The organism is Roseburia sp. CLA-AA-H209 (assembly GCF_020687575.1).
Taxonomy (GTDB): Bacteria; Bacillota; Clostridia; order Lachnospirales; family Lachnospiraceae; genus Roseburia_C; species Roseburia_C amylophila.
The window spans coordinates 1-43,816 of sequence record NZ_JAJEQU010000019.1 but is presented as its reverse complement, the minus strand read 5'-3'; the positions used below and the strand labels follow the sequence as shown (position 1 = coordinate 43,816).

General features: G+C 43.4%; 40 protein-coding genes. 6 read left to right on the top strand and 34 right to left on the bottom strand.

Annotation, left to right across the window (positions count from 1 at the left end):
- Positions 1-159 precede the first annotated feature (159 nt).
- Positions 160-1,503: an MATE family efflux transporter gene (locus LKD41_RS13710; RefSeq protein ID WP_022244013.1), complete on the top strand. Its 1,344-nt coding sequence runs from the start codon at positions 160-162 to the stop codon at positions 1,501-1,503.
- Between the two features lie 287 nt (positions 1,504-1,790).
- On the opposite strand, the gene LKD41_RS13705 is transcribed toward LKD41_RS13710, so the two are convergent.
- A complete protein-coding gene (locus LKD41_RS13705) occupies positions 1,791-3,347 on the bottom strand; it encodes a phosphate--AMP phosphotransferase (RefSeq protein ID WP_117842007.1) in 1,557 nt (518 codons plus the stop codon).
- Between the two features lie 284 nt (positions 3,348-3,631).
- Between LKD41_RS13705 and LKD41_RS13700 the strand changes: the two genes are divergently transcribed.
- Together LKD41_RS13700 and LKD41_RS13695 are read left to right on the top strand one after the other, a co-directional pair.
- Entirely contained in the window at positions 3,632-3,874 is a 243-nt protein-coding gene (locus LKD41_RS13700; protein ID WP_227701473.1) for a hypothetical protein, read from the top strand.
- Between the two features lie 116 nt (positions 3,875-3,990).
- Positions 3,991-4,746, top strand: a complete 756-nt coding sequence (locus LKD41_RS13695) for an exodeoxyribonuclease III (protein ID WP_022244011.1) — start codon at positions 3,991-3,993, stop codon at positions 4,744-4,746.
- A gap of 56 nt (positions 4,747-4,802) precedes the next feature.
- Here the strand turns inward: LKD41_RS13695 and LKD41_RS13690 are convergent, their stop codons facing one another.
- From LKD41_RS13690 to LKD41_RS13680, 3 genes are all read right to left on the bottom strand, one after another.
- Positions 4,803-7,463: a sensor domain-containing phosphodiesterase gene (locus tag LKD41_RS13690; RefSeq protein ID WP_227701472.1), complete on the bottom strand. Its 2,661-nt coding sequence runs from the start codon at positions 7,461-7,463 to the stop codon at positions 4,803-4,805.
- Between the two features lie 5 nt (positions 7,464-7,468).
- Positions 7,469-8,947 (bottom strand): methyltransferase, encoded by a 1,479-nt coding sequence (locus LKD41_RS13685; RefSeq protein ID WP_227701471.1) that lies wholly within the window; start codon positions 8,945-8,947, stop codon positions 7,469-7,471.
- 86 nt (positions 8,948-9,033) lie between these two features.
- Complete coding sequence (locus tag LKD41_RS13680; RefSeq protein WP_022244008.1) at positions 9,034-9,822, bottom strand: peptidoglycan recognition protein family protein; 789 nt, start codon at positions 9,820-9,822, stop codon at positions 9,034-9,036.
- 222 nt (positions 9,823-10,044) lie between these two features.
- Here LKD41_RS13680 and LKD41_RS15705 point away from each other — a divergent pair, with 222 nt between their 5' ends.
- Positions 10,045-10,179, top strand: coding sequence for a hypothetical protein (locus LKD41_RS15705; RefSeq protein ID WP_022244007.1), 135 nt, complete (start codon positions 10,045-10,047; stop codon positions 10,177-10,179).
- Positions 10,180-10,200: 21 nt separating this feature from the next.
- Here the strand turns inward: LKD41_RS15705 and LKD41_RS13675 are convergent, their stop codons facing one another.
- From LKD41_RS13675 to aroE, 17 genes are all read right to left on the bottom strand, one after another.
- On the bottom strand, positions 10,201-11,583 hold the full coding sequence (locus LKD41_RS13675) for an MATE family efflux transporter (protein WP_227701470.1): 1,383 nt from the start codon (positions 11,581-11,583) through the stop codon (positions 10,201-10,203).
- On the bottom strand, positions 11,573-12,022 hold the full coding sequence (locus LKD41_RS13670) for a winged helix-turn-helix domain-containing protein (protein WP_117842012.1): 450 nt from the start codon (positions 12,020-12,022) through the stop codon (positions 11,573-11,575). The genes LKD41_RS13675 and LKD41_RS13670 overlap by 11 nt, the downstream gene beginning before the upstream one ends.
- Before the next feature lie 94 nt (positions 12,023-12,116).
- Positions 12,117-13,409, bottom strand: a complete 1,293-nt coding sequence (locus tag LKD41_RS13665) for a C40 family peptidase (RefSeq protein WP_227701469.1) — start codon at positions 13,407-13,409, stop codon at positions 12,117-12,119.
- Positions 13,410-13,534: 125 nt separating this feature from the next.
- Positions 13,535-13,672, bottom strand: a complete 138-nt coding sequence (locus LKD41_RS13660; protein WP_227701468.1) for a hypothetical protein — start codon at positions 13,670-13,672, stop codon at positions 13,535-13,537.
- A 217-nt stretch (positions 13,673-13,889) separates the two neighbouring features.
- The gene (locus LKD41_RS13655; RefSeq protein WP_022244003.1) at positions 13,890-14,876 is read right to left on the bottom strand and encodes a Gfo/Idh/MocA family protein; all 987 of its coding nucleotides are present in this window, start codon (positions 14,874-14,876) and stop codon (positions 13,890-13,892) included.
- Positions 14,873-16,219: an MATE family efflux transporter gene (locus LKD41_RS13650; protein WP_227701467.1), complete on the bottom strand. Its 1,347-nt coding sequence runs from the start codon at positions 16,217-16,219 to the stop codon at positions 14,873-14,875. The genes LKD41_RS13655 and LKD41_RS13650 overlap by 4 nt, the downstream gene beginning before the upstream one ends.
- 27 nt (positions 16,220-16,246) lie before the next feature.
- A complete protein-coding gene (gene larC, locus LKD41_RS13645) occupies positions 16,247-17,563 on the bottom strand; it encodes a nickel pincer cofactor biosynthesis protein LarC (RefSeq protein WP_227701466.1) in 1,317 nt (438 codons plus the stop codon).
- Positions 17,550-18,305 (bottom strand): nickel pincer cofactor biosynthesis protein LarB, encoded by a 756-nt coding sequence (gene larB, locus LKD41_RS13640; RefSeq protein WP_227701465.1) that lies wholly within the window; start codon positions 18,303-18,305, stop codon positions 17,550-17,552. Before larB ends, larC begins: the two co-directional genes overlap by 14 nt.
- A complete protein-coding gene (locus LKD41_RS13635; protein ID WP_227701464.1) occupies positions 18,284-19,168 on the bottom strand; it encodes a phosphatidylserine decarboxylase in 885 nt (294 codons plus the stop codon). Before LKD41_RS13635 ends, larB begins: the two co-directional genes overlap by 22 nt.
- Before the next feature lie 49 nt (positions 19,169-19,217).
- Positions 19,218-19,901, bottom strand: a complete 684-nt coding sequence (locus tag LKD41_RS13630; protein WP_022243998.1) for a CDP-alcohol phosphatidyltransferase family protein — start codon at positions 19,899-19,901, stop codon at positions 19,218-19,220.
- 7 nt (positions 19,902-19,908) lie between these two features.
- The gene (locus tag LKD41_RS13625; RefSeq protein WP_331470929.1) at positions 19,909-20,946 is read right to left on the bottom strand and encodes a lysylphosphatidylglycerol synthase transmembrane domain-containing protein; all 1,038 of its coding nucleotides are present in this window, start codon (positions 20,944-20,946) and stop codon (positions 19,909-19,911) included.
- Entirely contained in the window at positions 20,939-21,640 is a 702-nt protein-coding gene (locus tag LKD41_RS13620; protein WP_227701463.1) for a phosphatase PAP2 family protein, read from the bottom strand. The genes LKD41_RS13625 and LKD41_RS13620 overlap by 8 nt, the downstream gene beginning before the upstream one ends.
- 157 nt (positions 21,641-21,797) lie before the next feature.
- Positions 21,798-23,156 (bottom strand): RsmF rRNA methyltransferase first C-terminal domain-containing protein, encoded by a 1,359-nt coding sequence (locus LKD41_RS13615; protein ID WP_227701462.1) that lies wholly within the window; start codon positions 23,154-23,156, stop codon positions 21,798-21,800.
- On the bottom strand, positions 23,134-24,306 hold the full coding sequence (locus tag LKD41_RS13610; protein ID WP_331470928.1) for a class I SAM-dependent methyltransferase: 1,173 nt from the start codon (positions 24,304-24,306) through the stop codon (positions 23,134-23,136). The genes LKD41_RS13615 and LKD41_RS13610 overlap by 23 nt, the downstream gene beginning before the upstream one ends.
- Positions 24,306-24,818: a shikimate kinase gene (locus LKD41_RS13605; protein ID WP_227701461.1), complete on the bottom strand. Its 513-nt coding sequence runs from the start codon at positions 24,816-24,818 to the stop codon at positions 24,306-24,308. The genes LKD41_RS13610 and LKD41_RS13605 overlap by 1 nt, the downstream gene beginning before the upstream one ends.
- Positions 24,819-24,879: 61 nt before the next feature.
- Complete coding sequence (gene aroD, locus LKD41_RS13600; protein ID WP_227701460.1) at positions 24,880-25,653, bottom strand: type I 3-dehydroquinate dehydratase; 774 nt, start codon at positions 25,651-25,653, stop codon at positions 24,880-24,882.
- A 15-nt stretch (positions 25,654-25,668) separates the two neighbouring features.
- Positions 25,669-26,544 (bottom strand): shikimate dehydrogenase, encoded by an 876-nt coding sequence (gene aroE, locus LKD41_RS13595; RefSeq protein ID WP_227701459.1) that lies wholly within the window; start codon positions 26,542-26,544, stop codon positions 25,669-25,671.
- A gap of 294 nt (positions 26,545-26,838) precedes the next feature.
- On the opposite strand from aroE, the gene LKD41_RS13590 reads away from it, so the two are divergent.
- Complete coding sequence (locus LKD41_RS13590; protein WP_227701458.1) at positions 26,839-27,000, top strand: hypothetical protein; 162 nt, start codon at positions 26,839-26,841, stop codon at positions 26,998-27,000.
- 145 nt (positions 27,001-27,145) lie between these two features.
- On the opposite strand, the gene LKD41_RS13585 is transcribed toward LKD41_RS13590, so the two are convergent.
- The 12 genes from LKD41_RS13585 to LKD41_RS13530 form a co-directional block, all read right to left on the bottom strand.
- Positions 27,146-29,734 carry a translation factor GTPase family protein gene (locus LKD41_RS13585; protein ID WP_227701457.1) on the bottom strand — a complete coding sequence of 863 codons (2,589 nt, stop codon included), beginning with the start codon at positions 29,732-29,734 and terminating at the stop codon, positions 27,146-27,148.
- 41 nt (positions 29,735-29,775) lie between these two features.
- Positions 29,776-31,104, bottom strand: coding sequence for an AAA family ATPase (locus LKD41_RS13580; protein ID WP_227701456.1), 1,329 nt, complete (start codon positions 31,102-31,104; stop codon positions 29,776-29,778).
- 29 nt (positions 31,105-31,133) lie between these two features.
- Entirely contained in the window at positions 31,134-32,429 is a 1,296-nt protein-coding gene (locus tag LKD41_RS13575; RefSeq protein WP_227701455.1) for a vWA domain-containing protein, read from the bottom strand.
- A gap of 48 nt (positions 32,430-32,477) precedes the next feature.
- A complete protein-coding gene (locus tag LKD41_RS13570) occupies positions 32,478-33,449 on the bottom strand; it encodes a leucine-rich repeat domain-containing protein (protein ID WP_227701454.1) in 972 nt (323 codons plus the stop codon).
- Positions 33,450-33,481: 32 nt separating this feature from the next.
- Positions 33,482-34,765: a M14 family metallopeptidase gene (locus tag LKD41_RS13565; RefSeq protein ID WP_227701453.1), complete on the bottom strand. Its 1,284-nt coding sequence runs from the start codon at positions 34,763-34,765 to the stop codon at positions 33,482-33,484.
- 276 nt (positions 34,766-35,041) lie between these two features.
- On the bottom strand, positions 35,042-35,473 hold the full coding sequence (locus LKD41_RS13560) for a flavodoxin (RefSeq protein WP_022243985.1): 432 nt from the start codon (positions 35,471-35,473) through the stop codon (positions 35,042-35,044).
- A 12-nt stretch (positions 35,474-35,485) separates the two neighbouring features.
- Positions 35,486-36,103: a DUF3793 family protein gene (locus LKD41_RS13555; RefSeq protein ID WP_117842031.1), complete on the bottom strand. Its 618-nt coding sequence runs from the start codon at positions 36,101-36,103 to the stop codon at positions 35,486-35,488.
- A gap of 512 nt (positions 36,104-36,615) precedes the next feature.
- Positions 36,616-38,877: an ABC transporter permease gene (locus LKD41_RS13550; RefSeq protein ID WP_255669513.1), complete on the bottom strand. Its 2,262-nt coding sequence runs from the start codon at positions 38,875-38,877 to the stop codon at positions 36,616-36,618.
- An 8-nt stretch (positions 38,878-38,885) separates the two neighbouring features.
- Positions 38,886-39,584: an ABC transporter ATP-binding protein gene (locus LKD41_RS13545; RefSeq protein ID WP_117698032.1), complete on the bottom strand. Its 699-nt coding sequence runs from the start codon at positions 39,582-39,584 to the stop codon at positions 38,886-38,888.
- A 189-nt stretch (positions 39,585-39,773) separates the two neighbouring features.
- Positions 39,774-41,648, bottom strand: a complete 1,875-nt coding sequence (locus tag LKD41_RS13540) for a heavy metal translocating P-type ATPase (RefSeq protein WP_227701451.1) — start codon at positions 41,646-41,648, stop codon at positions 39,774-39,776.
- A 10-nt stretch (positions 41,649-41,658) separates the two neighbouring features.
- On the bottom strand, positions 41,659-41,877 hold the full coding sequence (locus tag LKD41_RS13535) for a cation transporter (protein WP_227701450.1): 219 nt from the start codon (positions 41,875-41,877) through the stop codon (positions 41,659-41,661).
- Between the two features lie 13 nt (positions 41,878-41,890).
- The gene (locus LKD41_RS13530) at positions 41,891-42,250 is read right to left on the bottom strand and encodes an ArsR/SmtB family transcription factor (RefSeq protein WP_117698030.1); all 360 of its coding nucleotides are present in this window, start codon (positions 42,248-42,250) and stop codon (positions 41,891-41,893) included.
- 178 nt (positions 42,251-42,428) lie between these two features.
- Here LKD41_RS13530 and LKD41_RS13525 point away from each other — a divergent pair, with 178 nt between their 5' ends.
- Positions 42,429-43,367, top strand: coding sequence for a tyrosine-type recombinase/integrase (locus LKD41_RS13525; RefSeq protein ID WP_227701449.1), 939 nt, complete (start codon positions 42,429-42,431; stop codon positions 43,365-43,367).
- Positions 43,368-43,464: 97 nt separating this feature from the next.
- Here the strand turns inward: LKD41_RS13525 and LKD41_RS13520 are convergent, their stop codons facing one another.
- Complete coding sequence (locus tag LKD41_RS13520) at positions 43,465-43,614, bottom strand: hypothetical protein (RefSeq protein WP_022243978.1); 150 nt, start codon at positions 43,612-43,614, stop codon at positions 43,465-43,467.
- Positions 43,615-43,816 lie beyond the last annotated feature (202 nt).

The window sequence follows — 43,816 nt, the reverse complement described above, 5'->3', positions numbered from 1 at the left end:
TCCTGTAAAGTAAAAAACGCTCCGCGAGGATGCACACTGCGGCGTATAAGGTAGATGTCGCAAGCGACCGCCGCAGGTGCGAGAATGTGCCAAGGCACATTCTTTGTTCTTTCTCACACTTTGGATTAGTGAGAAAAAAGAAAAAAAGGAGCAATTATTATGAATGAAGATTTTATGAAAGAAAAACCGATTTTACCACTGCTGACTACCATGGCACTTCCTATGGTTATCTCCATGCTGGTAAATTCTCTTTATAATATTATAGACAGTCTGTTTGTGGCTAAAATCAGTGAAGATGCCATGACTGCCCTTTCCCTGGTCTATCCGGTGCAGAATTTTATCAATGCTGTGGCAATTGGATTTGGTGTCGGAATTAATGCTTTAATTTCTTTTCACCTTGGTGCAAAAGAAGGGGAAAAAGCCAATATTGCTGCCACCCATGGATTCTTCTTTTCTATTTTGCATGGTGTCATTTTAACGATTGGAAGCATTGCCCTGATTCCTACGTTTTTAAGCCGCTTTACCACCGACAGCAATGTTCTTAAGTCAGGTGTAGAATATGCAAATATTGTATTTGTATTCAGTATCATTATTATGATGAATTTAACCTTTGAAAAGGTCTTTCAGTCTGTCGGCAGAATGAATGTCTCCATGATTGGACTGATGCTAGGCTGTATTGCCAATATCATTTTAGACCCGCTTTTGATTTTCGGAATTGGCTTCTTCCCGAAAATGGGAATGCGCGGAGCTGCCCTTGCCACCGGTATCGGACAGCTGCTGACTCTTATTTTTTATCTCTTTGCCTATTTTCTGCGCCCAATCAGTGTACGGATTAGTCGAAAATATCTTATCCGGGACAAACATCTTGATTTGAAATTATATGGTATCGGCATTCCTGCCATCTTAAATCTGGCTCTGCCGTCCTTACTGATCTCATTTTTAAACGGACTCCTTGCCGCATATGACCAGTGTTATGTGGTAGTCGTCGGAATCTATTACAAACTGCAGACCTTCCTCTACCTTCCTGCCAATGGAATTATCCAGGGGATGCGTCCGCTGGTGGGCTTCAATTACGGTGCCGGTGAAATCAAGCGTGTGAAGAAAATCTATCATCTTACCCTCTGTATGAACGGTGTCATTATGCTTCTTGGTATGATTATCTGCTTTACTGCATCACCTTACCTTATCGGAATGTTTACAGACAATGCCACCACAATTTCCGTGGGAAGCAATGCCCTTCGGATTATCTGCTGTGGTTTCCTGATTTCCACCGTATCCATTACTGCCTCCGGTGCTTTGGAAGGGCTTTCAAAGGGCGGACAGTCCTTAATTATTTCACTGCTCCGTTATATCCTTTTTATCATTCCGCTTGCATTTGTTCTCTGTAAAGCCTTTGGTCCACAGTGCGTATTCCATGCTTTCTGGATTACGGAAATTCTCACTGCCGCAATTGCAGCCCTGCTGATGAAATCAAGCCTCCGGCTTCCGGGCACACAGGCATAAAATACATTAGAGAAAGCTGCCAGCAAAATTTTGCTGACAGCTTTCTCTATGCTATTTCTTATTCATATATAATTGTTACGCCGGAAAATGATGCATCCAGATAAATCGTTGCCTGTGGCTGCTGCATCATCGCATTATCAAAATACACTTTCATGCTATCAAAGCCTATGGACAAAAGCAGTGCTGCGCCAAGTATCGGCCATGGTGTATGTCACTCATTATACACAAACACATTTTTCTGTAAATGCCTTTGGAATAAGTGGTAAGAAATACGAACCAAGTGGTAATTATTTCCGTTCTTTTTCTTCTTTCAGACGCTTCTCAATTGCTTCTACCACCGTACGAAGCACTTTAATTCTGGCATAATACTTGCAGTCTGCCTCTACTAAAATCCATGGTGCATAAGTGGTAGAGGTACGAATCAGCATTTCATCCACTGCCTTTTCGTAAGCATCCCATTTCTCACGGTTGCGCCAGTCCTCATCGGTAATCTTCCACTGCTTTGCCGGGTTTTCCATACGCTCCTTAAAACGACGCTCCTGCTCATCCTTATCAATGTGCATCCAGAATTTTAAAACAATGGTTCCATGATGCGCCAGCTGCTCTTCCATTTCGTTCATCTCATGGTAAGCACGCTTCCATTCCTCTTCCTGACAGAAGCCTTCGATTCTCTCAACCATAACGCGGCCATACCAGGAACGGTCAAATATTGCCACATGACCATCCTTTGGAAACTGTTTCCAGAAACGCCACAGATAATGATGTGTTTTTTCTGCATCATTGGGTGCTGCCACCGGATTTACCTGATACCCCCTTGGATCCAATGCCTGGGTCAGCCGTTTGATGGCTCCGCCTTTTCCACCGGCATCCCAGCCTTCAAATGCCAGCACCACCGGAATCCGGTATTTATAAAGTTCATTATGAAGCTCGGAAAGTCTTGCCTGAAGACGTGCAAGTTCTTTTTTGTACTCCTCTTTTTCCATCTTCTTTGAAAGGTCAACTCCAGCCAGTACGGAGCTCTTAAGTACCTGCTCCTTTTGTGATGCGGCTCCTGCTTCCTGCAAAGTATCCTTTTCCTGTTTTATTTCCTGCGCCTTTGTTTTCTCCTGCTCCCTCTTCTCCTGTTCGGCTTTCTTATCTGCGATTGCCTGCTCCAACACAGAAACTACGATTTCCGTCATCTTTGCTGCTGCATATTCCCGGTCGGTACATTCTAAAATATGCCACGGTGCATATTCAGAATCCGTCTTTTCCAGCATTTCTTCATTCATGGCAAGATATTCTTCATAATGCTTATTTCTCGCCAAATCGTCCTTTGTTACCCGCCATGCAGTCTTCTTATCTTCCAGAAGCTTATCAAAACGCTTCTTCTGCTCCTTCTTTGACACATCTGCGAACAGCTTAATAATTACCATGCCATCATCCGTCAGCTGTTTTTCAAAGGAACAGATTTCTCCGAACGCATAATCAAGCTGCTCCTTTGTGGTCACACCGTCAAAGCGGTCCACCAACACTCTCCGGTACCAGCTTCTGTCAAAAATTGCAATTCTTCCCTGGGATGGAATCTTCGTCCAGAAACGCCACAGGAACGGATGCATTTTCTCTTCCTTGGTCTCCACTGCAGTAGCATAAACGGAAAATCCCCTCGGGTCTAAAGGCTCAATGATTTTATTAATCAATGTTCCTTTTCCTGCTGCACCAAATCCCTCAAATACAATCATGACCGGAATCTTCTGTTCCTTACAGGCTCTCTGCAGATAGGATAACTTTGGCTGCAAATCGTCCATCCACTCCTTATATTCCTTTTTCCCCATCTTCCGGTTTAAATCTACCTTCTCTAACATCGCATGTCCTCCTTTGCTTATAACTCCATAATACGTTGCATTTTTATATATAAAAATAGTATAATATTTTTCTTGAAGAATATCCAGTCTAATGGGTATAATGAAACAAATATGTGATTGCGAAAAGAAATTATTATTTCAAAAGGCTGTATTTGAAGTACCGGTGGCTTTGACATGAAATACCGCAGTTCTAAGCTGCATATTTTTCTTTTTGTGATAGAAAGCAGTCTTTCCAATGTTTGACAAGATGCCGGTACTGTCCGCCGGAGTACGGATGCCTTTTAATGGCTGTTAGGGGCACTTGGAATTTCGTCCGGCACCCGGCAACGCTGGCACAGGGACGTGCCAGCGAGGCACATATGAACATGGATGTGAATTTGTGCCGATTGCCGGACCTTACAAAATATGCCTCGAAATTCTTAGTGCCCCTTGCAGTTATTATGTGGCATCCGCACCCGGCGGACAGTGACGGCATCCGGTCAAAGCAACGGAAAGACAGTTTACCATCAAGAAAAATATGCAGCTAAGAATTGCTGGCATTTCACTTCACATAAGCCACCAATTCTTCGAATACAGATCTTTTTCAAATAAAACACCGCTTTTTCGCAATCACCGATATGTATCAATAAAAAGGAGACTCACTATGAAATTTATTTCCTGGAATGTAAATGGCTTACGTGCCTGTGTCAATAAAGGATTTTTAGATTTCTTCCATGAAATCAATGCAGATGCATTCTGTATTCAGGAGACTAAACTGCAGGAAGGACAGATTGACCTTTCCCTTCCGGGCTATTACCAGTACTGGAATTATGCGAAGAAAAAAGGCTATTCCGGCACTGCCATCTTTACCAAAAAGGAACCTCTTTCTGTAAGCTATGGCATTGGCATCCCGGAGCATGATGAAGAAGGACGTGTTATCACATTAGAATATGAAAACTACTATCTCATCACCTGCTACACACCAAACTCCCAGAGCGAACTGGCAAGGCTTTCCTACCGTATGGAATGGGAAGATGCTTTTTTACAGTATTTAAAGGGATTAGAAGAAAAGAAACCGGTTATTTTCTGCGGTGACCTGAATGTTGCCCACAAAGAAATTGATTTGAAGAATCCGAAAACCAACCGTAAAAATGCCGGATTTACAGATGAAGAACGGGAAAAATTCTCTGTTCTTTTAGAGAATGGTTTTATCGATACCTTCCGTTATTTCTACCCGGAACAGGAAGGCATCTACTCCTGGTGGTCCTACCGTTTCCACGCAAGAGAAAAGAATGCCGGATGGCGTATTGATTATTTTCTGGTTTCCCAGTCCTTAAAAGAGAAGTTAAAGGGAGCTGCCATTCATACGGAAGTTCCTGGTTCCGACCATTGTCCGGTAGAACTGGAGATAGACTGCTAAACTTAAAATGGGTAAAAAGCTTTCCTTCCATCAGCTTTTTACTCATTCTTTTATTTCTACAGATACTTCTTTTCAAAGTCCTCTGCACGCATTGGCTTACCATAATAATAACCCTGAATATACTGCACCTTCATGCTGCGGAGCTTCTCCACCTGTTCCGTTTCCTCTACCCCCTCTACACAAATCCGTACTCCGATGGTCTCTGCCAGTTCTGATACCATCTTTACAAAGGCCTCTGAATACTCATCTTTTCCAATGTCAATGATAAAGCAGCGGTCTATCTTGATAATGTCAATCGGCAGCTCACGGATATGGTTCAAGGAAGAATAGCCTGTTCCAAAATCGTCCAGTGCAACCTTTACGCCAAGGCTCTTGATATCCGAAAGAATCTTCTTCATACGCTTCATATCGTTAATTGCAAGGCTCTCTGTTACTTCAAGGGTAAGGTTTGCCGGATCCATCTTTGTCTCTTCCAACACTTCCCTGACTTTTTCTTTCATATCATTCTGCAATAGCTGTACCACCGAAAGATTTACATTGACATGATACTCCGGATGTCCCATGTCATTCCAGTATTTACAACGGCGGCAGGCTTCTTTCAATGCAAAGCTTCCGATTGGATTGATAAGGCCTAAATATTCTGCCAGTGGAATAAATTCAGACGGGGAAATCATCCCCATTGCCTCGGAATTCCAACGGATAAGTGCCTCGGCTCCACTACATGGGTCTCCCGGTTTGGAAATATCCACAATCGGTTGATAATACACCTCAAATTCCTGGCAGGAATTTGTAGTGGCATAACGCATATTCTTCTCTAAATCAAGCCGCTTAAAGGATGTCGCTTCTACATTTTCATCATAGAATTCTATACGGTTTTTTCCGCCCTTTTTAGCTTCGTATAAAGCAATATCTGCTTTTTTGATTAATTCCTGTACATTATCTCCGTCATCCGGGAAACATACCACCCCCATACTCATGGTACAGTAGTAATCTCCACCTTTTAAGAACCACGGCTTGGAGAAAATATTCCTAATCTCTGTTAAAATCTCATCCAGATGCTGATATTCTTCCTGATTAACAATGATGATAAACTCATCACCACCCATGCGGTAGCAGGTAGATTCCAGTCCGTTCACTCCCCGCAGGCTTCTTGAAATCGTCTGCAGCAGAATATCCCCATACTGATGTCCCAGACCATCATTAATATGCTTAAAGTCATCCAGGTCAATATAGCAGAGTGCTCCCTTGCCACCTTGTTCCCTGGCTCTCTGGATATAGATTTCCACATCATGCTCACAACGCATTCTGTTATAAAGTCCTGTCAGGAAATCATTATTCGCCTGACGTTCAATCTTCTGCTGATAAAGCTTTTTATCCGTCACATCATAAACCGTCAGCAGCATAACCATTCTGCCATCCACCCAGTTAATCTGGGTATGATAAATATCAAAATACCGGTTATCCTCTTTGGAATAATATTCTACAAAATTACCGTTTCCATAACGTTTATTACCGGAACGGAAAATCTCATCCTGCTGCTTTTCAAACCGGTCATCTGCAAATAACCTGTGAAACTGCTGGTTCGTATAAAGAATCTTCTCCGAAAGCATATCCCTTACACAGATTCCACAGCCTACATTTTCAAGGATTGCCTCTAAGGATGCATAAGAACTTGCCAGCGAATTCTTTGTAATCCGCTTAATCAAAATACTCTGCACAATCTGTTTTACTTCATTTAAAAATTTAATATCGGAAACATCCCAGATACGGCGTTTCCGCAGTTCAAAGAAGCATAAATACATGGCAGCTTCCCCGTTAATCTCTACGGGCAGGCTGATTGCCGCCTGAATATTCCATTTTTCAAAAAACTGTGCAAATGCGGGCGGCAGTATGGAATCTGCTGAAATCATATAAGGCTTGCCATTGGTAAAAGGAAATTCTGATGTGGAAATGCCCTGGCATTTTGCAATCAATGCATCCTCTTCCTCCAGACAGCATTCACTTATCATATCCGCAGTCTCGCCATCCCGGTTAATACGAATCAATGCTGCATTACTGATTTTCAGATAATTGCATACATCTGTCAGAATTTCGTCTGCAATTTTGGAAAAGCCATTTTCACTCTCCAGCATTTTCACGATAGAAGTCATGACCTCTGTACGCTGTAATTCTGTCTTAATCTGCTCCTGGCTTTCCCTGTTTTTGGCAAATGCTTCCTGTGCCAGAAGCTCATCCAACTTTGTAGCAAAATACTGTTTGGATATATAGGTTAAAAAATCAAGTGAATTGTAATACTGCTTTGTCGTAGTCTTCTGGATATTCTCCGGAATCTCCTGTTCTGGTGCGGCTATATCAGAAAGCACACCAATGACAATCCAGATTGCTGCAATCTTACCGCCTACACGGATTGCAACACCGTTCATTTTCAAATAATCCTCTTCCAATGGTTCTTCCACTACATCTTCCATCTCAGAGGTAATCAGTCTGTTCAGCAGCACAATATGGCGTGCCATACCGACTTTTTCATGAATATAATTCAGTTCTTCCTTGGAACCATATGCCTTGGTCACAACCCCCTGCATCTGGCTTAAGCATACACAATATAAATTATTACAGGCACAGAAACGGTCCTGTAATCCCTGAAGCACTCTTCCGTCGAGTAATTCCGCTCCAAACATTAACTCATTACTCCCCTGCATGTCCAACTTCTGCATCATTTTTGTTACCCCTTTTTACCGACTATAAATAAATAAAAACCTTCTTTTTCCCGTATACAGAACTCGTCTAATAGACGATATTCCATATGTCTCCGCAGCTGTTTCTTTACAAAGCCGCCCTCATTGGAATATAAAATCATATGACCACCATTTTTCAGGAATTTTCCTGCACAATCAAAGAACTGACTGTAAAAGGCATCCTGTTCTTCTCTTGTTTTCTTCCCTCTCAATGGCATATTGGAAATGATTTCATCAAAAAGGTATTTATGTGTAAAATCAAAAAAATCACGATTAATATAATTAATCTGCCTTCCTGCCGCTTTGGCATTCTCTCTTGCCTTTATCACAGCCTCCCCAAAAATATCCAGTCCGTACATATCTCCCGCCGGCACCAGAAGGTCACGTTCTATTAACATGGTACCAACTCCGCAGCACGGATCCAATACCTGTGCACCCTTTTTCAGATAAGGTTCTGCCAGCTTCATAAATAATGCTGCATTTGCCGGATGAATGGATGCTGCAACTGCTTCCTTCCGGTAAGAAAATCTCCGCATTGGAATCGTAAATAATTTACAGGATGGATATAATGTGCCATCCGTATTCTTCGTAAGCCGCAATTCTATTTCATAGCCATCTACCGTATTTAACAGCTGATGTCCGGTTAAATCTTCTAATGTTGCTGCCGCTTTCCGGATAAAGCTGCCTTTTTCTTCCGGTGCAATGCCCCTTACTTCCATGCGGAAGCGAAATGGTGGATTGCCCTCATGCAGCCTGTTTAATAACTCCATCAGATTTGATTTTGCATATGCCTCTGCTACCGCTTCCGGTTCTGCAGCAATCCGGTGTCCCCCGGACAATAGCAACAGCATCTCCCGGAAAGTACGAATCTTTATCACATCCCTGAGATGTGTTGTCTTTACTTTTACACCTGCCGGAACCAGCACCGGACGATCTTTTTTTATCTGTTCTGCCGTAATCTCACGATATGCAGGATTGGTTGTCAGAAGCACTTCTACCTCTTCTTCATATCCAGTAAAACGATGCTTCTTATTCTGGTTCAGCCCACCTAACAATTTATCCAGAGCATGCAGTTCTTCCGTTCTGTGCTTCTTTTCGCTTTCTGCCGGAACTTCTGCTAACAATTCCTTGTAACGCTTCCCGAATGCGTCCTGATAAATCTCTATATCAAGTCCATTCATTGCAGTAAGATAAGAACTTTTCACAAAGCGTGTATTCTCCCTCTGGTATGCCTCAAACAGTGCTTTTGCCGCCCCTGATTCATTTGTCTCACCCAGAATAAGTGCTGCATTTTTCCGGATTTTAGCATCTTCGGAACTCAAAAAAGCATACAAAACCGGATGCGTTGCATGGTATTCTTTCCATTCCTTCAATGCATCCTGATTTTTTATGCTTTTCTTTAATTCTATCAGATTTTCACGTATATTCGTCTCTTCGGTCAGTGCCTTACAAATCTCTTCTAACATGTTTTTCCTTCTTACAACCAGTGGACTTTTCGTCTCTCCACTATCAATGATTTAATATTACTTGAAATCAGAAGATTTGGCAAGACTTACTCCTTGTCATTTTTTAGATTTTCCGGGGCAACTCCATTCTTTTCTATATAATCTGCCACATCCACCTTAAACTGTTTCCAGGCATCCTCATGTTCCACATAATATTTCGGACAGTTTTTTCCGGTTACGTCATAATGACGGATGACATCATCCATGGTCAGATCATATCTGCCACAAAGCCATGCCACCAGATGCACTAATGTCTGGTAGGTGGCATCGTTGAATCTTCCGGTATCGTCCGGGATACAGCATTCGATGGAAATAGTATCATTGTTCCTGTCATTAGATGCATAGGAAATCTCTTTGCATGGGATGCATTGAATCAGTTCACCATCCAGTCCGATGACAAAATGACTGCTGGCATGTGTTTCATGGCTATCCTTTAAGCCTTCAAAATAATCACGGTTCTGCTGTGCTGTGGTTCCCGGATTTGCAGTATAATGCACCACAATGCCATTTACCTGATCAATTGCAAGTCCCGGTCTGGAATAATCATTTATCGTAAGAAGCTGCACATCATAATCCGGCGGATTTTCTACCACTTTGGTAATGGCTGCCGGCACATCTGCTGCTGCCAAATGTTTTCCCCTTATCCATCGGAGCAATTTCCCACCTAATACAAATATGAAAATTACTACAAGCGCAATTCCTAAAAGCAGCAGCATTCTCTGAATCCGCACCTGCTGCTGTCTTCTTCTGCGCCGGTATTCTGCTGCTGTATGTGGTTTCTCATATGTATATTTTTTTCTTCCTGTTTTTCTCTTTCCTCTTCCGGTCTGTCTCATTTATTTTTATCTGCTCCTATATGCGTTATCTGTTATTTCATTCCTTATCATCATACACCAAATGTTCCTTACATTTTATTAACAAAAACTTAATTTTCTTTTATGGTAATTTTACACAATTTTTTCACATCTTTTTTGTTGACATTTACCAAATGTAAGTATATAATACTAAACGAACAAAGAGGTTTGTTCAGATAATAAATTACATAAGGAGGGATTTGTATGTTCTTAGAGCAGGATGCAGTGCTGGGTCTTTCCAGGTTCGTAGCAAAATACGAAGCATATGTAAGAGAGATGAAAGCACAGAAGAAAGAACCTGTTACCATGTTAGCTTATCTGGTAGAAATGGTTCAGTAGACCAGTTGACCAAACGGCGCTTCATAGCCGCCGCTTTCCGTCACTGGTCTTTTTTTTTGTTCCTTTTTTCTCACTCTTTTGGAAATAACAAAACACAAATGGAATGCTGATGATTGCAGTCAGCCCATCTGACAACGCCTGCACAATCTCCACTCCCGCCAGCCCGATCCATTCCGGTAGAAGGAAAATCAACGGAAGAAATACAATTCCCTGACGGCACGCTGATAGAAATGCCGCCTTCCCCTGCTGCCCGATTCCCTGAAACAGCATATTACTTAAAATTCCTATGGGAATCAGCGGAAAAATCAGGCACTGGCTTCGAAAAGTAAAAATGCCGATTCGTGCTGCCATATCTTCTTTTAAAAAGAAGCTCATGGTCATCGGTGCGAAAAGGAATCCTGCCAGACCGATTCCTGCCGCCGCTATGATGCTGCTCCATAAAGTAAAAATAAATGCCTGCTTTAACTTTTTTTTATTTTCAGCTCCAAACTGATACCCTGCCACCGGCTGAAAACCCTGACCATATCCGATAAAAAGGCTGAAAAATACCATAAATAACCGTCCGTCTACAGACATTGCTGCTACTGCCGCATCTCCATATCCTACCGCCTGCCGGTTTAACAATACGGCTGCCACGCTGGCAAATCCCTGCCTGCAAAGCGACGGCAGACCATTTTTTATAATGCTACCATAGTCCTTTATTTTGAAAAAATTTTTACTTTGTTTCTTTCCATTCAGTTTCATTCTGCCATGCCAGAAACAGCCTCCCAGTACCATCGCTGCCACTGCCTGTCCGATAAATGCCGCTAATGCGGCTCCTTTTACTCCAAGATTTAAGACAAACAGAAACACCGGTGTCAGTATAATATCAAGAATTCCACCGGTTACCATTCCTGCCATGGATGCTTTCGCCCTGCCTTGTGCCCGAAGAAGCGTACCAAGTACCAGTGTCTCTATGGTAAAGGGTGCCGACAGCAATACAAAAAGGGCATATTCCCTAGCATATGGAAGCAGCTCTGTTGTTGCACCGGAAAGCTTCAGCAAAGGTGTCAAAAAAATCAGACCTGCCCCCAGACTTATAAGTCCAAGCAGCAGCCCTGACATAATTGCCGAATTTGCAATCTGCTCTGCCTGCTCTTTTTCTTTCTTTCCAAGGAGCCTTGAAACAAGGCTTCCCGCTCCCATGCCAACAGTATAGCCCACTGCCTGTATCCATGCCACCAGTGCAAATGTAATTCCGACCGCTCCGGTTGCCCTGCTGCCAAGTCTTGTTACAAAGAAGGTATCCACGATACTGTAAGCAGAAATTACCAGCATACTTAGTACCGTAGGTGCCGCCAGTGACAAAATCACACGATGCACCGGTTCTGTTTCCATCCTCTGTTCCAGGCTCTTATTCTCCATGAGTGCCCTCACTGTCTGATGGAACATATTTATATCCGACTCCGTGCACCGTTATGATATAACGCGGCCGTCTGGGATTCTTTTCAATTTTCTTCCGGATACTCTTAATATAAGAATCTATGGTTCTGTCATAGCCATCAAAGGCATCCTCTAACGCATAAGTAATCAACTGGTTTCTGCTATATACCCGGTGGGGAGATTTCACCATGGTATATAAAATTTTATATTCATTAGGTGTCAGATGAATCTTTTTCCTGCCTCTTCTGATACAATGATTGTCTACTTCTAAGATGCAGGCCGTTCCAATTTCAATCTGACTTCCTGCCCGCCTGTCTTCTTCGTATACAATGCGGTAGCCCTCTTCTAAAAGCTGCTGGCAGAGTTCCTGGGGCATCCTTCCTTCTGACTCCTGAATGATAATGGTTCCCTTTGTTCCCATATATCTTCTATCCTTCCTGCTGCAATCTTTTCTACTAATTTATAATCTTTTCTATTGTAGTCAGTATCTCCACGGATAAAAATTTTTATTCTCTTTATACAATTCTTCGGATAGAAAGAATCGTCCGGTAGCCTGCATTTGATACTTTAATTCCGGTCTTTGCTGAACTTGCATGCACAATCTGTCCGTTTCCGATATAGATTCCGATATGACCGGAATACCAGATTAAATCTCCCGGCTGTGCCTCTGCCAAAGATGACACTGCGCTTCCGCAGGCTCCCTGCTCACCGGAGGTTCTTGGCAGATTAATTCCAAAATTCCTATATACACTCTGCACGAAGCCGGAACAATCCGCCCCATTTGTAAGACTGGTTCCACCATATACATATGGATTTCCTACAAACTGCAATCCATAATCTGCAATCTGCCTGCCTAAACTGGCATCAGATGCAGACGCCCCTGTTCCGCTGTTTCCGGATGCAGCATTTCCAGATGTTGAAGCTTTAGATGTTGCATTCCCTGCTGTTGTATGATTGGTGCTCTGCTTCGCTGCTGCCTTCTTTTGTGCTGCTGCCTGCTGCTCTGCCGCTTTTCTTCTGGCTTCTGCTTCCTGTGCCGCTCTTCTTGCGGCTTCTTCTCTTGCTAACCGTTCTGCTTCTTCCTGAACAGATTCTGCATGGGGATATTCCGTATAGGTTTCTACATAATCTGCCGCTACATAGCCCTCCCCTTCCTCTGCATCAACTTTTAACCAGCCATCCAGTGTCTCTGTTACCGTTAGTATATCGCCTCCCGGTACCAGTCCTAATACGGCAGCCTCCGTGGATGCTTCCGTACGCACTTTTAAAGTTGTTGTAGTTACCCGGGCAAGCTGTGTGCCAATTTCTTCCGCAAGTGCTCTTGCTTCTTCTCCCACACAGACATATTCTGCACTGACATATCCGCTGACTGAACCGGAAGTAATATAATACCAGCCCTCTTCTGCCGCCTCTATCACACCTACCGTATTACGGTAAAGTTTTCCAAGCACTTCTCCTTCTGTAGACGGTTCTTTTCGAATATTCACATAATTCGGTGCGATTGCAACCGCAAGTTCCGGCTGGTCTGCTGCCGGCATTTCCTCTTCTGCATTTCCAAGTGAAAGTTCTGCCACACCATTTATTTCTGCTTCGCCTGCTGCTTCACCTTCTGCCAGTTCACCAGCTCCTGTCTGTATCTGCTGCAGTGCATACTGCTCAGATAAAATGCGCTGCTCATTCAGTGCCCGGATTACGCCTGCACCGGATGCAGCTGGTGTCTCCATGGCATTGACATTGGTCCATAATGAAGTTGTGGTTGTCAGGATTGCGGCTGCAAGCCATAATTTTTTTACTGTTTTGTATTTCATATCTGTCTCCTTACCTATGTAATCATCAGGTATTGTGGAAGAAATATTTTATTTATTTTTGCTAAGTTGCAAAATAGCCGGGCAGGCCGGCAAGTACTAAGGCTGTATCATAACTGCAAGGGGCACTAAGAATTTCGGATTGTATTCTTTTTATCCGGCAACCGACGCAAATTCACATCCATGTTCATCTGCGCCTCGCCGGTACTTCCATGTACCGGCGTTGCCTGTTCCCATACGAAATTCCAAGTGCCCCTAACAGCCATGAAAATGCCTTCGCACTTTGCCGGACTGTCTGGCTATTGTTCATTTTCTAAAATAAATTCAAATAATTTCTCTTCTCGCAATTTCCTATGTAATCATTCGCAAGTTGTTACGAACTTGTTACATCTTATTACATAGATATGGAGATAGTGTGGAGATGGAAGGATTACCTTCGTCAAATACAATTTAGTCAAGTACGATTGACTAAATCATACTTGACTAATTTTCATCACACGGAAATACAATTCCGGCATCCGCTCTTGCCCGGGTCAGTATCCGGCTGACCGCAAGGCTGTGGTCGAGCATTTCGTAGCAGGTTGCAGTGTCCTTTGATGCTATCTCATTTACAAAGGAAACAAACTCTGCATACATCCGGTGTGCATCTCCATTTCCATCATAGGATACCTCTCTTCCATCCCGGTAATGGATGGTCACTGCGCCGCAGACATTACACGGGCTGTTCTGGGCAATGTAGCCTTCGCTTCCTTCAATGCGATATTCCGGCTGTCCCTGACAGTCCTTTGCGCCTATTGCAACTGCCTGAAAGCCGGGATAAGATAAAATTGCAACACCGCTGGTGTCAATTCCTTTTTCCATGTTTGCGGTATAATGCACAGACTGCGGTTCTCCAAACAAGCCTTCTAAATACTGGATATTATATAAGTTTAAATCCATCAAAGCTCCACCTGCCTGCTTTGCATCAAAAACAGGAATGTTTTCTCCATTCTGGAAACGGTCATATTTTCTGGAATACTGGCTGAAATTGCAGACTGCCATTTTAATTTTGCCAATCGTCGGTAACTGCTCTTTGATAAACTGATAGTTCGACTGATACCGTGTGGTAATAGCTTCAAATAAAAATACTCCCTGCTTCTTTGCAAGGGCACAAAGCTCCTCTGCCTGTCTTTCATTGGCTGTCATGGGTTTTTCTACAATAACATGTTTTCCACGAAGAACTGCTTCTTTTGCCATTTCAAAATGTAAAAGATTTGGCACAGCAATATAGACAGTATCAATTTCCGAATCCAGAAGCTTTTCATAATCACTTACAGCAAGCTGCATCTGATACTGTTCTTTTAATTTTTCTGCTTTTGCTTCACTGCGCTTTGTTCCACAAATTCCATAGCAGGAAAGCCCTTTTACCTGCTGCAATACCGGAAGTACTTCTTCTACGATAGTTCCTGTTCCTACGATTCCAAGCTTCATTTCTTTTCTTCCTTTCCACGGATATACGGGTCTCTGTAATAAGATATGACAAGCTGTATACACATCAGGCACCAGATAACCGGCTCACAGATAATTACACCAAAATATTTCAAGATTGGGATAAACAATAGAACAAATGCAATTTTTCCTACCATCTCTATCATGCTTGAAACCAGTGGCACTACCTTTTTACCAAGTCCCTCTAACACATTTCGAAGTACCAGCAGAATTCCAAGAACCGAATAAAACGGTGTATTCCAGCGGATATATCTGACACCATTTTCAAGAACTACACTTTCGGATGAGCCGGAGAGCAATGCAATCAGGGAAGGTGCGGCAAATGCAACCATAACGGTAATAAATACTGCCCAGCCAACAGATAGTATCATGGCATACCGTACTACCTTAAGGATACGGTCACGCTGGTTTGCTCCCCGGTTCTGGGATACAAAGGTTGCTGTTGCCATTGCCAGTGGCATTAATGGCAACGAACAAAAACTGTTTAATTTTCGTGCTGCTGTATGTCCCGCAATAATCAGATAACCCAGCTGATTGATAGCATATTGCAGGATTACTGTTCCTGTAGATACAATAGCTAACATAAAGCCCATGGAAAGCCCCTGGCCTGTCAGTTCCCGGTAAAGTGGTCCATCTACTTTAAAATGTTCCCGTGCCGGTATTAAAATCTTACATTTTCTCATAATATAAATGGCACATAATACTGCAGAAATTCCCTGTGCTACCACCGTTGCCACTGCTGCACCGCGGATTCCCATCTGAAACTGTGTAATAAAAAGAACATCCAGTACAATATTGATAACGGACGAAATAATCAAAAATGCCAGCGGCATGAAACTGTTTCCAATTGAACGAAGCAATCCGGACAACAGATTATATGCAAACATTACTCCAACACAGATTGTTACAATATAAATATAAGAATAGGATTCCTCTATGATTTCTGATGGTGTATGTAACAAGACCAGAAGCGGACGAAGTCCAATCTGTGCAATCAGCATTACACCAACCGTCACCGCTGCTCCAATTACCAAAGAGCCTGCAACTGCACGCTTTAACAAGTCTTTATCTCCTACACCAAAGCTTCTTGCCACTACCATGCTAAGTCCATTTCCAAACCCCAGTGCAAATCCTACCAGCAGTTCATAAACCGCTGCACATGCACCGATTGCTGCCAGCGATTCATCACCCAGAAAATGGCCTACTATCATGGTATCTGCCGCATTATAGAGCTGCTGAAATAAATTGGAAATAATAAGTGGAATTGCAAATAAAATCAAAGATTTTAAAATATTACCCTCTAATAAATCTGTTTTTGTATGCATCCTTTTAACCTCATCCTTTTCATATCCTTATTTCAACTCCTGCAATACATCATCATATACCTTCTGAAAAGGAAGTCCTCTCTCTCTGCATACCTCCCGGATGGATTCATACTCCGGAGTAATACGCACTTCTCCTTCACCCTCACATATTTTAACCGCCACCTCACCGTAGGAGGTCTGCCGCTTTTCTGTCCTTCTTGGCAGAATCGTCCGCACCATTTCTACATAGCGGATTCCAATGGTTGTTGTCTCACGAAATATAATTGCTTCTAATTTTTCCCGGTCTTCTTTCTTGCAGATTACTGTCAACTGATATGCCGGGCGGTTTTTCTTCATATAGACCGGTATATAATGGACATCTCTTGCGCCATTTTCCAGTAAAAGCTCCATGGCATAGCCCAGTGCTTCCCCGGTACAGTCATCGATATTACATTCCAGTTTTAAAATAGAATCACTTTCATAGACCGGTTCTTCTGTTTCCAGCAACAATGCCCGGAGCAGTCCCGGCCGCTTATAGTCCCGCTTTCCGGCGCCCAGTCCGTTTCCCACAATCCGGTAACATTCCGGCAGCTCTTTTGACGTACAGATAGCCGCTGCAATTGCAGCACCTGTCGGAGTCACATATTCTCCCGGTTCACCGATTTTTCCAAGCGGAATTCCATATTCCATCACAATGTTAGTCACTGCCGGAACCGGAACCGGCAGGATTCCATGCTGGCAGCGCACCGTTCCTTCCCCTTCCCACAGAGCAGGAATAATGACCTCATCTACTCCAAGATTATCAACACAAGCTGCCGCTGCAATAATATCTACGATTGAATCCAAGGCTCCCACCTCATGAAAATGTACTTCTTCCACCGAAACACCATGGGCTTTTGCTTCCGCTTCTGCTAAAATCCTGAATATTTTCTTAGCAAGTGCCCTGGCACTATCAAGCATATTCGTGCCATCGATTATGGAATAAATTTCCGTCAGACCGCGGTGTTCGTGATGATGATGTTCCCCATGGGTGTATGATTCTTCCGAATGGGAATGCTCTCCATAGGTATGTGATTCTTCCGAATGGAAATGCCCTCCATGTGCGTGCGATTCTTCCTTCCCATATAAATACTTCATATCATGATCATGATTCTCATGGGCGGCATCTAAGATGACCTTAAAATCACATGCCGACAGAGCCGCCTTTTGTACTCTGCTGATTGCAATCCCAAAGCCGGATACCGGAATGCTCCTTAAAACAGTTTCTAAGACTTCTCTGTCTGCTCCTGCATCCAGTAAAGCTGCCACTACCATATCACCACTGATTCCAGTATGGCAGTCCAGATATAAACTACGCTTCTTCATCATGTACCCCCAGTCTGTTTATCTGTGTTGCAAGATAGCCTGCACCATAACCATTATCAATATTTACCACTGCAACACCATTGGCACAGGAATTAATCATGGTAAGCAATGCAGAAATGCCTCCCATATTCGCTCCATAGCCTACGGAGGTTGGTACACCGATTACCGGCCTGCTTACCAGTCCGCCTAAAACACTTGCCAGTGCTCCTTCCATGCCAGCCACTGCAACAACACAGTTGGCTTTCTGGATTACCTCAAGCCGTGAAAGGAGACGGTGAATTCCACTGACTCCCACATCATAAATACGTTCCACATTGGCTCCGAAAAACTCTGCCGTCTGCGCAGCCTCTTCTGCCACTGCAATATCTGCCGTTCCAGCCGTACATACCGCTATCAGTCCACTGCGTTTTTTATCTTTTTTTTCAATTTTTAATATATGAGAAACAGGGTCATAGGTAACCTGCGGTAATTCCTTGTGCAACAGCTCATACTGTGCCAAAGACGCCCTGGTTCCCATGACCTCGCCTTCATCCTTGTATATTCTATGAAAGATTTCAAGAAGAAACTCATCCCGTTTTCCCTGACAGAATACCACTTCTGCAAAACCGGAACGCATTTTCCGATGGCTGTCTATCTTTGCATAGCCCATCTCTTCAAACGGTTCCCTTTTAAAAAACTGCTCCGCTTCTTCTACGGTCATCTTTCCGCTTTTCACCTGTTCTAATACTTCATGCGCTTCCATTCTGACATCCTTCCAATCTTTTCCCCCTGCCGGACTTTCGTCTCGACTCCTTTATTGGAATTATACACAATATCTGCGTCCAGTTCTACCCTGTCTTTTTCCAGGCACAAAATTACCGTAGAACCGCCAAATTCAAATTTACCTTTTTCTTCTCCACGGTGCACCGGGCAGTTTTCTTTCTCATTACAGATTCTGCCTACCATAAGTGCGCCCACTTCCATCATTAAAATATTGCCAAAATGCTGACTTTTCAGCACAGAAAATTCTCTGGTATTTTCCTTATAAATCGGATATATTTCTCCCGCCAGCGGATTTACCGTATGAAAAACACCCGGAATCCTATAGATGTACCCCATTCTGCCATCATCCACAAAGCTGTAATGATGATAATCATCTACCGTCAGACGGAAAATGCAAAAGGTTCCGCCCTCATAATGACGGGCGATTTTCCTGCTGCGGAAAAGACTCTCCATGGTATATTCCGTATCCTTGACGCGGACTTTTCCCGCTGCTGTAATGGGATATATGCTGAGCCTGCTGTCGCAGGGTGCACAGAAATTCTCCTTAACACTGTCAAATTTCCGGTGTCCCGGCTTGACTTTCCTGGTGAAAAAATCATTATAGGAACGGTATTCCCGTTCCTCATAATCTGTCATATCTATATGATTCCTTTTTATAAATGGTGCAATTGCAGCCTTTGATACCGGCTGGTTCAAAAGGAATCCACCTGCTTTGGAAACAAAAGGTTTCACCAGAATTCCAAGTAAAATTCTTCCGGCAGCAGTCTCATACAATGCCTTTAACACTCTGCCCTGTGCTGCATTCTCACCAATTTCATTTCCCTTCCGGTCTACACAACGCATCTTCGTTTCCTCCTCATTTTTCCTCATCACAGGAAATGTTACACAATTTCTACCTCATCAGACGGTCTAAAATGGAATTCTCCAGTCCCGGAAAGCACAGTGAAATATGATATTTTGAGAATAAGAAGATTGCAATTACTGCACATGCCACAAGGATAACCAAAACTGCAAGAAATGCATTAGATGGCTTTCTCAATTTAAAATCTACAATAAATAATGTGCCAACTACTGCCAAAACAAAGAGTAGTAACACACTGAATTCACGCTCCGCAATTACAAAGTTCAGCATAAATGCCAGTGGCAGTACGATTGCCATCGTTGTAATCGGCAGTCCGTGATAATATTTATTGGCACCCTCTTCTACTCTCTGGCGGTTGGTTTCCAACACATTGAAGAATCCGAGTCGAATCACGGAGCAGACACAATAATATGCCAGAACAATAGTTCCAAGAATACCTCTTACGCCAAGCACATAACAGATTACTGCCGGGAACGCACCAAAGCAGACTACATCGCAAAGGGAATCAATCTGAACGCCAAATAATTTTTCATCATCAGTACGGTTCTTTTTGGTTCTTGCAATCTTTCCATCAAACATATCAAATAATCCGGATAATGCCAGACAGATAATCGCTGTTCTGTAATGTCCTCCAATTGCCTGAGTAATTCCAAAAACAGAACACATCAGACTAATATATGTAAGTACTACTGTATAATCATAAAAACCTATCATTTTCCTTCTACCTTTCTTCTCTCTTCTGTTTACGCGGTCTTCCTATCGTAAAATGTGCTACGGCTGTCATAACCGCGCTTAAAATCAATTCTGTGTAATAACTGAGTCCCCTGCTTACCACCATCGCCGGCAATGTCAGTGTGCCGCAGATTGGTGCAAAAATAGATAAAAACAGTGATTCACTGATTCCCATTCCTCCCGGTAACGGAAGCATATCCACCGCAACGGAAATCATTCCCTGTAATACAACAATGGTTACCATCCCTGTTCCATCGATTCCGAAGGAACGGCAGGTCAGATATGTTACAAAAAAGAGTAACAGTCTTTGTACTACGGTAATCAAAAATGCATTGGTTACGACCAATTTATGGGTACGGAAATATCCTGCCACATCCTGATACTGCTTCATGGCATTCGCCATTTTTTCCCGGTAATACTCAGTACGTTTCATCAGATGAATTTTACCAAGCCCTCTTATGATGGCATCCATCATATTAGCTGCCAGTGTCGGATGGAAAACCAGAAACATCATAAATGCCACACAAAAGACATTTAATAAAAGTCCCAGATAACACCATCCCAGTACAGGTTCAAGATAATGCATAATCTGTGCCGGACGAATGATTACAACCAATGTGCCGAGTACCACAAGTACCAGCTTATAGGTAATGGTTACAATCATTAAAACCAGTGTCGATACCGGTATGGACAGCTTATCCTTTTTCATATAATAAATCTGTGCCGGCTGTCCTCCGGTTGCCGATGGTGTAATACAGCTGAAAAAGAATCCAACAAAGGAATACAGGAAACAATGCATAAGCTTTATCTTCTGCCGGATGCTTCGCATCATATAATATATGATAACAGATTCACTGCAGATAAAGAATACCACGCAGACCACCGCAACAAGCCAGTACCGGTAATCCGTATTCCGGATATAGCCGAACAATTCACTTAAATCCTGTCCATGAAAGATTGCATATATGGTAATTGCAAATACGGTAATAAGAAAAACTGCATTCAGTATTCCTTTTTTCTTACTCATCATAATGCTTCACCCCGAATATCTTTCTTCCGATTTTATCAAAAACTTTCATTACCGGACGGTACATTCCGGTATGCTTTGATACAAACCAGCAGAATTCTGCCAGAAAAATGCCTGCTACCAGGTCAATCATATAATGCTGTTTGGTAAACTGGGTGGATGCACAAATCAATGCTGCCATCACAAAAGAACATCCTTTGTACCAGCCCGGTATCTTACGGCTCTTTCTTACTCCGATGAAGCAGAACCAGCTTACCAGACAATGGATGGATGGAAAGAGATTCGTCGGTGCATCCGATGCATAGATAAAACGCACCAGCCAGCTACAGAAATCATGCCCTGTCACTTCCGGTCTGATATTCGTGGTTGGAAGCAATATAAAGAAGATACAGCAGATTACTCTTGACAACATATCCGCTGTTGCAAAACGGAAAAATGTTTCCTTATCTTCTCTCGATACCAGAATATAATTGATTATACTGAATGCAAAAAATAAAACATACAGAATAATCCACTCTTTTACAAAAGGAATGCTCCTGTCCAGATTGCTGGTCAGGTCATAATGCTTTGCATTTGCCATCAGCCTCTGGGTGCCCCAATAAATAATGGTATTAAAAATGGCACACCATGCCAATGGCAGTGGTCCGTATGATGGTATCCATTTTGCTATGTATTTTTGATAAAATTTTCCCAACTTTGTCTCTTCACACATAATTTTCTAACTTTCTATTTTTTCCGACTTAATAATCATATTCGATTTTCCTTTAAATCACAAGCAGATATTCCCGGTGTTTATTAATATTTCCTTAATTTTGTTTTATTTTAAGCAGCTTTTTTCAGATTCTCCCTTTTCAGATAATATCCACCATACGAAGCCCTTTCGGATAATGATTCTTCATGATTCCACCTGCCAGCTTGCCCCAGCCGATGCTGTAGCCATCTACGCAGATTAAATACCAGCCCTTTTCTCCTCCCCATGAAAAAGTCTGTCCCATCAGATACTGTCTGATTTCCTGACTGCCAGAAGAAAGCATGGCAACATGAAATGCCTCTTGTGGCTGCATGGCAAGTGCCAGTGCATGGGATGGTTCAAAACGATTCTTTTTTAAGGTGCCAAGATGCAGTCCCGGCCGTAATACCTTCAGCCCCTTTAAAGCAGGAAATCCTTCCGGCATCAGATAGAGCTGCTCTCCAAATTTAAGCAATGCTCCCTGAGGTTTTTCTTTTAAATTCTCTTTTACAAAAGAAAGATATTCCGGGCAGTCTTTTTCCTTTATGCCCTTTTCCGTCAGTCCAAAGCCGCCATAACCTTCGTCTGCTTTCGTTATCACTGCTGCAAAATGTCCTTCGCCTTCGATTTTATGCGGAAACAGTCGGATGCAGCCTTCTTTGTCATGAATGAAGCCTTCACTGTCAATTCCTTCTGCAATCTGGCAGTCCGGATGACGTTCTAAGAAACGGTGCACGCTCCCTTCATCCTCTTCCGGTGCAAAGGTGCAGGTGGAATATACCATCCTGCCGCCGGGTCTTAACATCTCATACGCACAGTCTAAGATGCCGTCCTGCCGGTTGGCACACAGCTTCACATTGTCAAGGCTCCACTCATTTCCGGCCTCTTCATTCTTCCGGAACATGCCTTCCCCGGAGCATGGTGCATCCACCATGATTTTATCAAAGCAGTCTGGGAAACGCTCTGCCAGCTGCTCCGGTGTCTCATTTAATACCAGTGCATTTTTAATTCCCATCCGCTCAATATTTTCAGATAAAATCTTCGCTCTCGCCGAATGAATCTCATTACAGATTAAGATTCCTTCCCCTTTCATAGCTGCCGCAATCTGGGTACTCTTTCCACCGGGAGCTGCACAGAGGTCTAAGATGATATCCCCCGGCTGTGCCTTAAGACATTCTGCCGGTACCATTGCCGACGGCTCCTGAATATAATACACTCCGGCATTGTGATAAGGATGTTTTCCCGGACGAATCTCTTTTCCATAGTAAAAACCGGTCTCACACCATGGAACCGGTTTTAGCTTCCAATCTGTCTGTTGTAAAAATTCTGATACACCGGTTTTCCCTGTATTAATCCGGAACGACTGCTGCCGCTCCTGCCCTAAGCTATCAAAAAATGCAGGATACTCTTCCCCTAACATTTCCTTCATTCTCTCTAAAAACTCTGCCGGGAAACTATTATTTTCCTGTTCTGAATGCATCCGTATTTCTCCCTTCATCCACTTGCAGTAATCCGTAGAGTAACGGTTTTAGCTGGAATTCTTCGCACATGGCATCCACTTCTTTTAAAAGCTTCTGCTTATGCTCCTTTGAAATCTTTGCCTTTCTCGCCCGGATCAGAAGATTCTTTGGCGTATGGGACAAATCCACAAATTCTAAGACCTGGCTCTTATATCCGCAGCACTCTAAGAGGTTGGCACGGATTGCATCCGTTGTCAGTGCTGCAAAACGCTCTTTGATAATGCCATAACGGGTCATCAGATGTAGCTTTTCGCTCTCCATCTGCTCATTTAATTCATGCTGGCAGCATGGCACGGAAAAAATCATTTCCGCATCCCAGCTGATGGCATTGTATAAGGCAAAATCCGTTGCGGTATCGCAGGCATGCAAAGATACTACAATATCCACCGGAAACGGTGCTTTGTAGCCATTGATATCTCCCAGTTCAAAATGCAGGGTGTCATATCCGTATTTTTTTGCTGCCTGATTACATTTTTCTATGACATCTTTCTTTAAATCCAGTCCTACAATCTCTACCGGAATCTTGCGCACTTCCGTAAAGTAGTAGTACATAATAAAAGTAAGATAGGACTTACCGCAGCCGAAATCAATGATATGAAGCTTCTCCTTTTTGCAGTCCTTCACATAATCATCGATGATTTCAACAAAACGGTTAATCTGCTTAAACTTATCATACATGGTGCGGACGATTTTGCCCTCTGCAGTAAAAATTCCCATATCCACCAACGGCGGAATGACCTTACCTTCTTCTAAGAGATAATTTTTCTTCCGGTTATGGGTTGCAGTCTCATTTACTGCATTCTGCAGCTTTTTCTTTTTATAAGACGGCACTCCTTTTTTGGATACCAGAAGAATATGCTCTGCTTCTATATCAAATCCATTGAGCTGGCGAAAATGATTCTGCATCAGTTCTTCCAATGCTGTCTCTAATTCTTCTACAGATAGATTCTCATGAAATACCTGCTTGTCCGTATATTTTTCCATCTGGAAAAAGGCTTCCTTTTTCTGTACGATAATTTTACGATACTCTTCCTGCTTTGTGGCAGGCTTACTGATAATCAGCTTCCTGCAGCTTTCTGCGATTGCTTCTATATACTCTCTCATTTCCATTATGCTTCTCTTAACTTTGCAATAATCTCATCTGCGATTGTCTCTGCACTCCTGCCGTCTGTTGCCACCGCAAGGTCTGCAACACTTTCATAACGGCTGCGGCGTTTCTCCATCAGTTCACGGATGTACTCCACATTCATATGGCCATTTAAAATCGGGCGGTCCTTGCTGTAGCGGACTCTCTCATAAATGGTTTCCGGTGTGGCAGATAACAGAACGATTCTGCCATTTTCTTTCATAAAAGATACATTTTCTTCCCGCAGCACTGCACCGCCACCGCAGGATACGATGACACCGTCTTTTTCTGAAATATCTTTTACAAGCTGTGTCTCCAAATCTCTGAAATGTGTTTCACCATACTGTGCAAAAATGTCAGAGATAGCCATTTTCTGCTGCTCTGCAATCATTTCATCCATTTCGCAAAGAGGAACACTTAATTTCTCTTTTAATACTTTTGCTATGGTGCTCTTTCCGGCTCCCATAAATCCAATCAGAAAAATATTCTCTGCCATTTTCTAATTCCTTTCCATATGTATGATTCCAAATATCGATTGAAATTCTTCCCTATTATTTTTACTGTCTATTGCTATTCTGATGTATGATTTCCAATATCCGCCGCAGTTCTTCTGCATCTATCTGTCCCGGTGCGCTGCTCTTTCCGGCTGCGCCAAAGGTAACTGCCGAACCAAAGATTTCTCCGCAAAGACGGCTGATTAAGCCCTCTCCTGCCATAGACATGGTAATAACAGGTGTCTTCCCTGTTTCCTTCCAGCTTTCCGTTACCGTAAGCAGTGTTAAAACATCCTTGCTGCTTTGTGGCATAACGGCAATCTTTGGAATATCTGCGCCAAGTGCTTCCATTTTCTGAAGTCTGGCAAGGAGTTCTTCTGCTGCCGGTGTTTTTTCAAAATCATGATTGGATGCAATGACTTTTACATTATTACTATGTGCTGCCGCTACTACTGCCTTTACAACAGCATCCCCGGAAAATAATTCCACATCCACGCAGTCCACAAAGCCGGATGCAATTGCAGCTTCATTTAAGCTTTGATATGCTCTGTCGCTTAAGGCAGCTTCTCCGCCTTCCCTGCTGCTTCGGAAGGTAAATAAAACCGGCAGTTCTCCCAAACATTTGCGAAGCTTTTCTAACAGTGCGACTACTTTTTTACTGTCTGCAGCTTCTTCATACCAGTCCACACGAAATTCCACCAGATCCGGTTTTGCAGCCTTCGCCCGCTCTGCGCCCTCTAATATTTCTTTTTCCGTCTTTCCTACAACCGGAACACAAATCTTTGGCATTCCGCTTCCGATTTCCAATGTCCTGATTCTGACTACCGTCTGCTCCATTTCTTACTCCTTATCCTACTGGAAAAACTTCTCTTTGACTTCCTGTACCGGCATCTCTTCTCCGGTGTACAGGCGGAATGCAGCAACACCCTGCCACAGTAACATTCCTTTTCCATTGAGGCAGGTGCAGCCTGCTTCTTTTGCTTCCCGGAGTAATCTTGTCTCTTCCGGATTATAAACGGCATCTGCAACCACCAGTCCCGGACGGAATGCGGATGTATCTTTCACAACGCTTTCTTTTTCCATCGGTTTCATTCCAACGATGGTTGCATTGGCAAAAATGTCAGAGCTTTGAATCTCTTCTGTCATCTTTGCAGTATCTGCAATGTCATACACATTTACCACAATGCCCGGCACTTCTTTTCTAATCTTCTCTGCTGTTTCCAGTGTTCTTTCGAAGAAGTCATCTTTGATATTGAAAATGCTGATTTCTCTTGCCCCGTCCAGCGCACACTGTACCTGAATGGCAGTGGCTGCTCCGCCGCCTCCTGCTACTGTGATTTTCTTTCCTTTTATCTCAATTCCATGGTCTCTTAAATTGCCTACAAATCCTTCACCGTCTGTCATATGTCCGATTAATTTTCCATCTTCATTTACTATGGTATTGACTGCTCCGATAATCCGGGCTGCCGGTGAAAGCTCATCCATATATTTTGCAGCTTCTGTCTTACATGGCATCGTTACATTGCAGCCACGCATGTGGAAAAGGCGCATGGCATCCAAGGCTGCCTTTACTTCTTCTACTTTTATGTCGAATGCTACGTATGCATAATCTAATCCTAATTTTTCAAAGCTATAGTTATACATTGCCGGGGAGCCTGAGTGTCCTACCGGGGAACCGATCAATGCCAATAATCCTGTATGTCCTGTTATTCTTCCTTTTCCTTCCATGTCTTCTCTCCTTCTGTTCGAAATGATTCTGTTCGGGTGATTAGAAAAGACCGAACCAAAATAAATCTATCGTTGCCGTCATTGGCGGTGTTCCTTTTGTAACAGGAAATGCCATCGTTCTAAGACACTGCATTTTGCTTTTGTGATTTAGCCGGTCTTTCCAATGTTTGACAAGATATCTGTGCTGTGCGCCGGAATGCGGATGCATGAAGCAGGCTGTTAGGGGCACTTAGAATTTCGTCGGCAAACCGGCAACACTGGCACAGGGATGTGCCAGTGAGGCGCATCTTAAGCATGGATGCGAATATGCGCCGGTTGCCGGACGAATTCGTAACTTTATCGAAATTCTTAGTGCCCCTTGCAGGCTTGCTGTGGCATCCGCCTCCGGCGGACAGTGCAGATATCCCGTCAAAGCAGGCGGAAAGACAGTCTACTACAAGCAAAATGCGTATCTAAGAACGATAAGACATTTCCCGTTCATCAAAAGAAAACATCCCCCAATGGCAGCAACAATACCATTTATCTGATTTTATCTTTTCTAATCACCCGAGTGAAACTCTTTTTCTATCATAGCTTTTTTTCCATGCCATGGCAATATTTATCAGAAAATATTCTGTCCATTCCGGTAATTATCCCACATGGTGCTGTTCGCCCGTTTTACTTCCTGTTCAAACTCCCGGGCAGATATCAGCTTGCAGTCCTGGCCGCGGATAATCATCTGCTCTAAGCCATCGGAGGTTGCAACCGTTACATCATAATGATTGTGATGTTCGTGGGCAAAGCGTTCAATGTACTGGTCTGCCGTTTCTGCTTCCTTCGTAAAGACAATATGGATATTGTGATAGTCCAACTGTTCTGTCTTATGTCCGGTCAGGCGGTATGCATCAAACACCACAATGACTTCGCCACCGAAGATGCCCTGATAGTTGCAGAGAATGTCCTGCAATTTGCCTCTGGCTCCATCCAGATTCACTTCTGCCAGTTCATGTAAATCCTTCCAGGCATAAATTACATTGTAGCCATCCACCAGTAGATAGCGTTCCAGTTTTTCCGGCTTGTAGTAAGTACGGACGGTTGGTGCATTGTTTTCTGCTTTGCGTTTTCGCACGACACCGTTTTTGCGTTTTCCTTCCTGCCGGTTGGCATAGAAGGTCTTTTCTAAAATAGCATCGATTTCATCGGTATCTACCCAGTCCTCTACTACGCCGGGACGGTGGACTTTTATCCGTTCTTCTTTCCCACCGCCATCTTCTTCTAAAACAGATGGCATATGCATGTGCTCTTTTACTTCATACCACGGCACCAGATAGCCCGCTCCGTGGGCACAGAATACGGAATCTGATGTATTATATAAATCTGCCTCCGGCTGATAACCGATAGCTTCTACCACCTCATCCTGATTCTGGCACACCTCGTAGCCCTGCAATGTGCAGAAGAATTTGCCACGCCCTTTGGCATAGGTATTTAATTCCTTCTGATAATCCGAAAGCTTCGATACCGGACCGCTTCCGGTGAGCAGTGCCATTCCATTTTCTATCTGCGGAGCGTCCATTCTGCTGTTACGCTGCTCCATATCATGCATTGCACGACCCAGACATTCTTCCGGTATTTCCAGACGAAATGCATAATAAGGCTCAAGCAGTACAGAATCTGCTTCCATCAGTCCCTGCCTTATAGCACGGTAAGTTGCCTGCCTGAAATCGCCGCCTTCGGTATGCTTTGGATGTGCCCGGCCGGACACTACGGTAATCTTCATATCAGTAATGGCAGAACCGGTTAATACGCCCTTATGTTCCCGCTCTGCAAGATGGGTCAGTATCAGCCGCTGCCAGTTTTTATCTAAAATATCTTCACTGCAGTCTGTCTGAAAACACAGTCCGCTTCCGCGCTCCCCCGGCTCTAACAGGAGATGCACTTCCGCATAATGGCGCAGTGGTTCAAAATGTCCGACTCCTTCTACAGTATTGCGGATGGTTTCTTTATAAATAATCTTCTCTTCGCCAAATTCCACTACTACGCCGTAGCGTTCTTTTACCAGTTTCTGTAAGATTTCAAGCTGTACTTCGCCCATCAGCTTAATGAGAATCTCTCCGGTTTCTTCCCGGTATACAATATGCAATTCCGGATTTTCTTCCTCTAACTGCTTTAATTTTGGCAGCATGACCGCCACCGGAACTTCCTTCGGCAAAACCAGTTTTACACTGCGTACCGGCTCTAAGACCGGAAGTATGGACTCTTCTTCAATGCCAAGTCCTTCTCCCGGATAAGTCTTTGTCAGTCCGGTAACAGCACAGACTGTACCTGCTGCCGCCTCGGATACTGCCTCATATTTTTCTCCGGAATAAATACGGATCTGATTGACCTTTTCCGCCCACTCTTCTTCTCCGGCTTTGCCATTAAGCATATCCTTTACACGAAGAGTTCCTCCGGTCACTTTAAGATAAGTCAGCCGGTTTCCCTGTTCTTCTCTTGCAATCTTAAAGATTTTAGCACCAAATTTATCCGGATACTGCGGTGTCCTGCCATATTCGTAAAGTCCGTCTAACAGTTCTTCCACACCCTGCACCTTTAATGCAGAGCCAAAATAGCAGGGGAAAAGCTCCCGCTTTGCAATCATTTGTGCAAGGTCATTGGATGCAAGACTTCCTTCCGATAGGAATTTCTCCATGGCTGCTTCTTCGCACATAGCCGCCTCTTCATAGAAGCCTTCGTTCTGCTCCTGTGTAAAGTCAATGCAGTTGCTGTCCAAATGCTTCTTGATTTCCCATAAAAGAGCTTCTTTATCCGCTCCCGGCTGATCCATTTTATTGATAAATAAGAATACCGGAACCTGATAAAGTTTTAACAGACGCCACAGCGTTCTGGTATGTCCCTGCACACCATCCGCTCCGCTGATGACCAGCACTGCATAATCAAGCACTTTAAGGGTCCGCTCCATCTCCGCAGAAAAGTCCACATGCCCCGGTGTATCCAATAAAGTGATTGCCATATCTTTCCAGGAAAATTCTGCCTGCTTTGAGAAAATCGTAATTCCACGCTCCCGCTCCATGGCATTATTGTCAAGATATGCATCCTTATTATCCACTCTTCCCAGATGGCGTATGCTTCCGCTTGTATACAACATACTTTCCGATAATGTTGTCTTTCCTGCATCTACATGTGCAAGAATTCCGATTACCAGCTTCTTCATGTTTAAAGGTATCCTTTCTGACATTTTTTTACGCTGTACAACTAGTCCCGGTTCAGCTCGGCTAAAAGCTCTGCCCGCTTGCTTCCAATCAGCAGCTCCTGATTATACTGTAAATAGCGGTCGCAGTTGTGCTCGGCTAAGAATCTTGCGGATTCTGCCACGGTAGCAAGATCTGTTACAAATACCACCATTTCCTGGCCGCCCTCAAATGCCTGCTCCATAAAATCAAACGCATGCTCTAAGGCTGCTGCAGTCTTTTCTTCGATTGTTTCTAATGTCTTTCTCTGGATATCAAAGGCTGCCTTTTTTTCCTCAAAGACTTCTTTCTTTGCCCCTTCGGAATTACGGTATTCTTTCAAGGCTGCAAAGCCGCGGTCTGTCTTAGCCTTTTCTTTTCTATAGCTTCGGAACAGATTCTGTAATCCGTCCAACAAAAGATTGACCACGCTGAGTCTTTCATCAAAAGCTGCATCATAAATCCGGGCAAATACTTCCGGCCGAATCTTTCCTTCCAATATTAACGGAATTCCATAGTCATCCTTATATTTCTGGTATAAATCAAAATATGCTGCCGCATCCTCTGCCACATCCTTATGGTGTAAAAATTCTCCTACAACGGTTTCATCTACCGGAAGCCCCATTTCTTCATAGGTCTGCATCAGAATGCTTAAGTCCTCCCAGCCTCTTGCTGTGACAAACTGCAAGCCGTCTACATCTGCTTCCACCCGGTAGAAATTCTTTGGGCGAAGCTCAAGATAGCTTAAAATTGCACCATGGATATGTCTTGATCTGGCATAAGCTTTCCAAACACCAAGGTCTGCCTCTACCTGCATACAGCGGACACGGTCCAAGGTTACCATATCAAATTCCCGCACCGATTTATTGTATTCCGGCGGATTGCCTGCTGCAACAATAATCCAGCCCTCCGGCACTGCCTGATTACCAAAGGTCTTGCACTGCAAAAACTGTAACATGGTCGGTGCCAGTGTCTCAGACACACAGTTAATCTCATCTATGAAAAGGATTCCTTCCGGACAGCCTTCCTCGATTTTCCGGTATACGCTGGCAATAATCTCACTCATGGTATATTCCGTTATGGAATACTCTTTGCCTGCAAATTCCATTTCTTTGATAAAAGGAAGTCCCACTGCACTCTGTCTGGTATGATGGGTAATCGTATATGCTACCAGTCCGATTTTGCACTCCTCTGCAATCTGCTCCATAATCTGGGTCTTGCCGATTCCCGGCGGTCCCATTAATAAGACCGGTCTCTGACGAATCAGAGGAATCTTATATCTGCCCTCATCATCCTTTTTCAAATATGCTGTTACGGTATGTTTGATTTCTTCCTTTGCCTGTTTGATATTCATCTGTTTTCTTCCAATCTATATTATTTCTCTCATGCATTCTGTTCCAGCTCTTCCGGCTCCAGCTGCAGCCGCATTGCCCATGGCGGTACTGCCGTCTCATCATAGGCTCCCAAGAATAAAAATGCGGTCTTATATTCCGGCTTCTTTACCGGATAAATGCCCTTGCCATCGGTAAAGTACAAGAGTCCATCCAGATGCCGGATGCTTCCTTCTTTGATTAGTTGGTTTACATAAGTAAACGCCGGTCGAAAATCTGTATTTCCGCCGCCCACTACCTGAAAGCTTTTTAGCAGCCGCTCCATTTCTTCCTGACTGCTGATTACCTCATCCATTTCCACTTTATCATCGCACTGGATAATCCGGATTCTGCATCTTCGAAAGAAGCTGTTCTGCTGGGATAAAATGCCAAATGTCTCATTTAAAAAGCCTTTGATTAAACTGCCGCTGGTGGAATAACTGGTGTCTACCACCACTACAAATTCCCGGATTTTCTTTACTTCCCGGCTCTCCACCGGTTCTATCAGGGGCATATTCTTATAAAGCCGCAGCCCATAGGTATAATAATTCAAATCATACTCATCGGGATTGCATTTTAATTCTTCCTGTAGTATGGAAAATTTCTGTAAAAATTCCTTATAACTCCGGCGGCTTTTCGCAGCACTGATCTGTGTCATCAGAAGTTCTTCTCCCTTTTCCGGCTCATCTCCATGCCGCTTCTTTGCCATACTGGTCTGCCTTGCTATCTTATTCCATTTATTTCTGGCTGCAGATGCCGCGCCATTGCCGGTTTCCTCTTTCCAGAAACGGTGGTCATCCGTATAAAATTCATGATTTAAGGTAAGAAGCTCTTCCATGGATTTTCCCCGCAGCCAGCGGTATACCACTGCTGCAGAAATCCGCCCCTCACCCTTCAATGCTTCATAGGTCTGCTGCCGCAGAAAGCTTAATGCGCGCCTGGTACAGAGCTTGTCCATGCCGTCAATGGTCTGCTCCACTACAATATCGCAGGCAAGATTCCAAAGCTTCGTATCTCTGTTTCCTTTTAAAAATAAGTGTGAAAAAATACAGTGCAATATCGTGTGCAGGTACGCCCGGTTCATAAATGCCGGATTATTCCGGAATACGCGTATTACCTGTCCTGCTGAGAAAAAGAGACTCTCTCCGTCCGTAGCCATTGTCTCTAAGCCTTCCATTGCCTGAGGCTTCAATGCAGAAAGTGCCACATCAAGATATCGCAAATCCAGATAGATTTCACTTCTTGCATGCTGCAAGATTTTTACAGACATATCATTTTCCCATTCGGTCTGGGTCTTAATATGCGCCATCTTCTACTCCTTTCTGCCACTGCATATTTTCTTGATTTTCTGCTGTTTTTACCACTCAATATCATAACAGGAAGAAGCTGCTGCTTCCTTATAATATTTCTGCTGCCAGCTGCTTAAGCTGACACTGCCTTCTGCCCAGCCGGCTTCTGCCGCCTGCCCGATTAATGCAGTGATTCCACTCCGCTCCATCACCTGAAGCCGGCATATCAACTCTAATAATGCTAAATCTTTTTTCTGAATCAAAACATCGCATACCTCACTGGCATGTTCTTTTAAATAAGAAAGATAACGTTCACGGGCTTCTTCCTTTAATTCCACCGGATATGCCAGTCTGCAAAGTGCCATTCTGGCTGCAGTCCACATCTTCTCCTCAATGCAGATCCTCTCAAATATCATATCGTATGCGGCTGCATCTACCATCCGCTCATGAAAACACTGTCTTGCCCGGAAACCTTCCCCCGCAATATTCAGTGCAAATATATGTGCCGGTCCGATTTCTTCATAGGAATCGTAATATTCCGGATAGAAAAATAAGGCTTCCTTAAATTCCACTTCCAAATCAGCCCGAACCTGATTTAAGATAAGCTGTGCGCCACTGGCTTCTTCCATGGAAGAACGAAGCACCAGCCGCTTTAAGCTCCGGCAGTTCATAAAGGCATCGCTTCCTAATTCTTTTAAGAAACGCCCCAAGGTAAGTGTTCGTAATTTGCGGCAATTATAAAATGCCAGATTCCCGATTTGTTCCACGGAATCCGGCAAAGAAATTTCTTCGATATCATTTCCGCATAATGCTTTCATAAAACTGTCCACTCCGCCGATGGTAACGGCATCTGCCGGAACATGTTTGCTTTCCGAAAAACAATATGCGCCTATTCTCTTTACTGTGAATCCATCTATCTGATCTGGAATTACAACAACCGGTGTCGTCCCATATACACGCTCTATGCTTATGGAATATTCATCCAGCGGCTGTATCTCATAGCTGTATGCTGTGTTCATCTTACGCTCCAGTTTCCTCATCTTTTCTCTGCTACAATATAACACATCCCCGGTTATCGCACAAGTTCCGTCATTCCGCCTTCTAAAATCAGACGGTTATCTTCATAGATTCCGGCAAACTGGCTCATCGGAAGCGGGCTTACCCCCATTCCCACCTCAATGGTATAACCGGGACGATTGTATGCCTGAATAAACCAGTCTTTGAAACCGGCATAACCAGATGTAGAGGGTGTCTCTTCCACCCGGTATCCGCTGACCTCGCCAAAATATTCTGCAATTCTTCTGGAATCTGCCGGTTCATAGTCAAGATACCGCCAGTAAATCACTTCTCCCTGGGCATGATATGCCAGAATTAACGAAAAATCATGGGCTCTTGTAAATTCATAGACACTGCGGCTTTCCGGTGCCACAAGGGGAGCCTCTCCCACATAATCTCTTGGTGCCGGTGTTGTAAATCCCATGGCAAATTTAATTTTTCTGGCATTTTCCCAGCCCGCCGGAAATTGCAGATTCAAATCAATTCCTTCTATATTGGCTTTCCATCCATTCGGAAATGGAATCTTCGGATAATCAGCTGCAATGCGCTCTGCCTCTTCTAAGGATGCACCCTCTTCTAATACTCCATTCACTAAATCCACGCCATCCGGGTTTACCAGGGGAACAAGATACAGGGAAAATCCATAAAAAAGCCACGCTGCCTGCACCGTATAAAGCATGCGTCCCGCTGCAAATGCATGGGCATATTCTTCCGCAAATTTAAGCAGGACCGGTGTGGTAATCCATTCGTTGGCATGATATGCTCCACTGTAAAAGACTTCCCTCTCTCCTGTTCCAATCCGAAGATAGGGAATTTCCTTTCCCATCGCACTTTTTCCAATATTTCCCTGAACCAAGAAAGGATAACGTACCGTAAGCCCTTCCAATATCCAGTCATTGAGATAAGAAGTGTAAGCCACATCTTCTGCTACAAGCGAAAAAGAAAATGGAATTGCAAGAATACTTCCGGTCCGCAGTGCCAGCGGATTTACTGTTGGATTGGCTGTCATAATCGCTGATACACTGGTGTCATAATTTGCCGCAATACCCCATAATGTATCACCGGATTTTATTTCATGCATCGTATATCCTTTTAAATAGGGGAAAAGCTTCCCCCACACTACATCATCTATTTTACAGTTAAATTCTTCCCCGCTCTTTTTCCTTAAAAACTGCCGCAATGCCCTGCAGGTATTCTCTCCCAAAATTCCATCTTTCCTTATGTCATATCCCGCACGGTTTAATGCCAGCTGCACATACTGTACCAGCACGGAGCGTTCTCCCGGATTCAATACTTTCATTCTTTCACCTGTTTCCAGTCCTTCTTATCAGTATATGCAGATGTTTTCAAAACGGAACTAAGAATGTGCCCTGGCACATTCTCGCGCCTGCGGCGGTCGCTTGCGACATCTGCCTTATGCGCCGCAGTGCGCATCCTCGCGAAGCGTTTTTCACTTTACAGGAAAGCAATTTCCTGTAAAGCGAAAAAGCCTTGCAGTTTTCTGCAAGACTTCTTCTGGTTATGATATATAATACAATTTGTTTGTACCCTACGGAAATGATTTTATTTTTGGAATTTACATTCCTGCTAACTGTTTGCCTAAGCTTTCGCATGCAGCGACTGCATCGTCATCCGGTGCTTCCTGACAAATCACACCTTCGCCATTTACAACGGTTGCTCCTGCGCTTGTCATACGGTCTACCCAGTCACGCATCCACTGTCCATCGCCCCATCCGTAAGAACCGAATAATGCGATTTTCTTTCCTGCTGCAAAGCCTTCTACTTCTTCAACGAATGGCTCCATCTCGCCTTCTTCTAAGACTTCTGCACCCATTGCAGGACATCCCATCGCAAATACGGAAGAAGCTTTTAATGCATCCATATCAGCTGTACTTACATCAACAACCTCTGCTTCTTTGCCAGCTGCTTCAATTCCTCTTCCAACAGCCTCAGCCATTGCCTGTGTGTTTCCTGACTGTGTCCAATAAACTACCTGAATCTTACTCATTTTTTCTACCTCCTAAACAGCCGCTTTCTGCGGCATGCTGTCATTATAAATACCAATGATGTCCCGCATTCCCACTCCATTGGAGAGAAGCTGGATGATGGTCTCTTTTTCCATATCATAGCGTGCGAAAAGACGTTTCTTTTCCGGAACGTGCGCGTACACTTTCCAGTAACCCTGATAGAGTGCATTCTGTCCATTCTGTTCCATAAACCCTCTTACATCTTCTACCGGATAGCCAAGCAGCACTCCCATTTCATGAGGAAAACCAGGTTCTCCGCACATATAACCCTGGTAACGTTTCTGAAACGTACTGAGAATATTTCCGAGCGTAAAGTCCTGATAACCGGACTCCTGCAGCAGCTCCCGTATCTCTTTACGCATCAGATACGCCTCCAACGGTTTCTTCCGAAAAAGAAGGTAACGAGCTTTTTCCCTGGTCCTGAGCAGTAGCAGGAATGAAATTCCGGATTTTCTCAGGCACTGTTTTACCGCATCCTCCATGCCTGTTGAAACGACTAAGAGATTGGATATCTTTACTCCTGCGATCAATGGGGCACATTGTAACGCTAACTGCGTCTCTGCATTGTGTAAATCCATCTGTTGTACAATTTCCAGAATCTCTGTACTCATAGCTTCTTTTCCTTTCGTTCTAGTTAGTTATTTCTAACTTGTGTTTATCATAACTAATTATGTTTCTGTTGTCAACACAAAATGTGCGTGGTGAGAATTCTTTATCATATTGAGACTTTCGGGTAGTCTGATATGGTTTAGTTTGGCTGGATGGGGAGAAATTATACTTGTATAAAGATAGCAATATTTTCATAATGTCAATAATATAAAAAAAAACAGCAGTTTCGCTGAAAAAGGGCGGCACCATATCTATAAGAGCTGCTAAGAATTTCCATTTTATATATTGGTCTTTCCGGCAAGCGGTGCAAAGTCGCATCCATGCTCCATTGCACCTCGCCGGTACATCCCTGCACCGGCGTTGCCAGTCTGTGATGAAATTCTAAGCAGCTCTAATTGATATGGTTGATGCCCTCTCTTCAGTGAAACTGCTGGTTTTGTTAATATTCTCTAATTTCTTATTGTTACAATATTTAAGTTTCGCTTTATGCGAGTAATGAAAAACTTTTCCGATTCTACTCTACATTCTTCAAAGCTTCGTCCATCGGTATCTTCCGAATCTTCCGAAGGCAGAACAATGCCACTACGAAGTATGCTGCCAGTACCATAAGCAGTATTTTCCAGTAGATGTTCGGGTCATAGTAGATGCTCAGCCAGCCGGAGTAATCACTCATCATTGCCCGGTAGATGACATTAATGGTCTCGGTAGCAATTGCTTCACCCAGGATAACGGATATCACCACAATCCAGGTGGTGGCTGTCAGATATAATTTCCCGATTTCTCGGGTGTTGTAACCCAATATCTTAACCATGGATATGGATGAAGCATTCCGCTCGATAATCAGCTTTGTCATCAGGTAAATAAGGATTGCTGCCAGTGCAACAGAAAATACATTCATCAGATAGAACATGCCGCCCATAGATACATCAAGCTGTCTTGATACCTTGGTGAGGTCATCTTCTGTAATGGTCGTCATGATATAGGCATCCTCAATATCGGTAATCTTCTTATCGGAGAAATATCCATTGAAATAATCCTCCTCTTTGTCAAATACATCCCGATATTCCTCTTCCGGCATAAAAATTGCCACTGCTGCCGGATACTCATAGATTCCAGCCACCTTAAACTTGTATTTCTTATCTCCATAAGTTTCCTTTAACTCAATGGTATCGCCTTCTGCAAGCCGGTATTTTTCTGCATAACTATCCGAAATGTAAACACCTTCTTTTGGGAAATCAATATCAACATAAGCACTGTCTTTTTCAACTCCATAGACGCTGACCTCTTCGCTGCTGAATTCTGTCGGCATTGTCTTTAAACTACCGGCAAGATAAGTCTCTGCGCCATCTGTTTCCGTTGGAACCGGCGCTTTTAATACATACTGATAATCTGCAAGCATGTGGGACAGCACTTCATCCTGATAATGCTCTAAAAGTGGTGACATCATCATGCCGAAAACCAGCAGAATTTCTGCAAAAGCAATACCGATAAATAAAGTCAGGTAGCCCGCACGGTTCTGTAAAATAATACGGATACGGAACCGGTTAAAGAATTTGAAATGCGGCAGTTTTACTGCTTTTTTCCGCTTTCTTCTGCTCAAATCCCTGCGCAGGAAATTCAGTGGTGAAATACGCAGTTTGGAAGAAATCAAAAGCAGATTTATAACAATCATTATGATTGCCGGAATCACCGTTGTCAGGATAAACGCATCCCCATTCCAGATGGTATGGTAGGTCGGCAGACTATAGCTTCCATAGTACAAATCTGCTACCATATTTTTAAATACGGTATAGCCAAGTATATTTCCAATAATTGCTGCTACGATTGTCACCAGTACCGGAAGATGCAGATAATGCCGCAGCAGTTCTCCTCTGGTATAGCCGGATGCACGCAGTGTTCCGATGACTGCTGCTTCTTTTGTAATCGTATTATTGGTGGTAACTGCAAAGACAAATGCCATAATCGCTATCAGGATATATAACAACGTCATTACCATTGTTTTGTCTCCACCCATATCATCTCCCGTAAAATGAATTGCCTGATTGGAAAATGCCGGTATGTATGCTGCTATTGCCGCCTTACTGCCCAGCACTTTCATAAAATCTTCTGCTTTCTCTTTTGCTTCCGTATCATCAGCCGGAGTTTTTTCATATTTCCAGGAATAGCTGTAATGGAGATTTCCGGTACCATAAGCATCAAAGGCATCCTCTGTGGCAATGGCAACGCCAAATTTTATGGCATCAAACATCAGATCCTTGCTATCGGAAAACAGCGCACTGTAATCCGATAATGCCACCAGACCACTGATGGTCTTTTTCTCACCGCCTACTTTAATGGTATCTCCTACTTTTAAGGAATTATTGTCCGCATACATCCGGTCAATTGCAATTTCATCTTCCTGCTGCGGCATTTCTCCATCCATCAGACATACTTTATCCACTTCGTTTCTCGGTTTAAAAATACGGAGGGTACTGTCTGACTTGCCATTTACCACCTCTTCTTCCAGATAGTAATTCTCATAAATTGTTACGCCTTCTTTTTCCAGTTCTGTAAGCAGCGTATCGTCAGCTTCTTCCATCAGTTCGAAATTACCGTCTTCAATATTGTACTTTTCAAAACTCTCATTATAGGCAGTTATCATACTGCTTCCTGCCACCAGAAATCCCGATACAAATCCGATAGTAGCTGTCAGGAACAGGAAAATCACAAAATATTTTCCAAAATCTGTTTTCAATTCCCTTGGAATTCGTTTTCTTAATGGACTCTTCACTTTCATCACCGCCTTTACCAGTCAAGTTCCTGTGCAGGAATCTTCACTTCATTGGTGTAATCCTTTCGAATCTGTCCATCACGCAGCTTAATGACACGGTCTGCCATGTTTTTGATGGCATCATTATGGGTAACCATAATAACGGTATTTCCATATTTCTGATTTACATCCTCAATCAACTTCAAAATCTCTTTGGATGTATTGTAATCCAGTGCTCCGGTCGGCTCATCACAGAGCAGAATATCCGGGTTCTTTACAATAGCACGGCCAATGGCTGTGCGCTGCTGCTGTCCACCAGATAACTGGTTTGGCAGCTTATGACGATGCTCATAAAGTCCCAGTGTCTTAAGCAATTCGTCAATGTCTAATGATTTATCACTCAGATATGCTCCTACCTCAATATTTTCCTTCACATTGAGGTTTGGGATCAGATTATACATCTGAAATACATATCCTAAATGGCGGCGGCGGTAATTCGTCAGTGCCTTTTCGTTCATATCTGCTGTTTTCTCCCCATTGATGGAAATATAGCCGCTGTCTGCACTGTCAATTCCTCCGATAATATTCAAAAGTGTTGATTTACCGGAACCAGACGGTCCTAACAATACGCAAATCTCACCTTTTTCAACAGAGAAATTAATTCCCTTCAAAACTTCTGTTTTTGCCTCTCCCTGTCCAAAACTTTTTTTCAAATCCTGAATCTCCAGAAACATATTCATCCTCCTTTTTCTTTTCTGACTCTTTTTTCAGTTCTTTTATTTTGTTACTCCTGCTTCCCTCTTTCCCAATGCTGTACTATTTCCAACTTACTGTTAGCTTTTTGTAACTTTTGTTAGTATAGCCTATCCGTTTGGTAAAAGAAAGGCGTTTACTGATTCTTTTTCTCAATAAACGCCTTTATACTATTTCTTTGCAATGCGCAGTGTCCGCATGGAATTTAAAATTGCAATGACAGATACACCTACATCTGCAAATACTGCTTCCCACATATTGGCAATACCAAATGCACCGAGTATCAGCACAATTGCTTTTACACCAAGTGCAAATACGATATTCTGGTGCACGATGGAAAGTGTCTTTCTTGCAATCTTCACAAGAGATGCAATCTTTCGCACATCATCATCCATAAGAACTACATCTGCAGCTTCGATTGCCGCATCAGACCCCATACTTCCCATTGCAATTCCAATGTCTGCTCTGGTCAGTACTGGTGCATCGTTGATGCCATCACCCACAAATGCAAGTTTTTCTTTCTCATGCTGTTCTTTCAGAAGTGCCTCAACCTGACTTACCTTGTCACCCGGCAGTAATTCTGCATGCACTTCATCCAGTCCCAGTTCATCTGCTACTGCCTGTGCTGCTGCCTTACGGTCTCCGGTCAGCATAACGCATTTCTTCACGCCTACCTTCTTCATGCTATGGATAGCTTCTTTTACGCCCTCCTTAATGGAATCGGAAATTACAATGGTTCCGGCAAATACTCCATCTACCGCAACATAAATCACGGTTCCGGCACTGCTGTTTTCGGTATAGGAAATATTCCGGGCTACCATCATTTTGGCATTTCCAAGCCATACTTCTTTTCCATCTACAAATGTATGAATTCCATGTCCGGCAATTTCTTCCGTTCCATTTACCCGGTTCATATCCAGTTCTTTGCCATAGGCTTCACGCACCGAATTAGCAATCGGATGATTGGAATATCCTTCTACATGGGCTGCAAGCTCTAAGAGTTCCTCTTTGCTTCCATTTACCGGAAGTACCTCAGATACCTTGAACTCGCCTTTGGTCAGTGTACCGGTTTTATCAAATACGATAGTGGTCATCTCAGCCACTGCCTCTAAATAGTTACTTCCTTTTACCAGAACACCTAAGTTAGAAGATGCTCCGATACCACCGAAGAATCCCAATGGGACTGAGATTACAAGGGCACACGGGCAGGAAATAACAAGGAAAATGCAGGCTCTCTGAATCCACTCAGCCCAGCCGCCGCCTAAAATAATCGGTGGCAGGATTGCAAGAATTACTGCTCCAATGGTAACAACCGGAGTGTAATATTTTGCAAATCTGGTGATAAAGTTCTCCACTCTTGCTTTCTTGCTGCTGGCATTCTCCACCAGTTCCAGAATCTTGGATACTGTAGAATCTTCGAATGCTTTTGTTACTTTTACCTTTAAAGTACCGCTTCCATTGACACAGCCGCTGATGATTTCATCACCTTCTGCTGCTCTTCTTGGAACAGATTCTCCGGTCAGTGCTGCGGTATCGACCATGGACTCACCTTCTACTACAATTCCATCCAGCGGAATACGCTCGCCTGGTTTTACCACGATGACAGTGCCGATTTCCACATCATCCGGATCTACCTGGACTAATTTGCCATCCTCTTCCACATTGGCATATTCCGGACAAATGTCCATCATATCTGCAATGGACTGCCTGGATTTTCCAACTGCATAGCCCTGGAAAAGTTCTCCAATCTGATAGAACAGCATAACTGCAACACCCTCGGAATACTCCCGTACTCCAAATGCTCCAAACGTTGCAATCATCATCAGAAAGTTCTCATCAAATACCTGTCCATGACTGATATTCCGAAATGCCTTAAATATAATATCATAGCCAATCAGAAGATACGGTACCAGATAAATAATAAAAATCAGGACTGGCTGTGTAATCTGTTCTAAGATACCAACGTGTTCCAATACCAGAAGTGCTACAAACAGCACTGCAGTAACCAGAATACGTTCCAGCATTTTTTTCTGATTCTTTGTCATAAGCTATCTCCTATCGCAGAATCCGGCAGTCCGGTTCTACCTTTGCACATATCTTTACTACTTCATCCATAATTTCTTCAAAACGCTCATCTTCTGCATCGATGGTCATTTTCTGTGTCATGAAGCTTACTACTGCATCATTGACTCCCGGGATTTTCTTGATTGCATCTTCCATTTTTGCTGCACAGTTTGCACAGTCTAAGTCTTCCAATTTAAATTTTTTCTTCATAATAATGTCCTCCTCATTCTTCAATATGTTCTCTGCCCTGGTCGATAATGGTTCTTACATGTTCATCTGCCAGTGAATAAAATACGGATTTTCCTTCCCGCCTGCTGCTGACTAACTTTGCCTGTTTTAAAATTTTTAACTGATGGGATACCGCCGACTGCGTCATATTCAACGTCTCTGCCAGATCACACACACATACTTCTGAGCCAAACAACACAAACAGAATCCGGATTCTGGTAGAATCACCAAATACTTTAAAAAGCTCTGCCAGATCATATAATTCATCTTCATCCGGCATCTTCTCTCTTGCCTTCTTCAGAAGCTCTGCATGAATGCAGTTTTCTTCGCAGCATTCTACATCGTTCATTGCCATCTTCTCACCTCCAGGTCGTTTTAACATATGAGCATTTGTTCATATGTTCATAATACGCTTGGGATTTCAAATTGTCAATATGAAGTTGGAAATTTTTATAAAAAATTTTTCTATGATATACTCTTATATCTATATTCAGGCAGGACAGCCTCCTGCCACATACAAAGGAGTATTTATTATGCATGATTTTAATTTTGAAATGAACCAGTATTTAACCTACTGCCGCACCCAGAAACGCCTTGATGGCAAAACCTTAAAAGCATACCGCATCGACCTTACACAGTTTGGTACCAGCCTTGCGGCTGCTTTTCCTTCCCTCTCCAGCATATCCGAACTTTCTCCCGCCATATTAGAATCCTATATTGCAACTCTTCACGAACAATTCAAACCGAAAACTGTGAAACGAAAGCTTGCCTCCCTCAAAGCCTTTTTCCACTACCTCGACTACCGCGACCGCATTGTCTCCAATCCTTTTAACAAATTGCATATCAAATTCCGGGAACCGGTGATTCTGCCTAAAACCATTCCGCTTCCTACGATTGAACTGCTTTTATCTTCTATCTATCACCAATACTCCCACGCCGCTACCGATTTCCAGCGAAAAAATGCGCTCCGGGATGCTGCTGTTATCGAGCTGCTCTTCGCCACCGGCATCCGAATCTCTGAGCTGTGTTCCATCACACCGGATGACATCAACCTTTCCAACCGGACTCTGCTTATCTTCGGCAAAGGTTCCAAAGAGCGGCTCCTCCAGATTGGCAATGACGATGTTGTCCATACCCTGCTGGAATACCGGAAATGTTACCTTCCTGACATTAAGCGTACCAACCGCTTCTTCGTCAACCAGGCAGGACGCCCACTCTCCGACCAGTATGTCCGTCGAACCATCCGGAAATACTGCAGCCTTGCTTCCATTGATATGCACATCACTCCGCACATGTTCCGCCACACCTTCGCCACCAGCCTCTTAGAAGCTGACGTGGATATCCGCTACATCCAGGAAATGCTGGGGCACAGTTCCATCCACATCACAGAAATCTACACCCATGTCTCCACGGCAAAGCAGCGGGATATTCTGATGAATAAGCATCCGAGGAAGGATTTCAGGGTGGGGTAAAAATCGAAAAGGACTGTTAGAATTGGCAGCATTTTTACGGTGTTTTTGCCTTTCTAACAGTCCTTTTAGGGGGGGATATTTATTCTATATTATATTTCTATTTTATTCTTTGCAGGAGTGCTTTTACTTCTCTTACGTCTGTATCTGTCATCTCTGCAATCTGCTCTGGTGAATAACCTTTTCTGCTCATGCGTGCAAAGATTTCTGCCATCCCATCTTCTTTTATTCCCTGACTCAAATTACACATGATGTTCACATCCTCTCATGTGGATTTTTCTGTGCGAAATTATTGTAACACGAAATGACAGATGAGGATAGCAGAATTTAAACGAGCGCTGTTTGGAATTGTTAATTATGGATTGTTATGGCTTGAAATGATGGATAATCCGGTATTATCCGTTAGTAAGGAACTATTCCAAATGTTCAGGAAGGTGATAAAATGAAACTTA

Coding starts and splice junctions, on each gene's coding strand:
- larC (WP_227701466.1), bottom strand. CDS start 17,563: ATGAAGAAGCGTAGTTTATATCTGGACTGCCATACTGGAATCAGTGGT.
- LKD41_RS13580 (WP_227701456.1), bottom strand. CDS start 31,104: ATGAATATCAAACAGGCAAAGGAAGAAATCAAACATACCGTAACAGCA.
- LKD41_RS13590 (WP_227701458.1), top strand. CDS start 26,839: ATGGATGCGAATATGCGCCGGTTGCCGGACGAATTCGTAACTTTATCG.
- LKD41_RS13570 (WP_227701454.1), bottom strand. CDS start 33,449: ATGAGGAAACTGGAGCGTAAGATGAACACAGCATACAGCTATGAGATA.
- LKD41_RS13705 (WP_117842007.1), bottom strand. CDS start 3,347: ATGTTAGAGAAGGTAGATTTAAACCGGAAGATGGGGAAAAAGGAATAT.
- LKD41_RS13560 (WP_022243985.1), bottom strand. CDS start 35,473: ATGAGTAAGATTCAGGTAGTTTATTGGACACAGTCAGGAAACACACAG.
- LKD41_RS13685 (WP_227701471.1), bottom strand. CDS start 8,947: ATGTTAGAAGAGATTTGTAAGGCACTGACCGAAGAGACGAATATACGT.
- LKD41_RS13555 (WP_117842031.1), bottom strand. CDS start 36,103: ATGAGTACAGAGATTCTGGAAATTGTACAACAGATGGATTTACACAAT.
- LKD41_RS13680 (WP_022244008.1), bottom strand. CDS start 9,822: ATGAGACAGACCGGAAGAGGAAAGAGAAAAACAGGAAGAAAAAAATAT.
- LKD41_RS13650 (WP_227701467.1), bottom strand. CDS start 16,219: ATGCATACAAAAACAGATTTATTAGAGGGTAATATTTTAAAATCTTTG.
- LKD41_RS13535 (WP_227701450.1), bottom strand. CDS start 41,877: ATGAAGAAAAAATTTAAATTGGAAGACTTAGACTGTGCAAACTGTGCA.
- LKD41_RS13700 (WP_227701473.1), top strand. CDS start 3,632: ATGGCTGTTAGGGGCACTTGGAATTTCGTCCGGCACCCGGCAACGCTG.
- LKD41_RS13710 (WP_022244013.1), top strand. CDS start 160: ATGAATGAAGATTTTATGAAAGAAAAACCGATTTTACCACTGCTGACT.
- LKD41_RS13540 (WP_227701451.1), bottom strand. CDS start 41,648: ATGACAAAGAATCAGAAAAAAATGCTGGAACGTATTCTGGTTACTGCA.
- LKD41_RS13550 (WP_255669513.1), bottom strand. CDS start 38,877: ATGAAAGTGAAGAGTCCATTAAGAAAACGAATTCCAAGGGAATTGAAA.
- LKD41_RS15705 (WP_022244007.1), top strand. CDS start 10,045: ATGTTCTTAGAGCAGGATGCAGTGCTGGGTCTTTCCAGGTTCGTAGCA.
- LKD41_RS13630 (WP_022243998.1), bottom strand. CDS start 19,901: ATGATAGGTTTTTATGATTATACAGTAGTACTTACATATATTAGTCTG.
- LKD41_RS13520 (WP_022243978.1), bottom strand. CDS start 43,614: ATGTGTAATTTGAGTCAGGGAATAAAAGAAGATGGGATGGCAGAAATC.
- LKD41_RS13610 (WP_331470928.1), bottom strand. CDS start 24,306: ATGGAAATGAGAGAGTATATAGAAGCAATCGCAGAAAGCTGCAGGAAG.
- LKD41_RS13545 (WP_117698032.1), bottom strand. CDS start 39,584: ATGTTTCTGGAGATTCAGGATTTGAAAAAAAGTTTTGGACAGGGAGAG.
- LKD41_RS13565 (WP_227701453.1), bottom strand. CDS start 34,765: ATGAAAGTATTGAATCCGGGAGAACGCTCCGTGCTGGTACAGTATGTG.
- LKD41_RS13660 (WP_227701468.1), bottom strand. CDS start 13,672: ATGGCTGTTAGGGGCACTTGGAATTTCGTATGGGAACAGGCAACGCCG.
- LKD41_RS13665 (WP_227701469.1), bottom strand. CDS start 13,409: ATGAAATACAAAACAGTAAAAAAATTATGGCTTGCAGCCGCAATCCTG.
- LKD41_RS13530 (WP_117698030.1), bottom strand. CDS start 42,250: ATGGCAATGAACGATGTAGAATGCTGCGAAGAAAACTGCATTCATGCA.
- LKD41_RS13625 (WP_331470929.1), bottom strand. CDS start 20,946: ATGAGTAAGAAAAAAGGAATACTGAATGCAGTTTTTCTTATTACCGTA.
- LKD41_RS13635 (WP_227701464.1), bottom strand. CDS start 19,168: ATGCGTTGTGTAGACCGGAAGGGAAATGAAATTGGTGAGAATGCAGCA.
- LKD41_RS13655 (WP_022244003.1), bottom strand. CDS start 14,876: ATGAAGCTTGGAATCGTAGGAACAGGAACTATCGTAGAAGAAGTACTT.
- LKD41_RS13675 (WP_227701470.1), bottom strand. CDS start 11,583: ATGGAGAATAAGAGCCTGGAACAGAGGATGGAAACAGAACCGGTGCAT.
- LKD41_RS13690 (WP_227701472.1), bottom strand. CDS start 7,463: ATGATGCAGAAGTTGGACATGCAGGGGAGTAATGAGTTAATGTTTGGA.
- LKD41_RS13615 (WP_227701462.1), bottom strand. CDS start 23,156: ATGCATTCAGAACAGGAAAATAATAGTTTCCCGGCAGAGTTTTTAGAG.
- LKD41_RS13605 (WP_227701461.1), bottom strand. CDS start 24,818: ATGGCAGAGAATATTTTTCTGATTGGATTTATGGGAGCCGGAAAGAGC.
- LKD41_RS13585 (WP_227701457.1), bottom strand. CDS start 29,734: ATGAAGAAGCTGGTAATCGGAATTCTTGCACATGTAGATGCAGGAAAG.
- LKD41_RS13525 (WP_227701449.1), top strand. CDS start 42,429: ATGCATGATTTTAATTTTGAAATGAACCAGTATTTAACCTACTGCCGC.
- aroD (WP_227701460.1), bottom strand. CDS start 25,653: ATGGAGCAGACGGTAGTCAGAATCAGGACATTGGAAATCGGAAGCGGA.
- aroE (WP_227701459.1), bottom strand. CDS start 26,544: ATGGAAGGAAAAGGAAGAATAACAGGACATACAGGATTATTGGCATTG.
- larB (WP_227701465.1), bottom strand. CDS start 18,305: ATGGAAGCGCATGAAGTATTAGAACAGGTGAAAAGCGGAAAGATGACC.
- LKD41_RS13575 (WP_227701455.1), bottom strand. CDS start 32,429: ATGGCGCATATTAAGACCCAGACCGAATGGGAAAATGATATGTCTGTA.
- LKD41_RS13695 (WP_022244011.1), top strand. CDS start 3,991: ATGAAATTTATTTCCTGGAATGTAAATGGCTTACGTGCCTGTGTCAAT.
- LKD41_RS13670 (WP_117842012.1), bottom strand. CDS start 12,022: ATGGGAACAAAGGGAACCATTATCATTCAGGAGTCAGAAGGAAGGATG.